Genomic DNA, 57,671 nt, shown 5'->3' with positions numbered 1-57,671 from the left:
TGGATATCACCCGCAACTACCCAGAAGCAGAGATTCTCGCTTCTACTAACCAGCCTAGTGAAATTGCCCTTTTGGAGTCAAAAGGGTTTGCGGTCTATCGACAAACAAAAAATTATTCATTTCTAAAAAGGAGTGTAGTCCCTCATGAGCGATATCGATTTTCCAGTGTTAGCGGCGAAACTGATCCCAGTCAGCAAGATTCACGCGAATACGTATAATCCCAACACCGTGGCTGCTCCAGAAATGGATTTGTTGGAACTGTCGATTCGAGAAGATGGCTTTACGCAACCATTGGTTTGTTACCACGATAAAGAGCAAGACCAGTATATTTTGATTGATGGGTTTCATCGGTATATCGTAGCAAAAGAGCGCTTGGCGTTGCCAAGCGTTCCGGTCACGGTGATCGACAAACCTTTTGAGAATCGCATCGCTTCAACGATTCGTCACAATCGGGCCCGCGGTACCCATGGCATCGAGAAGATGGGAAATATCGTGCAGCAGTTGGTCGCTAATGACTGGACGGATGAACGAATTGCCAAGGAATTAGGGATGGATCGTGAAGAAGTTTTCCGCTTTAAACAACGCTCAGGATTAAAAAGCGCCTTTTCCAACCATGAATTCAGCAAGTCTTGGATTGAGTTTGAAAAAAGATATTACAAAGGAAAAAAAGAAACCTAGAAGATCAAAAAAGCTATCTAAGGAAGATAGCAATTGATCAATAATTTTTTTTGAATTTTGTATAGGTGTTTTTTACAACGATCACGATCAGATTGACCACCATCGACAAACAAAGTGTCCCTAAGAGAATGGCTAGGATCACACCTAATGTGTCTCTTAGAAAGCTGAAGATCGCTTCAACGATAAACATGGTTTTCTCCTCCTTTTCTCAGCGCCTATCTTTTCAGACAATTGCAAAAATAGGCTCGTTGTTCAATAGCTACCTGCTACTAAAAAATACAGTCGAGCGGTTTACGTGTCCAGCGTTTTTGTTCATTGTGTCTTTCCGAAGTAGAGTATACTTTGGAAAGGACAAAAGAGAGTTTCTGTTTTTTACAATCGGTGAAAAATTCTGAAATTTAAGAGTAGCCTTTCTTTTCAGATTCTTATCAATGGTATGAATAATCGTATCAATTTGTATAAAAAAAGTAAAATGATAACACAGATTAAAATTGAGGAAAAGCTATGATTTCATCATTTTATGAGAGTCAGAAATATTCAAAACCTTGCTGTACAACGTCTTTGATTCCATTAGACATTGTACAGCTTGTTTCTTTTCTACAGTGACGATCCTTTCAAAATAACTACACTTATTTCTAGAAAAAGCAAACGTGCATAAAAAGTCAATGATACATAATCTCCTTTGGATAACTAGAGCAGACGTTTTTTTAATTCAAAGACAAATTCTTTTGTAATACTGGGAGAATGCATTAGGGATTTTTTTGAAAGCAATCCGATCGACATACGAGTATTTGCTAAAGGATTCGCTAAGATTTTTATTCCAGCGCGGGTCTGATCAACGATAGAGCGAGGCACTAAACTGCAATAACCAGTTTGTTCGATCAAGTAAGGAATCGTACTAATATTGTTGACATATTCCCAATGGATCGATGGCACGCAACTGGCAAGATAGCTTTCAACTTTTTTATGTGCTAGGCTGTCATCGTTAAAACGATAGAAGTGGCAGCCTTCGAAATCAGTTAGTTTATTGATCGTTAACGGGTTGTGGATCGATGTGATGCAGCAAAGCTCTTCTTGGAACAATTCTTCGTAAACAAAATTTCCCTCGTGAGGAAGTGAGCATAGTGCGACATCAATACGATTTTCTTTTACTGCCTTGGCTAATTCCATTGTGGTTCCCACAAGAATCTCGAATTTCACTTTTGGGTATTGCTGAGCAAACATATGGAGCAGTTCTGGCAAAATGGAAATGTCATAGGGCTGAACGATCCCCATCCGTATAGATGAGTCGATCATACTTGAAGCGTTGTGCAACTGTTCTTTTACCTGCTCCCATTGGGCGATCAGTCCAGGGACTTCCTGCTTCAACAATTCGCCTTCCAATGTTAGTACATTGCTTTTCCCTTCTAAAAATAACGCCACTTCTAACTCTGTTTCTAACTTTTTGATATGATTGGTAACCGTTGATTGGGCATAGTTTAGTTTGGCAGCAGCCTTCGTAAAAGTCCCTTCTTCGACGATCGTTTTAAAGGATTGCAGCTCTTTGATAAAATCCACATTTGTTCCCCTTTCTTTTCTCAAATTATACAAAAAAAGGAAAGTGAAATAATTTCTTTTTTTTATCGTAAATCAAAAAAATAGATATAAAAGTTCTTTCAAATATGTGTAGTATTCAGGGGTAAGTCTTTTTATTTTTGGTGACCGTTACTATAACGAATCCTGGAAATAAGTGAGAGGTTGTTTCCATTAAAAAAGGCAGGCAATGGAACCAGCGACTACTTAGATGGCTTCTAGTGATGAGATACCAGGAGCAACACATCGATAAGTTACTGATATAAAGGAATGTGAGGAACCGGATTTCTGCTTTTCCTGTAGGCAAAACGCAAGCGAAGAGGGGGCAGCAGCACTTGTTTCTTGAACTTCCAAATGAAAGAAGGAAACTGGCGGCTGGCTTTAGTAAAGCGCCGTCAGTTTCCTTACGGTAAATAATCGGGGATGATCTTTGGCTGAACCAATTGTTCAATCGTTTTATGAATGATCATCCAGTCAGATAGACTTGGTACATTCGAAATTCGCAATTGCTGAAAGTGGGGGTTATTTTTCAAGTGTAAATCAAAATTGCTGACGATCAAATCAATTTCCTGGTGGATCAATTCATGGGTATCAGGAGTCACTTCGAAAAAGTAACTGACTTCAGTCTGATCATTTTTGAATAGTTCCGCTGATGCGGCTAAGAAAGCATCCAATCCAGCGCCACCTTGAAAAGCAAAGGCCACTTTACGTTGTTTTTTTAGCGGAGTACTAGGTGCCAGTTCGCTTAATAAGGTCAATGTGACTGCGATATGCTCCGAGTGAGTAAAGGAGAAGAAGGCGCTTTGGTCATTGAATTGTTTCAACCACTTATTCCAAGCGAGGTACTCTGTCTTAAAGGTCGATTCAACAAAGGTTTTGATTTGTGGATCAGCAAATTCATAATTGGCAGAAATCATCGATAACAAGCGTAGGTTCACTAGATAAGAGATGATTTTCTGAGAGACTGCAGAGGAAATAGGCTGTTGGCCTTTTTTTAAAAACAGACCAATTTCCGCAATGATTTCCGGTTTTTCTGTATGGTGAAAAATATATTTGGCTGCATCTTCTTCAGTAACATCCAATGTACTATAAGACAGACAGTGGAGTGTAGTGAGGAAGAGCCAAAGTAGTTCTTGTTTTGGTAAGTGAATGATCCGGTATTTTTTTAAATAATACTCGATCAATACTTGCGAGAAAATGCTAAAGAGTTCTTTTTCCAATAGGTTACGCTCTAAAGAAGGCGGCAAGTTCAAAAAGTAAGAATAGCGCCATCTGCGTTTGGCGATACTTAACCACAGGGCCAGTCGATAATGACTGTAATGTAACTCTTTCTTGTTGGCTCCCTTGGCTTTTTGGACCAGAAGACGTGCATCCGCCGGGCTATCTTTATCTAAAATTGTGCTGTCACCATAAGCGGAGAAAAAGACAAACAGACAAAAACGAATATCGGCTTCAGTACCAATAAAGTCAAGTTGATTCGTAGCGATCGTCACAGAATAGGTTTGTAAAGACTTGTTCATGTAGCTGATGGTTCGCAACAAGTGACTACGAGAATAGCCAAATTCGATCGTTGCTCGATGAATGGAGTATTTTTTGTTATCAATGATACTCGACATGATTTTAAACTCGAGTGTTTCCATGCTTAAAAGCTGAATCGCTAAATTGATTGAGGCATTTGGTGCATACTTGATTGAAACGATGTTACTTTCAGAAAAGTTGATTTTAATCAGTTCTTCTGGCAAGCTATCGCTTAAAACATTGAGTTCTTTCGTGATTGTCGGCATAGATAGACCCAGCAAGGTTGCCAATTCTTGTGGATGATAACCGGTTGGTGCTGCATTTAGCATCTGTAAAATTTTTACTTGACGGGAAAATGACTTGTCTCGATGCAAATTGATTGATAAATTTTCTAACAATGATATCACCACCTCTTTTAAAATCTTATGGAAGCAATCAGTGCTGAATGTAAATTACGTTGGTTTTAAGTAGATTATATAATACTCTACGTCAATCAAGAAGCTTTATCCTTTGAAACTTAATAGAACCAGATGTAACAAGCGCTACTTATACGTAAATCGCTCTTCAATTAACGAATAAATGCCCTTCGAAAAGAACGGTGCCTGTTTCGGTGCATCTTAGCTTAGGTTCGGGAGAGGACAAATAATCGGAAGTTCCTCTAGAAAAGAGAGCAAAAGAAAAAGCAATGAAGAAGAATAAAGGAAACAATCTGCTAGACGAAAAAAGCACCGGACAAAGAACTGTGAGTGTCCCTCAAAGCTAACTTAAGAAGTTATCTTTGAAGGATCAAACAAATCAGCAAGATCCGTCTTGTGCTTTTTGTTACGGGGAATCTAGGGTCATTAGCAAAATCAGAGCACCTATTCATGAAAGGTGGTTGTTGTTTTCTAAACGAAGATAGCGATAGAAAGTCGATCGTTTTATTCCAGTTTGGGCACAAATATCAACGACAGTTCGACCTTCCTTCTGATAAAGATTCAGGGCGTACTGAATCAGTTTAGGGTCGATTCGTGGACGCCCACCAATATTTCCTCTGGCTCTAGCAGAATCTAGCCCTTCTTTGGTTCGCTCCACAATAATGTCTCGTTCAAATTGACTGAAGGCTTGGAAAACCGTCATCATCAGTTTTCCTTGAGGGGTCTGTGTATCAAAATTTTCTTTGATACTAATCACTTTTACTCCTTTTCTTTCGAAAAAATAGACGAGATCAATCAAGTCTTTGGTGCTCCGACCAAGCCGTGAAAAGCTTTCAATAATAATTTTGTCATTTTCTTTCACTCGCTTTTTTAGTTTGTTTAATTCCGGTCGATTTGTGCGAATGCCGCTAATTTTTTCAGTATAAATTTTGTGGCATTCATATCGTTCAAGCAAGTCTAGTTGACGAGAAAGATCCTGCTGTCTTGTAGATACGCGAGCGTATCCATAAACCATATTTGACATACAATTTCCTCCATTTAAAAATAAGTCTACCTAGAGAATACCTCGTTTGTTCACTTAAGTATACAACCTAAAACCAACGTATTATGAATAAAAGAAAAAGGGTAGTTTTTTTCTGTAAGCAAATAATGTACTATAGAGAGGAAACCTGCGGCGTTGAACGAGGCAGTTCTCAGTCGCTATGGAAACAACGCTTGAGATGTTAGGAAACACAGTGATTCAGGAAATCATCTGAATGAGGTAGATAAACCTATAAGAGCTCCGTTTGACTCCTTTCGATGCAACAGATTCTGAAAGTTACACACTGGTGCAACACCTTTTTCGAGGCATGTGTTAGCCAATCATTTTTAGAGTTAAGACATTTTGAAAGAAAATCGTTAGACAAACTATCGCTTACAAGGAGGGGAACATGAGAGAATTGCAGTTAAGTTTTATGCTGAACAAAACGACCGTTCGCTGGCTTCAAATTTTAAATGCGTTTGAGCGTGAACGTACTTGTTCAATCGCAAGCTTTGCGAACAAACTTGATGTAACTCAACGGACGATCAGCTCTGATATCAAGGAACTGAAAGCCTATTTGCAGGATGCAGCCAAGTTTGTGCATGTGGCTAATGGTTATCATTTTATGGAAACGAATCCGAAAGTATACTTGACCAAAAAAAGAGCGCTGGTTGCAAAAGAAGGTATGTATCAAATTTTAGAAGCAATCTTTCATGGTGAACTTTGTTCTGTTGAAGAGTGGGCACAGCGCTTGTATGTATCAGAAAGCACGATGCGGCGTTATTTGAATAGTGCTTCACTCACGTTGAGAAAGTATGGTTTAGAGTTGGTGCTACAACCAGTTAATTTGAGTGGAGCAGAAGCGAATATTCGTAAATTTTTCAAAGATTTTTATTATGAATCAGATGTTACTCCTCATACTCTGCTTCCACCTAAAGAGCTGATTGCGGTAGTCAGTGAGACGTTTTCAGAAGTGCCAACTGATGTAGTGAACACGGGTGTTGCTCCTAGTGATTTTTATTATAGTTTGTATATTGCAATCAAGCGTTATCAGTCTGGAAAGACCATCCAACTTCCTACTCATTTGGCTGAGATAGTCAAAGACCACACGGCATTTACCGTAATGAAAGACTTAGCACCTAAAATCGAAGCCCTTTACCAGGTAAGACTACCACAAGAAGAATTGGTGTGGCTTTATCTAATCACGGTGATGAAGCGTACATTGACTGAGCCCGTAAAAGAACAGCAGTTCATTGCATCGTTTGCACTTTATCCTGAACTAGAGGCGCTAAGTCAACACTTTGTTCAAGAATGGGGCATCCCATTTAATGATCCGCAACTAATCGAGACGATGATTCACGCCTTTTTGTTATCTAAGAAAATCAATGATCAACTAGCACCCATTTTGAATCGCTTGCTGACGGAAGTAAAAAATGAGCCCCTAAAGCATAGCTCCGTCGCCTATCAAAAAAATCTTGTATTTTTGAAGCAGAATCAAGCAATTCTTGGGGTCAGTAAGGAGTACCTGTCTGATATCTGTGCAGCGCTTACCTTGTATAGTGAGGCGCTCAAGGAACTCTATTATCAAAAGGTCAACCGAATCGCATTGACATTAGAAGGCGACCTTTACACCTGTCACGCTATCCGCGCACGCTTTTTGCGCTATGTTGGCAATGATCATTACGTGTTTTTCCCAAAAATCAATGAATTGACGACTGCCTATTTGAAGGAAAATGCTATCGATCTCGTGGTAACGAATTATGGTGAATACCTATCAGAGTTCATCTTATCCACGGACTATCTCTTACTTAAAACAATCCCGGATCATCAAGATTGGCTAAGAGTGATTGAAAAAATCGATCCTCAGTTGGGGCAAGCATTAAGTGCAACCCCAAGCTAAGTCAAGGGTATACTTTGAATGCAATCAGTGAAGCTATTGCTAGCAGAAATGCTCATGAAAGCAGAATACCTATTAAGCTAAAAAGCCACAACCGTTGAGAAGAATGGTTGTGGCTTTTTTCTCTTAATAAGCAAGGAAGGAATTTCCTTCACTCCTCTTAAAAAAAAGATGGACGCTTCTGAGATGAAGTAGCTTGATCCACGAAAACTCTTACTGTTCATTTGCCAGTTTAGCAAAAATCGCTTCAAAGGATTTGAATGTGTCATTATCTAGTTGGCAAAGCCACAAAAGGTAGCTTTTTTCTTTAAAAGTCCACTCTATTGAAGGGTAAGAGGCAATTAAGGCATGGTATTTCTCCCGTTGTTCACTGGTAGCTAATAGCCACCGCTTCTCAAAAATTTGCTTATCTTCCATATAGCTATCCCCCAAAAAGAAACGTTGCCTGAAACTTCACTAACGGGCAACGTAAATCTAATGATACGCAGATCTCTAATTATTATACCAAGGAAAAATGAATTTTTTTAGAAGATGTGTAAAATTACAACGAATTTCTTTTATTTTGCTTTTTTTGGGACATTTTTTATAGAAAAGAAGCATTCTGTTGAAGAGAACTGTTGTTAACAATGTTTCTGGTACTAAGAAGAATTAGTAGGCAGAAACCTTGTATCCATCTTAATGAGTCAAGTGGTTTCAGGTAATAACAAAAATGGACGATCCTTTTTAAAGAATAAGGAATCGTCTTTTTTTATAACGCTTTTTTTTGCACAAACTTTCAAAATGCCTTATTTGAAAAGAAAATGAAAATCAATTTATTCATACAGGTTTGCAAATCTTGATTTATCTATTGATGTTCAACCATGTTAAATTTAACCTCGTCAAAAGCAATAAACTTTCGTCAAAAAAACATCATATTTTAGTTCTTATTTAGGTATTTAGAGAGTTTGCTTCGAATAGGTTGTTCCAATAAGGACTAAGACTGATATTTTTCGAGGGAGTAAGAAAGGGTGACTGGTAAAAACGTGAAATGAATCTTTAAAGTACAAGAGAAAGAATAGAGAAAAAGGAGTTACTTATGAATAACAAATTTAGTAAAAAAGTCACAGGTTTATTGTTGATCAGTCATTTAACATTATCGGCGCTGCCAATAAATGCGATGGCGACAGAAAAAGCTTCCGATTCCTTAGAAGCTCCTCAAGAGAGAGTAGAAGCACCCAATCTATTATCGGATGGTGAAACGACGCAAGACTTAGGCAATGAGATTACCGCGACCGATGATCAAGAAAATCAGGAAACCGATAGTTCTTCTATTGAAAGTGAAGAAGCTCAAACAGAAGCATCTACTGAGAACTCTTCAGAAAATAATGAAGCTGCAGAAAATGAGGAACAAACAGACGCATCAAATGGAGAAAATTCCGAAAATAGTTCTGATGACTCATCGGAAAACGCTGCCGAAACCCGTTCAACAAGGGCAAGTGTCCAAGTAACGTCTGATGCTGAATTACGGACAGCATTAGCCAATGCGACCGTTACACAAATCAGCTTAGCCAACAACATCACGATGACTAGTAGTGTGACATGGACAGGGACGACCAAAACGATTGAAGGGAATGGTCATACGTTAACCTTCGGGAATAATGTTCGGCTGTATGGAAATACGGTGAATCAAGGATTAAGCATCAGAAATGTGAGAATCGTAGCTCATGCAACAAATACGATCTATCAAAATAGAACGTCCAGTGTTTCCTTTACAAACGTTACTCATGAAAATAGTCATGCAACAGGGCGCTTACTCTATTTAGCCGCTAGCAATTCTTCAGCTAATTTCTTTGGCGAAAACCGATTAGATGCAGGTTCCTTGATTTGGGCTACTTCGAATGTCCGGATGAATATCGGCAGTGGTGCTTCTGTAGTTGCAAATAACAACGGAACAGCTCGTGCGATTTATCTTGCAAGTGGTGGTCGAATTGATTTAGGTGAAGGCAGCTTATTAGATGTTACTCAAAACAATCCTTCAAATACAGCAAAAGCAGTCTTGATCGAAGGAAGTGCCTCAAGCGTAGTAGTTAATTCGAATGCAACGTTTAAGATCACAAGTGCACCAAATACGCAAAAAACACAAGAAGCCTTGGGATTACGAGGTGCTTTGACCGTATTATCTGGGGGAACACTGGATGTCGTGGGAAGAAGCACGTATTCAACGGTAAACGTTGGACAATCAAGCACTTTCCATGAAGGATCAAATGTTCGAATCCAAAACAATCATACCAATGGAACCGCAATTGGGTCCTATCCAGGAACAACGAACTACACGATTCACTCATCGACAGGAATGCAAACTTGGAGAAGATCAGCTGATTTTTCAGGAGAGCCCAGCTTTAATTATCCAGAGTTTAGACAAGGTTCTTTCTCACTAAATACTTATACGAACAAACAAGTTACTTCGCGAATTGAATCCAATGACTCAATCTTCAACGCAACATTCAATAGTTCTCAAATCGGAAAAATCGCTTTTGGTGACTTTGTGGATACCGCAACGATTCAACAAACGACCATTGACGACTTAACCACAAGCTCAACGCACATTACGGGACGAGCTGAGCCAAATGCCGATTTAGCAGTCACTATTGAAGGACAAGGAAGTTTGACGGGACGCGTTGCAAGTGATGGAACTTATCAATTTGCGATTCCGAACGCACCGTTAGCAGTTGGAACAAAAGTGACTGTTACCGCAACGGCCAATGGTATCCAATCGGTTGCAGAAACAGTTGTAGAAGATAGTGAAAAAGAAACGATTGCCGAAACAACGATTTCCGAGCTTAATACTGACTCCACAAGTGTGACGGGAACGGCTGAGCCGAATGCTGAGATTACGATCAAAGCCGGTGACACGATCATTGCGAATGGACGAGTGGGTAGTGATGGTATCTATGCATTGACGATTGAGAAACAACAAGCTGGTACGGTAGTCACCGCCCAAGCAACCTTAAATGGCATTTCATCAAATATTGTGGAAACCATGGTTGAGCGCGCAACGATCGCCGAAACAACGTTGAATCAAGTGACAACCACAGACACGACTGTTAGTGGAACAGCCGAACCAGATGCACATGTGGAAATTACTATAGGCGATTCTGAAACGAAAAATGCCACTGTTGACAGTGAGGGCAATTTTGAAGTAGAGATTGATCAACAAGCAGCGGGAACAATTATTACTGCTCAAGCAAGCATTGACGGATTGCAATCAAATATTGCTTCAACGATCGTTGTCACTGATCCAGCAAACACCGAAGGCACGATCACACCAGATACCTACAATGTTTCTTCTGGCGATCAATTCCTGAGAGGAACGTATACCGGTGATGTTGCTTCTGCCCGTGTGTATGTAAATGGGTCATCCGTTCGTGGTGGGAATTTTGCTGATGGTTCGTTCGAATTCTTTATCGGCAATCGCATCCAATCCGTAGATGATGTCGTAGAAATCGAAGCCTTGGATCAATATGGCAAAGTACTTGATCGGACAACTGTTGAATTGACTAGAGATTTGGCTGGTACGATCACACCGGATCAATACCGAGTTGGTGAAACCATGATTACAGGGACCTTTACGGGTGATGTCAACTTTGCCCGTTTAGTGATCAATGGCACGCCTTCTAATGCATGGGGTGGTACTTTCAATGCCGATGGCACCTTCTCGTTTTATGTAGCGAATCTTGGAATCAAAGCGGGGGATAAAGTTGAGATCCAAGCGTTGAATCGTCAAATCAATGGCAACACGGAAGCCATCGAAGTGCTAGAAACCAAAGAAGTAACAGTGATTGATCAACTTCAAGGGACGATCACACCAGATAAATACAATTACACTGATACCACGATTACGGGAACCTTTACGGGGGATATCAATTTTGCCAACTTGGTGATTGATGGACAATCGGTAGGTAACTGGGGTGGTACCTTCAATAAAGAGACGGGTCGCTTTGAATTCTTTGTTCACGCACAATTTAGAGACCAGATCAGAACAGCAGCGAAAGTTGAATTACAAACTTACCATCGTGAAACAGTCGATGGACAAACGATTGATCATAAGCTGGTGTTGCAGCCGGTAGAAATCGTCAAAGCAACAGGTTCGATTCAACCAGCAGCCTTCAAAGTGACAGATAGTGAAATTACCGGAACCTTTACTGGTAATGTGAATTTCGCCAACTTGATCGTTGATGGGCGTTCAGTTTCATGGGGTGGTACCTTTAACACAACAGACCAAACCTTTACTTACTTTGTCAATCAAGATACACGTAATTTAATTCGCGATGCGGAAACAGTTGAATTGGTTGCTTACCATCGGGAGGTTGTTAATGGCCGTCCAGTGGACACCGAATTGGATCGCAGTGTAGTCACTATCGATAAAGAATTTATTGGTACGATTACACCAGACCCATACAAGCTGGGTGACAGAACCATTACGGGAACCTATACAGGAGATGACATCAACTTTGGACGACTTGAAATTGATGGCATGATTCTGTGGGTAAGTGGTTTTGCGGATGGCACGTTTACCGCTTATTTGAACCAAGAACAAGCCAACAGCGTGACGAAAGACAGCAAGATGACGATCCATGCATTGCATCGCTTTGCTGACCTAAGCACACGAGAAATCGCACAAGCAACCGTTTCGATCACAGAATAAGAAACAAAGACTACGAGAGACCCTTGTACCTTGCCTGTTGCAAGGGTCTCTTCATTGATAGAAAGAGAGAAAGCAAATGAACATGAAGAAAAAAATCGTTACCTTCTTTAGCCTTGCCCTTATGGGGAGTTTTTTAGCGGCTTGCTCGACGGATGACCAAGCAAAGACGGATACTACCCAAGGCAGCGAACCGATTGAACAAATCACGGACCAAAGCAATGCCGAGCCGCAATCGATCATTGGTGGATTAAAGATCATCATCGACAAACAAGAAATCAATCAAAAGAAAACAGAAGATGGGGAACAAGTTTTACATACATTTACCATCACAGCAGAAAATATGGGGTCAGTTGCCGCAGGGTTAGGTTCAATTGATTTCCTGCTAGAAACCGAGGATGGGGACCTTCTTGAACTTGATCATACTATGGCGATGTTTGGCAATGAGATCGCTGTAGGTGAAACCATCACTGGACAAGTTTCCTTTGCTTTAGAAGAAGGGCAAGTGGCGAAAAAATTGATTTATAAGCCTGGAGAAGAACAATTGGCAGAATGGGATGTTAAGAGCGAATGAAGGTAAACGTTATTGGATTGGGGTATATCGGGTTGCCCACAGCACTTACTTTTGCAAACCATGGGATTGAAGTCGTTGGGGTTGATGTGTCAGAAACAGTCGTTCAATCACTTCAAGCCGGTCAGGCACCAATCGAAGAACCCGACATTGATCGCTATCTAGCACAAGCTTTAGCGAAAAAGACATTCAAGGCACAATTGGTACCAGAAAAAGCGGATGCCTTTATCATTGCCGTACCAACGCCAAACCTCGCTGATCAATTTGGTAGTTGCGACTTGTCCTACGTCAAGGCGGCGATGGCTGCTATCCTACCTTATCTTGAACAAGGCAATACAGTCATTGTTGAATCGACCATTCAACCTCGCACGATGGAGGACATCGTTGGACCATTTTTTGAAAAAGCAGGCTATACCATTGGAGAAGAACTCTATTTGTTGCATTGCCCAGAGCGAGTTTTACCAGGGAAAATTTTTGAAGAGCTAGTGATGAATAACCGAATCATTGGTGGCATGACGAGCGCTTGTACCCAACAAGGCAAACGCATTTATCAGACCTTCGTCAAAGGAAACGTGTTGGAGACTTCTGCAAGTATCGCTGAGCTATCGAAATTGATGGAAAACACCTATCGGGACCTGAACATTGCACTCGCCAATGAATTGGTCCAAATTGGGGATCGTCTAAACATTGATGCACTCCAAGTGATTGCGTTAGCCAATCAGCATCCACGGGTCAATATCCATCAACCAGGACCTGGTGTCGGAGGCCATTGCTTAGCGGTTGATCCATATTTTGTGGTTGCGGCAGCACCTGAAGACGCAAAGTTGATTCAGTTGGGGCGGATGATCAATACAGAGATGCCTGAATTCATTATAAAAAAAGTCGAAGAGATTTTAGCAATCCATGGCGGAAACAAGATCGCGGTCTTAGGGTTGGCTTATAAAGGCAATATTGACGATGCCAGAGAAAGTCCGGCAATTGAGATCGCCAAAAGACTGAAACAAAAGAAAGCACTGCAAGTCACCACTTATGACCCCTATGTCGCCACTTCTGATGTTGCACATCTCGAAGTAGCACTAACAGACAGTGATCTGGCATTGATCCTCTGTGACCATGATGCTTTTAAAGACATAGCGCCAGCCGCCATTCAAGCGATGAAACAAAAAATCGTTTTTGACACGAAAAATATTGTGACAGATAAAACGAGGTTCGATGCCGCCTATTCTCTTGGGGCATTACCAAGCGCCCAGTAAATGGTTTGATTGCTATTTATGTTATTGAAAGGGAAAACCAATGAATAAAGAAATAAACACAAAAAAATTGAAGCAAGTTTTTCAGCAAAGAATAGGCTGGATCCTCATGATCATTAGTGTTCCCTTACTAGCGATGTTGCTTTATCTAACCCTGTTTGCTGAACCCATTTATCAAAAAAGTGCACAGTTGCTGATTAGTCAGTCAGAAACGACAGCTGGCAATCGTCTGGAAAACCAGACGATTCAGGCAGACCTTCAGCTCGTCAGTACCTATAGCACCATCATCATGAGTCCTCGCATCTTAAATGAAGTCAGTGAGGCGCTAGAGGGAAGCTATGATGTGGCTGAACTGTCAGAGATTTTGAGTGTATCGAATGCCACTAACTCGCAGATCATTGAAATCAATGCCTACCATCAAAGTCCGAAGATCGCAGCAAAGATCGCCAATACGACCGCAAATGTTTTTAGTGAAGAGATCCCTAAGATCATGAACATTGATAATGTCACGATTTTGGCAGAAGGAGCCGTTTTGCCGCAAGAAACGCCAGCTCGTCCAAACAAATTTTTGTTGTACAGTTTGACCGCTTTTTTAAGTCTTCTTTTCGCTTTTACGTATGTGTTCCTCCTGTTGGTTTTTGAGCGCAGTTTTGCTTCAAATACTGAAATCGAAGAGGTCTTAGGGGTAAAAGTCATCGGTGAGATAAGCAAAGAAAAACGAGTTGCTTCGTTTAAAACCATCCAGTCGAGAAGCCTTAGAGGAAGGAAGCGTGTGTGATGCGTAGCATGAAGGAAAATTACTCCATCATCAGCGAACAAGTAAAATTGATTCGCGAAAATGTCGACTATTTATGCCAACAACAAGATGCTCAAACGATTTTGATCACTTCAGGAGAAAGCGGTACGGGAAAATCCACGGTCTCAGCAAATTTGGCGGTCGCCTATGCCCAAAAAGGCAACCGAACTTTATTGATTGATGCGGATCTGCGTAAGCCCACCCAACATCATTTGTTTTCACAAGAAATGCATGTGGGTTTGTCCAATTATATTCGACGGGCTGTCTCCATCGAAAGCTGTGTCCAACAAGTGATTTTAGAAGATTGCGAATTTTCAATCATTACTAGTGGAGCTATCATGTCAAATCCCAATGATTTGCTCGCTTCTTCGAAAATGACCGCAGCTTTGCAAGAGGTCAAACAACTATACGATGTGGTCATTATTGATACACCACCAGTCAATGTCGTTTCTGATGCCTTGATCTTAGCCAAGAAAGTTGATGGTGTACTTTTAGTTGTTCATGCGGATAAAACGAACAAGCAATCCGCAAAAAATGCCGTCAAAAAACTGCGCCTTGTCAACGCAAACATCTTAGGTGTCGTCGTGAATGGCACGGATACAGCCGAAAATTACTATTATTAAGGAGGGGAACTTTGTGGAAAGACCCGCTTTAGACAAACAGCCAACAGTTCGGGTTACTGGCTATGTACGTTGGAAACGATCAATAGAAACCATCTTTAGCTTGGGCTTATTAGTCATCCTTAGCCCGCTGTTACTGCTGATTTGTATAGGGATCAAATGTTCTAACTGGCACGCACCGATCATTTTTAAGCAAGTCCGTGTTGGGAAAAATGAGACCACGTTTGTAATGTACAAATTTCGAACGATGGTGCCTGATGCCGATCAATTATTAGGGCAATACCTCGATAAAAACGAAATTGAAGGGGCGATGTTCAAGCTGAAGAAAGATCCACGCGTGACGCGCCTAGGCCGTTTGTTGAGAAAAACGAGTCTTGATGAATTGCCCCAACTGATCAATGTCTTGAAAGGGGAGATGGCACTGGTCGGTCCCCGTCCTCCTTTAGAAAGAGAAGTTGTCAGCTATTCAGAAAAAGACAAGCAACGATTGTCTGTCACACCTGGATGCACAGGGTTGTGGCAAGTCAGTGGACGAAACGAATTAAGCTTTCAAGAGATGGTCGCATTGGATCTTTATTACATCAATAACCTGAGCTGGTTATTGGACTTGAAAATAATTATGAAAACGATTGGCGTTGTTTTCTTACCCAAAGGAGCATTCTAATGGAGCAACAAACACGTGTGTCACTTTTAGGAAGCAATCTAGATTCTCTAAGTTTTCAAGAAACCATTTCTAAAATCGAGGCAATGATCGAACAAGGGGGCCCCGCACAACATGTTTCAATTAACGCGGGAAAAATAAACTTGATGCGCAATGATCCCTCGTTGCGATCGATCGTCAATCGGGCAGCTTTGATCACGGCTGATGGCCAGTCGATTGTCTGGGCAGCGAAATATTTAGGTTGTCCTGTACCAGAAAGGGTAACGGGCATCGATCTTTTTCGCGAACTCGTCAAGCTAGCAGCAGAAAAAGGCTGGCGGCCTTATTACTTAGGAGCAACTGCGGAAGTCGTAGAAGCCGTCGTCAAACATGACCAACAGCTTTATCCCGACCTCAACATAGCGGGTTTTCACCATGGTTATTTTTCCGAAGACGAATCATTGTACGTGGCAAAAGAGATTGCACGGACGAAACCAGACTTGCTGTTTGTCGCTTTTTCTAGTCCGCAAAAAGAGATTTGGCTCGATACATTCAGCGAAGTATTGCAAGTGCCCTTTGCGATGGGGGTTGGCGGCAGCTTTGATATCGTCGCAGGCAAAACCAAACGGGCACCTTTGTGGATGCAGCGGGCAGGGTTGGAATGGTTTTATCGCTTTGCTCAAGAGCCAGTTAGGATGTTTGATCGCTATATCATAGGAAATTTGCGCTTTTTACAGTATGTGTGGGGAGAAAAAAGAAGAAACGCATGAAATCAAAACAGCAAAGCCATCACCGCTTCTTTCTGGGGATTGTGGCCATTTTTCCGATAATCGACGTCTTAAACGGTTTATTTCTAAGTCTGGGCATTCCTTTTCCCGTTGGCGTGTTCTACCGTCTGCTGTTCTTTTTGTTCTTAGTGATTATGATCGTGACAGAAAAGATTCCCCTTAGCTACTATACGTATTTAACGTATGGGTTTATCGCTGTGACACTTACGCTTTTTCTGTTACAAGCGCTTTTTTTGGAGTACAGCTGGCAATGGGTGATTGAGGATCTATCGGTGTATATCAAATACCTCTTATGGGTACTGATTCCTTATTATGTCTATCAACGAAAAAACGACTTCTCCAAACTGCACTATGACAGCTTGTTTATTTTTATTAGTGTCTGCTTCACCTTGGGGCTACTGATTCCCTATTTTTTAGGGTTAGGCTACCAAACTTATGACAATTCTGATGCTGGGTATAAAGGCTATTTCTTTGCCAATAATGATACGAGCTTTGCCTTTATTGTTTCCATCACCTTTACAGTCCAGGCACTAATTGTTTCGATCAAAGAACAGACCCATAAGTTTTCGTTGTTTTTGGCTAGTTTATTCGCTGGAAATTTCGTCTGTTTGGTCTTGGTCGGCACGAAAACCGGCGTGTTTTATGGTGTCGGTGTCTTGTTCTATCTTTTAATCCGATTGGTGCTAGGTATTGATCGAAAAGCATTCCTGCAACAACTGTTTATCTGGTTTATGAGTTTTATGACGATTGCTTGGCTGCTTATTCAAGGACTACCATTGCTGATCCAAGCCGTCGAAGGAACCTATCTACGCATGGTGTATTTTTATCATCTTTTCGATGGAGACTTGATCCGCTTATTTTCTAGTTCAAGAAGTGATTTTTTGATTGGTGGGATGAACGCCTTCTTAAATGATGAGGCTCGTCACTTTACCATGATCTTTGGCCAAGGCTTTGAATACCGGTTGGCCCACTTTGGTCGTCTTGGCTTAATTGAAATGGACTTCTTCGACACCCTTTTCGGGCAAGGCCTACTAGGAATAGCGTTATTGCTGCTGATGCTCGCCTATTTTGTTTACTTAGCCTTTCAGCCGAAAAAGCGATCGGTTTATAGCTTTGCCTTGATCGTGGTGCTTTTTTATAGTTTTTTTGCTGGGCATGTTTTGTATTCGGCATTGTCTTCCACCTTTTTAGGATTGATTTGTGGAGGCATTATTTTAACAGAGAAAGAGTGAACAACTGATTGAAAAAATTACTTTTGAGGCTGGGCTTCTTCTCCCTCGGTTCGTTAGGTTCGGCGGTTTTAAACCTGGTGCTTTTGCCCGTAACGACTAGCTTTTTGACACCCGAAGAATATGGGAAGACCAGTATGTTTTTCCTGGCACAGACCTTTTTGATATACGTGATCTATCTCGGCTTCGACCAAGCCTTCACGAGGGAATACCATGACCACGAAAACAAACGCGAGTTGCTGCAACAAGCGATGCTCGTCCCGTTGCTCGGATCGCTGATCTTCCAGCTGATCCTAGTGGTTTTTGCCGCACCGTTTTCGCAGCTTTTGTTTGAATCTCCACAGTACACCCGTGCGATTTATTTATTTGCTCTCTCGTCGGGACTACTGATTTTTGAACGGTTTCTTTTATTAACGATTCGAATGCAAAACAAAGCGATCCAGTTCTCCGTGTACAGTATTTTGTTGAAGTTCATGGTCTTGCTCATCACATTGCTGTTTCTCTTTTTTGGTCCGCCGACGTTCATTACGGTGGTCTATGGCATGCTTCTAGGACAAATCATCGGTGATTGTCTTTTGGTTCTGGCAAACCTGGCGCTTTTTAGGCCGCTCATTCGCCACATTGATCGCAACCTGATCAAGAAGCTGAGTCGTTTTGGCTTGCCGACGGTGGTGGGAACGTTCCTCTATAGCCTGTTAATGATTATCGACAAAATGATGCTGCGCTATTTTGCTGATTTTGCCGCTTTGGGCATCTACACGGCTGCATTCAAAGTGGCAAGTGCCTTGATGATTCTACAAGTTAGTTTTGCCAATTTTTGGATTCCCACCTCCTATGAATGGTTCAAAAAAGGCAAACCATTGATTTATTACGAACGAGTCAGTCACTTTATCATGTTCGTCTTGGCGATTTTCTTTTTACTGATGGTCTTTTTCAAAGAAACGATCGTCATCTTATTGTCGCAAGACTACTTAGAGGCCCAGTACTTGTTTCCCTTGTTATGTTTTTATCCCTTGATGATGACGATCAGTGAAACGACCAATCTCGGGATCGTTTTTTATAAGAAAAGTCATTTGAATATTGCTGCCTCTTTGCTGGCGGTCTTAGCCGCCTCCCTTGGTCATCTCCTACTCGTACCGACAATTGGCGCCACAGGAGCGGCTTGTGCTACGGCATTAGGGTACTTGGTCTTCTTTTTTGCCCGTACATATTTTTCGATGACCTATTGGCAGGGATTCTCAGTCAAACGCCAAATCAGCCTTTCGATCATGCTGTATTGCTTTGCGCTGTTTACGGCATTCAATCGGACTCTTTGGCTGGAAAAGAGCCTCGTTTTGCTGCTGATGCTCTTCGTCGTTGTTCTTTATCGCAAGGAACTAAAGCAGGTAACTAGATTTGTACAAGAAAGGAAAATCAACAAAGCATGAATATCTTACTTATCGGTCCAGATCCAGCAGCAAAAGGGGGGATTGCAACGGTCATTCATAATTTCCAAAAAGCACAAGCGCCAGAGGACGTGCGTTTCATCATTCATACGACCTGGTCGGAAAAAGGAAAATATTGGACGCAGTTCAAAGCGTTTCTTACCTTTCGTCGGCATATCAAAAAAGAAAGGTGCCAGATCCTTCATTTCCACGTTGCGCAAAAGGGCAGTTTCTATCGCAAGAGTTTGCTGTTGTTGCTAGCACCAAAACATTGCAAGACGATTTTTCATATGCATGCTTCGCAATTTGATCAGTTTTATCAAAACAGTCCTTCATGGGCAAAGTGGTGGATCCGTTTTACGTTATCACGGGTGGATCAGCTTGTAGTACTAAGTAGCAGCTGGGCAGCATTCTACCAAACAATTACGGATACCTCGATCGAGGTCTTGCCAAATGCCGTAGAGGTGCCGGAGGAATCCGTTTATGACCCTACCGCAAAATGGGTCATTACTCTTGGCAGGATCGGGCAAAGAAAAGGCAGTTTTGATCTGTTGGCAGTTGCCAAAGCAATGGCTATTTCCTTCCCTGAGGTTCGCTTTATGTTGTTTGGGGATCAAGAAAATCAACAAGTTGCCCAGCAGCTCCAAGAAGAAGCCCTGACCAATGTGTTTTTAAATGAGTGGGTAGCAACCGATGCGTTACCAGCTGTTTTTCGCAAGGCTGCCGTCCATTTTCTCCCTTCTTATCACGAAGGCTTGCCGATGGCGATTTTAGAAACCATGGCAGCAGGCATCCCCAATGTAGCGACCAATGTCGGGGGAATCCCGGAGTTGATCCACTCAGGTGAAAATGGCTACCTAGTAGCTGCCGGTGATACTCAAGCAATGATCGAGACATTGAGTGAACTGTTACAAAACAAGGAACGACGAACGAATCTCAGTCAACAGGCCAGAGAAACGATCAAAAAAAACTATGCGTTAACGCCGTATATGACGAGTTGGCATAAGATCTACAAAAAGCAACTTGATTAATGCACAAATTGCTGAAAAAAGGAGAAGTAAGATGCAAAAAATAAAGGTATTATCTATTTTTGGTACACGACCCGAAGCAATCAAAATGGCACCGGTCATCAAGAAACTAGCAAATGATCCACGATTTCTATCGAAGATCATCGTAACAGGGCAACATCGAGAAATGCTTGAACAAACGTTAGCAGCGTTTGAGCTGACTCCTGATTACGACTTGGCTATCATGCGAGAAAATCAAACCTTGACCAGTATCACCAGTCGTATTCTAGAAGGTCTCGAAGGTATTTTTCAATCAGAAGAACCAGACGTGGTGTTGGTTCATGGCGATACGACGACGGCAGTCGCAGCTGCGCTGGCCGCTTTTTATCAGCAGATCTTGATTGGTCATGTGGAGGCGGGGCTGCGAACAGGTAACAAGAATGATCCGTTTCCGGAAGAAATGAATCGCCGGTTGATTGATCAACTAGCGGATTTTCTCTTTGCACCGACGGATCAAAGCCGTGCCAATCTCTTAAAAGAAAGCCACCCACAAGACCGTATTGTAGTCACAGGCAATACGTCCATCGACGCTTTATACCACACCTTGGCACAAAAAAAAGAGCGAAAACTAATTAGTGAGAAAAAAATCCTTTTAGTTACGATGCATCGACGAGAAAACATTGGGCAACCCATGGAACAAGTCTTTCGTGCACTAAAACGCATCGCTGTTGCTTATCCAGATCTGACGATCGTCTTTCCCATGCATAAAAATCCCCGCGTCCGTACACTTGCCCAGCACTATTTAGAAGGGCAGCAAAACATTCAACTGATTGAACCATTGGATGCCCCTGCATTCTATCAGTTACTGGCAGGCAGCTACCTTGTTTTGACCGATTCAGGAGGGATTCAAGAAGAAGCACCCTCCTTGGGTATCCCCGTCTTGATCGTACGTGAAACGACGGAACGCCCAGAAGGGGTGGTAGCAGGGACTTTGAAACTGATTGGTACCCATGAGGAGCATGTGTATTCAGAAATCGTTCATTTATTGTCAGATGAGGCAGCGTACAAACAAATGGCACAAGCCAAGAATCCCTATGGAGACGGGCAAGCGAGCGAGCGGATCGTGGCTGAATTAAAAAGTTATTTCGAGTAGAGGAAGGCGAATCTATGAGACAATTCCAATCATCTTTTGTCATTAGTAAAACGACGCTAAGGTGGCTACATCTGCTAGAACACATGGAGCATGCCTCTCACGTACCAATTCGTGGGTTGTCAAAAGTGATCAAAAGCTCTAGTCGAACCATTATTGAAGATCTACAAAATATAAAAGATTACTTCGAAGCCTCGATTGAAATGGAAACGACAAATAGTGGGTATCAGTTACAAATTATTGATGCAGAGAGCTACTTAGAAAAAAAGCGGAATTTAATCAGTAATGAACCGTTGTTTCGCATCTTTGAGAGCATTTTCTTAGGTGAAATATTGACAATCAATGAATGGTCAGACATTTTGTTTATTTCTCCTGCCACACTGATGCGTTATTTCAGAAAGATTGATCCCATTTTAGCGCAATATCAATTGACGTTGAACAAAACCACTGTCGATCTGGTGGGAGCAGAAGTCAATATCCGGCACTTTTTTCTGAATTTTTTTTATGAATCCGACAGTACTCCTCATACCGTATTTCCACCGTTGATTATTCATGAGATCGGTCTAAATTTAAAAAAAGAAGAATTCGACAGCAATTTCTCTAATCTCGCCTTTGAGGAAATCAGTTACATGCTATATATCATTTTAGAAAGAACCTCTCATGGGCATTACGTCACGATCGATCCAGCCATCGTAAAACAGTTTCGCAAAGAGTATTATCTCGAGCTGAAAAATTTAAAGACGATGCTGTCGCATCATTTACAAACAACGATCGCCGAAAAAGAAATCATCTACTTTTATGCTTTATCTATGGGGAAGCGGACTGTGTTTGATATTGAGATGGAAAGAAATTTTTGCAACAAGCTAGGCAGAGATTCTCAGATCCTGCAATTAACCCAACGCTATCTAAAGGAAGTAGTGGTACCGCCCTATGCGTTTGAATACAGCACGGTTTTGATTCATTCCTTTTTTGCTACAGTCTTACTAAAGAACAGACTTTCCCCAGTCTTGAATAAAGTGATTCCAGATTTGATTTCATTTGTTAAAAAACAATTTCCCGAAGAGATGGCACAAAACACCACGTTTTTACAAAAGCAATTTAAGCATCTAAAAGGCCTATCTTTAGAAATGATCGTGGATATCAGCGCAGTCTTAACGATTAACATGGACTGTGTCAAAGAATTGTATTGGGGAAAGCCCAAAAAAATCGCATTTCTATTGGAAGGAAATCAATTTATTTCTCAACGGATTCAAGTCACAGCACGTAAGTATCTTGGCAGCTACCAAAAACTCTATTTTCCTAATGTGTTAGATATTAATCCCGGCTATTTTGAAGCGAACCAATTTGATATTATCGTTACCAATTATAACGAGCATATGTCGAATTTTTCTTGTTCAGGAGTCTATTTATTATTCAATAAAATCCCGAACTCAACTGATTGGCGCAGACTCATGTCACTGATCGATTTTAAACTTTAGCCCTTGTCTATGTGCAAAAATATATTCAGATGAAAGATAGGAATGATGCAATCATGATGAAAAAAGGACATGTGACACCAGAAGCCTATTTGAAAAATTATAGTGAACTTTGTTATTTACAGGAATATCCTTTGATCAAACAGGTGTGCACCGAGTTGCAGACACGGTTCAAAGAAATTTGTTATACAAAATATGAGAATGTTCTCCAACAAATCGCTGATTTGCTAGAGATCGACGCTCAGTTACAAATGTTTTTAGATTTTTTTCGACATGATTTTTTTAAGGAAATCGAATTAGCAGAAGAAGAGATCGTCGAAATGATCAAAAAAGACAAAAATGTTTATTACAGACAAATGGCAGGGATTGGGACGAATCAAAAAGCGCCACATGGCTTGATTTATCTCAGCGAAAAATAGTAAAGATAGACTCTGATCGATCAAGACGGTCAGAGTTTAACTAATATATATCATCGTGTTTGATTGATTTGGAAAAAAGCTAGCATCGTTTGGTATAACTGATTATCTGAAGAGCGTTATGTTGTATACGTATATAGGAAGAAAAATCTAGCGATCTGACTTACACATTGTCTAATACAACCAAACGCAAGATTCGTGGATTGATGTGCTTAAGTAGTCGATTCCAATCGGTAGCGTCAGGAAATGACTTCAACAACACGCATTCCACTTCAAGCAAAAACTCTGTGGTGTATTCGGAATAGTTGGTGACCAGTAGATCGATGTTCTTTTCTTGGAGATATTCTGGCGATAATTCGCCGGCGTCAGGATAATAAAGCGTATGAAAAGGTGCCAAGTATTTTCGGATGATACTTTCCGCATATTCACAAGCATACTCATTTCCTTCGAAAATGATCGCGATCGTTCGTTGCCGCCCCCAATTTTCTTCTTTGATCGCTTCCATATGCAGCGTCAGACTGACGCAAATATCATCTAGGTAAGTCGGATCGTAGAATCGTTTGACAAGTTCGTGATGGCTTAAAAAAAATTGGTTTTTTTTGTATTCATCAGTGAATTTTTCCTTGACGAATTGCGTTAAATCATCGATGGCGACATTCATTGTTGGAGAGAGTAGCTCTCTTAATTTCAGTCGGATGAAAAAGCTCTCTAACCATACTAAGTCCTTACTTTCATCAAATGATGAGCCACGATTTTCTTTATAAAAGTCATGAGCGAGTTGTTTGATTTCAGGCCATTGTTCGCAAACAAGCTCACTTGTTAGTAGGGCAGGTTGGTTGATTTTTTGCCGACAAATCAGACAGATAAATAAAAAGATGATTTCTTCTTCAGGAAACGTACAATCAAAGAAACGTTCAATAATGGCATGTAAAGATTCTAATTGAAAAAATGGCTTGCTTTGGTCGTAAAAGTTTTTCAGCTCTGCAGAAAGATGGACCTGTAAGCCATTTTTGTTGCTTTCAATAGCGATATAGAGAATATAAGAGAAATAGGAAAAAGCAGACGCCAGTTGGTTTTTATCCTGCCAGCATCGAGTTATTTCTATCACAGTATTTTGCACGTCAATTGAGGGAAACAGTGTGTTTACGTTAATCGCTGATTCATAATAAAAAACAAAAAAGAACTGGCGAACGTTGATTTCCGAGCCAATCAATACGACGGGACTTGTGGCGATTTGCAAGTGAAAAGGTGCTAAGTAAGTATTGATTTTTTTAAAGTAATTCAACAGTGCTTGCTCGGATAAGTTTAATGCGAGACTCCAATCAAGTAAAGAATACTTTTCGTTGAAAAAAAAGCTTTCTAACAGTTGAAAAATGGGTTCGTCTTTGACAAGAAGCTGGTTTTGCTTTAAATAACCGTCGGGATCAATCTCTTCAATGGAGTACCCAAATTTTGTTGAGTGAATCGCAAGAGAATCTTTGAAGAACTCGCGGAGCGTTTGAATATCAGTGATTAGGGTTCGCTTGCTGCTTTGGGTGATCGTTGCTAAGCTTTTTAAGCTATAAGTATCATTTTTTTCAAATTCACTCAGTAACTGTATTTTTCGAATCAATGATCGATTTCTGAAAAACTTTAATTGAAATTTTTTCATGAAAACCTCTCCTCTAAAAATAGGTGGTAGGTGAAAAAGGGCTTTTTTTGTTGCTTTACATATGAAATTTCGTCTCTTTCTCTGACTGAATAAAAGATGAAGGAACATCATTCTAGTGAAAAATTTCACCGGCTGGTGAAATTTATTATTTTTTTTCACGGACATTTGACGCTATAGTAATCATATAAATCGTTTCTTGAGCCAATCGCTAGTAAAAAAGGCAGGATTTTTATCGAAACTAAGAGCCAGCGCATGTTAACCAAGTTTTTTGCTTTAGAAGTTAGTCATAAAATGTTCGCTCTAAAGGTAAATACGTAAAATGGAATGCAATGGTTGAAAATAGAGGAAACTTAGTAAAAATGTTTTCTATGAAAGCAGGAACAAAGGAGAAGAAGGTATGCAGGCGAGAAAAATAGACAATGCAACAGACTATTTGGCATATTTCCAAAAAGAACTCAATCAAAGAGAGGTGTTTCAACACTTTCCTAAAATATATGGATATTTCCAAGAACTTTCGGAAACGTTTCTAGCTGTGTTTAATAAAAAGTACGAAAATCTTTTTGTTCAGTGGGCCAAACTATTAGCGATCGATGCGCAACTTCAAATTTTATTGGAGCTTTGCAATCATGGGAAAGATGACTTGGTCACTGATCTAGGCCTAACTGAAGAAGAGATCATTGCCATGATTCGGAAAGAGCATCGCTTTTTCTATCGTGAAATCACAGGACTGAAAGTCACTCAAAAACCCAAAGTCGGTTTGATTTATATGAGTGAAGAATAAGCGCCTTTCTGTTCGTCAAGAACTTCATTTTTTGTATTCACGAAATAAATTGCGAGAAACAACTAACGGCTAAGTAGCTTTTGAGGAAGCTACTTAGCCGTTTTTGGGCTGATTTTAGGAAGTATCCAATCTTGGGCTATTTTCGCAATACGCCCTCGATGGCTTGGTGGATCGCTAATAGGTCTGGCAAGGTGATCTGTGCATTGATCAATATTACCGGTATTTCTGCCGATGTTGCGGTCAATGGTGATGTACTGATACAAAGATCATAATCATCGTCTTCAAAGTGATCCCGCAGATCAAGGTTATAGAAACCTTGAAAAGGGGTTTGGATCAACTCCTTAATTGCTAAAGAAAGTGCGAAAGGCAGGTCCGTTTCTAACTTGATTCGAATGACTTGCTGAAAGCGAGCTGGAGGTAAAATCAGCGTCCAGGCTGTTGCTACATACAAAGCCAGTCCTTTGCGTTTTTTCAAATCCTCGTGATAGACTTTTAGATAAGCTAGCAATTGTTCGGAATGAAGTTGCAAATTCGGAAAATGTTCGGTAAGGAACTGAGCTGTGTTATAGCCCGCTAGCGTATGAACAGTTTCGCCAAACAGTTCGACGGATAATATCCCATTCAGGATCGTATTCAAAATGACTTGTTTACGTGGTTGGGAAATGACCATCTTTTCAGCTGGCGAAGTCATTGAAGCCAGTGCTTTTTGAATCGTAGTAAATTGCTGGTCACTCGTTTTTTTCGAAGGAAAATAACAATTCAGTTGCTCCTCTGGAAACGTTCGCTCTAGATTGGACATCAGCCACAAAAAGCAAAACTGACATTCTTTTTCATTCAGAAAAAAGTGAGTCATTAACTCCTGTGACAGTTGGGTAAAAATCGGTGTTTCTGGATTCGTTGATTGTTGAAATAAGGTTAAGTCTAAGCCCTTTAATGGTGGTTGGAGCTGTAACTTTTCTTCGGCAATCGTTTGACCTTGGCGGAAACGCAAACAGATTACGGCTAGTATATAGGTCGTCTGTTTCAATTCAATCGTGTTAAAAGGTATGTGATTGTTGCGATAGAAAGCTCGAGCGATCTCCTCACATTTGCTTTGAGAGAGACGATTGAAAGGCCAATCAACACCTGAAAAAGTACGCCAAAAGAAGGCGACCATAAAATAGCGAATGCGCGCTTCATCACCATTCAGCTGTACATTTCCTTTGGATTTTTTTAATGTAAAGCCTAAAGGTGCCAAGAGATTCTCCAGCTCATAGACTCTTTTGCGCACAGTAGACTCCGAGAAAAAATAATCGTTAGCAAATTGAACCACATTAATCTCATTATGCAGGAGCAATGTTTCTAATAATTGAAAAAAAGGATTCTTTGCTAGTAGTTGTCGTAACAGATGTTTATAGTCTGTTTTGTTTCCGTTAAAGTTATATCCAGCTCCATGTTTGGCCAGTAAGATGGGGTGTTTTTCCTCGGCATTTTGCTCAAGCTGTTTTGTTAACGCTATGAAACTTTTTTGGATTGAGCGGCGATCAAGAGCAAGGGTGGCACTGATTTCTTCAATTGGGACAAAACGTTTTTGTAAATACAAGAAACGCAATAAATCGAGGTCTTTTTTCAGACTACTCCCAAAAAAAGTGTAGAATCGTTCCATCAAAGGACCTCCTATCTCCTTACACTATTGATGATTCATCTTCATCATAGCATAAAAAAGGATATTTTTTTGCATAGGAAATTGACATTTTTTTGTCTCTTTTCAGGGCTGGGATGCTCTATACTGTGGTCTGGTAAAAGAATAAGCTTTTGCGCTAGCAAACAGGAAGAAATGATTGGAAATAAGAGGAGTGATAGAAATGGAAGAAAAAAAAGGTTGGTTCCAACAAAACAGTCGCTTATTACTGATCCTATGTACTTTTATATTGAGTATGATCAGTGTCAGCGCGAAAGCGGCGACCTATGATTTTGACTATCAGGAGAACCAAGCGGGGCACTACCTTACCCACGGTACGGCTGCTGGAGATACCTACAATTATGATTATGGAAATGCACCTGGAGTCGAGTTTGATAGTGAGAATTATGTCAATTATGATGATCAGGCGTATTTAAAGAAAAGTGTGCAAGAAGTTGCAGGAAATCAAGGATTGTTTGACGTCACCCTTGATGTTAAAGGAAACCAAACGAACAATGCGGTTGATTTAGTTTTAGTAGTCGATTTTTCTTCTTCTATGACTGGAGAAAAATTGAATAATGCGTTGTTAGGCTTGCAACAATTTGGCACGGAATTGGCAGACTCATTAGCAAATGGCTCTATTCGAATCGGGATCGTGGCCTATAATCGCTATGTTTACTCCACGAATGGTTTTTCAACAGATATCAATTACTTAGAACAGTTTCTACGTCAAACCGCAGAGTCCCATTCCGGAACATTTATGCAAAAAGGGTTATTAGAAGGTGAGCGGCTCTTGCTGGAGGAAAGTCGTCCAGAAGCTGAAAAACTTTTTATCCATATTGGTGATAATAGTGCCAATCGTAGCTATCTTCCTGTAGAGGGAGCGACTACCTATCCTAACACGGGGGAGATCACAGACTATAACGGTTATCACACCCAAAGCTATGTCAAAGATTTTCAAACTGATAATTCTGCGTATCATACGACAAGTTCATCTTCTTCGGATCCTCTTGCAATCCCTGTCAGTACTTCGGTAGTGACAGACGCGACTTTAGGCACGATCGTCGCGATCAAGGAAGCGGGCTTTCCAATGTATTCGGTAGCTACTGCTCCGTCTTCTCGCGGGGAATACATTGGTCGAAACTTAGCTACATCATCAGGGAATTATTTAACGATAGATGAAAATCTGGTTGGCTTAGGTTCAGCGTTGACGGAAATCGCAAATAAAATCGATAAAACAATCTCCAATGGTACGATCACTGACCCAATGGGTACAGGAATCTTGCTACAAGGTGCAGGTAGTTTTGATTCCGATAACTATCAACTGGTTGGATGGCGAAAAGATGAACAAGGAACTTGGGTCGAAGCACCTGACCTAGTGGCAAATGTGCAAGTAGCAGAAGCCAATCAAACCATCACTGTCAGCAATCTTGCTTTGGGTGAGAACGAGCGAGTTACATTGACCTATCAAATCCGCCTTGATACTGAAGACTCTTCATTCCAAGGAGAAACGTGGGTTCTATGTAACGGTCGTACCACATTAGTGCCGGAAGTAGACGGAGAAGCAGTAGATTTTCCAATTCCATCGATTAAAGCGCCAGTGGTTTCGATAAATGTCCTTAAGAAGTGGGTCAATGTTTCTGCCGCCGAGATTCCAGAGCAGATCGAATACCAAGTGCAACGAATGACCACCACCTCGGAACAAGGTTGGCAAATTTCCGATCCACTGACCTTGAGCAAGGAAGACGATTTCCAAGTCACCCTCAGTGAGGTTCCTGTTAATGGTCAACAACTCGTGTTACCCAAATACAATAATCAGGGAGAAGACTTCAGTTATACAGTGACGGAAATCAATGTTCCTGAAGACTTTGAAAGTACGGTTACTAACGATGGTGAAACGATTATTCTAACTAATACCAAGAAAGAGACCGAACCAAGCACAACGGAACCAAGCACAACAGAACCAAGCACAACGGAACCAAGCACAACAGAACCAAGTACGACGGAACCAAGTACCACCGAATCAAATAATGATCATTCATCAACGAGCCAAACGAGTCAATCCAGTGATCAGGTCGGTGGTTCAGTGACTACCACCACTTCTAGTCAAAATAATGGAGGTTTGCTTCCGCAAACGAATGAAAAACGTGCTGCCTGGTTAGTTGTTTTAGGAACGATCATTGTAAGTGGCGTAGCTGTAAGTATTTTCAAAAAGCAATAGAACGTAGTGCTAACTTATAATTCTAGATAAACAGCTAGACGAGTGTCTAGCTGTTTTTTTGCGTAAAAAAACCACCACTGAATGCAGCTATTTAAAAGGAATATTCTTGCTAGACATACAGTCAGAAAAAAAGATTAGTTACGCATTAAATGAGTTGCTAGCAGTCATATATAAAATAACTAATAGTATTTAACTGTAAGAGACAAGAATCGAAGGGAATTTAAGGAGAAGTCAATCTTTTTGCACCCTTGTGTGCAAATGCTGGTTAAAAAATAGGTGGTAATTTTGTTAGAATCAAACAAGAAACATTGCAATGATTCGAAGGTAGAGCAAAGGAGGGAGACGCAATTTGATTATCAATGGATAGGAAACTTACTAAAGGAGATTCAGCACGTGAACAGTCTTACATTCCAATTAGTAACGAGCTCAGTCAATCGAAGAAGTCTCATTCTTTTGGCACACATGGAAAATGAACACGTTTTAAGTGTCAAGCAGCTTTCAGAAAAAGCAAGTATTTCCCGTCGAACCGTTTTGACCGATCTAAAAGCAATTCGTGCATTTTTTGGAGACACGATCTCTCTTAATGGGACACATCAAGGAATGAAGTTAGTGATCAACGATCATGATGAGTATGATAAAAAACGACGTTCCTATTATGAAAAAGAACCACTTATTTTATTGGTACAGGCTTTTTATGCAGGCCAGACGTTTCCTTTTCTAGCTTGGATTCGTGCCATGCACATTTCGGAATCTACGGCAAATCGACTTTTAAAAAAATTGCAAATGATTCTTGATGACTACGAACTGGTAGTAACAAAGTCTTCGATTGGTTTAGTAGGAGAAGAAATCAATCAGCGGAAATTTTTCTGGGATTTTTATTGTGAAACGCATTATTTTGACTTGCCACCAATCGATCACCAACTTCAAGAAGCTCTTATATTACGAATTGAGCAAGAAGTGGACATCATATCAAAGAAAAAAGTCATTAGTATTATCCGTTTATCTTTTCAGCGATCGACTTATGGCACATTGACTTTTGATAGCAAAATTAAGGCACTGGCGCAACAAGATCCACTTTATTTAGCGATCAACGAGACGATCCAAGAAAGTGGTAGTCTGCAAACGATAGCAAGAAAACGTATTTCTGAAGAGGCTTGCTTTATTTATTTAATGCTATACGCTCAATGGACACTTCGTGGTAAAACAAGGATTCCCCTGAGCAGTATTTTGACAAAGAGTACTCACTTTAACCAATTATTTGTTCATTTTTTGGAGCTGCACCATTCTTATCTTGAAAAACCTTGTTCTAACCAACAAATCGTTGAAGATTTTTTAGTACGTCAGTATGCAAAAGTTGGCTTAGCACCTACTTTTTTAAAGAATTCGGATAGTACAAATCATTTCGTGTGTTCTTTGCCATTCAATCTGTATGAGCCGTTGATCGCATTTATGGAAGTAAATGCGATTCCGCATTATTTCGAAAATCGTTTTTTCTCTGACTTTTGTTGTTCCTTCGTTCTGTACCTTTTTGGCAATCAATTGATCCGGATTTCTCGAAAAATCGTGGTGTTGCTTGCCAATAATTATGTGATTGATGAATGGATTTGTAGTATCTTTGAGCATCATTTTAGTGGTCGAATGGAAGTCCTGTATGAAGAACAGTTGTCGTTCAAACAAATCAATCAGCTTGATTGCGATACTTTGATCACTAACATCGTTCCGTTTGAATACACCATTGAAAAGCAGCCACAAATCTTTTTTCTACCTAAATACATTGGTTATAAGGAAACGATTAAGATAGTCGTTTCAATCTTGAATGAAGAACTACAGGACTTTTTCTGTGTCTAGCGAAAGTTCTTTTAAAAGGAAGCGTGGCAGGGAAAGGGGGAGTAATGAAGCTTTATAGACTCAGTTATCTTGTTGTATTGTCACTGATAGTATGTTGTTTGTTTCGTGTTGATCCGGTGTATGCCAAAGAAATTGTTACTAGCCGAACAGAAGGGGTCATCCGCTTCATTGAGGACAATAACAAAGAGTCCAATCCAAAGCCGCCGGCAGGTGAATGGCTACCACCTGGAGAAGAAGGAGGTGGAAAAATCAAGGATCTTCCGCAATTAAATAGTCAACAAAGGGAAGTTTATTGGATCGGGGTGCTATTCGTTAGTGTTAGTGTAGGAATTTACGTGAAAAAACAAAGACTCTCCATTTGAAAACAAGAAAATAAGCTGTACTAGAGAATGAAGTCATTCTGAAATTTAAAGTAGGCACAATGGGGGTTAGTCACACAAATGCATTTCCTATTGGGTTGAAAAGAAATCCGGACCACGCATCAATTAGAAAAAAGAAGAGGAGTATTAGTATGAAACGTATGAATTTAGTAACAATCGGCGTTATGAGTATCACCGTTCTATCTGGAGGAGTGACAGCTTTAGCAACATCAGTCATCCAAGGGATTACGGAAAATGAAGTAGAGTTCATTGCAGGGGACGATGAAGAGATCGATGTTGAATTACCTGAAAAAGAACCGGAAGTAGAAATCGATCCGATTGATCCAGATGTAAAAGGACCCTTTACTCTTGTTCATGTGCCAAAGCGTTTTGATTTTGGTACACAAGCAATCAGCACAGAACATGGGGCAGCGGCGATGCTTGCAGAGATGGAACGTTTGTCTGATGGTACAGGAACCGTTCCATATGTTTCTTTTGCTCAAGTATTGGACACTCGTGGGGAGCATAATGGCTGGACATTAAATGTTGATTTGGATCAGTTCATGAGTACAGATGCTAATTCTAGCCATATATTACGGGGAGCCTATATTGAATTACGAGATCCGCAGATTCGCTCAAATGCGCTAGATCCTGAGACTTTTCCAAGCGCACCGATCGATCAGTTAAATCGTCAAATCATTGATGCTGGAAGTGAAGACAACACATTGATGACTGCTGCGGAGGGACAAGGAGCTGGAGTTTCGACAGTTCAGTGGGGAAACCAAACACTTCTGAATCAGAAGCATGAGGCTGGAGAAAGTGACATTCTGAATGAAGCAATTTGGTTTCATGTGCCAAAGGGAGCAAACCCTCAAGCGACTACTTATAAGGCGACTTTGACGTGGAATTTAAGTGCTACACCAGAAAATTAATCGGTTCTGCTAAAAAGCAGTGCATCGAAGCTTCGTTTCGAAGTAAAAACTCAGAAAATCACAATAGGTTTCTCTATTCAAACATTCTTGAACGGGAAATAGGAAAGTGGTTCAGGTAATAGGCAGGAGGCGCGTATTTCCTGCCTATTATGGAAGGAGCGGTTCAGTTATGAAAGGATATAACAAAAAATCAAGAATATCTAAGCAAGTGATGGGGATTGCTTTCCTGTTGTTTTTATTCGTTGGCGCGCCCTGTATGAGTGGAGCAACAACACAATCGGAACTACCATTTCATGTAGTCCCAAATTTGCCACAAAGCCAACTAGCTGACGGAAACAGTGGTTACTTTGATCTGGAAATGGCACCAGGTACGAGTGATTTATTAGGTTTGACGATCCAAAACCATTCGACAGATGACATTGTGATTGAAGTTTCTGCACATACAGCTTTTACTAACGGAAATGGAGTTGTTGAATATGGCAAAGATGCGACTGAGCCAGATCCAACTTTGCTTCATTCACTAGCTGATCTGATCGATTCACCAGGTGAAATCTCACTGTCAGCCAATGAAAAAAAGACGATCGAATTACCAATACATATGCCAGAAGCAGCCTTTGCTGGGAGTTTAGTTGGCGGTTTACGTATCCGTGAGGTGATAGCAGAAAACACCGATTCAGAGGTGGAGGGTGTTGCGATTCAAAATCGGTTTGCCTATATCTTAGGAGTCGTAGTGCGGAATGAGTCTTCCCTCATTGAACCAGAGCTTGCCTTGCTAGACGTCTTTCCTGGTCAAGTGAATTACCGAAATGCATTTCGGGCGACGTTACAAAATCCACAGCCGCGTTTCCTGAATCAGTTAGAGGTAGTGGCGACAGTGCGGCGAGCAGATCAGAAAGAAATTTTGTACGAGGCACAGCGAGAAGGAATGCAAATGGCACCAAACTCGCATTTTCATTTCCCCGTTTCCTTAGCTGGAGATCGCTTTTATAGTGGAGAATATGTAATGTCTTTGACGGCACGATCAGAGGGTGAGGAGTGGTCATGGGAGTATCCCTTTACGGTTGAAGCAGATGTTGCAAAGCATTTGAATCGTGAGGATGTTACCCTTGATCCTGAGACAAATTGGTGGCTAATCAGCACATTTGGTTTAGTAATGGTTCTTCTTGGAACGATCATTTGGCTGTTATGGAAAAACAAAAAGCCGAGAACGGATACGTAAGAAGCGAAAAAGGAGAGCTGGGAATGAAAAAGAAAAGCTTGGAACACTTGCTTCAATGGAGCCTTATTTTGATGTTGATTTGCTTGCCGAATGAGCCTTTCCTCATTGCTTTTGCTGAGACAGGAGAATCCGAGTTGGTGCAAACATTGGAGGAAAGCTCGCTGCTTGAGGAAATTGGCACACGCTCATTGCTCCCACAAGCGACTTTTGAGTTCAAGCAACCAAGATTTTCTGGTACTTTGGGCAACCCCCTCTTACTTGAATTGGTCAGTGATCTAGCGGTGGAAGAAGTGGTCCTAGAATTACCTCCAGAGCTTGAGGTGCTAGCAGAGGAGCAACCATCAGAAAAAACAGTAATAAAAAAGGATGCTAATCATTGGCAAATCAAGACAAGTCAAAGGCAGCAATCCTTTGCTGTTCCGATCATTGCCAAACAGACGGGAAGTTTTGTCGTAACAAGTGGAGGAGCAGAAGCCCTGGTCGAAATAAAGACAGCAAATGATTCGAAAGAAGATACCCAAGAAGATATCCAAGAAGATACCCAAAAAGAGGTCGTGGAAACTGGCACTCTTGCATCTCAAGGGACAGATACCGGTGTTTCCGAGCAATCTGGAAGTAGTATAGAAAGCCCTCAAGATTTTTTAGAAGAAGCCGCAAGTGATGCCAGATCAAGTTCTTTTGACGGATCGGTTGTTGAAGTTGCTAGCATGGCCGAGTTCATGAGTGCCTTACAAAATCCAACTGTTTCGATTATTTCTTTGCAAGCGGATCTTACTCAATCTGCTAACAATGTGATGGATATCAATCGCTCCATCATGATTCAAGGAAACGGCCACACGCTGACGTTCAATAATAATAATGCTTATTTTCGCCTAACAACTGTAAATGAAGAAACGACTTTCCGTTTAGAAAATCTGAGCTATCATAAAACAGGAAATACTGCTTTGATCCAAACGACCAATATTTTAAGCCGCGATTGGGTCGTTGAGGTAGCGAATGTTGAAGAAGTCGCTACGAACCGTTCTCCGTTTATTTTGGCTCGAGAAGCAAAAGTTCATTTTACCGGTGGGATCAATCGTTTTGAAGCAATGACTATGGATTCAGATACTTTATTTAATCTCAAAGAAGTGGAAGCAAGCAACCAAGCACAAGTAATCATCAATAAGCCGAATATGTGGATTTTTTATACTGCACCAGATATTTCAGATCCTAGATTGTTGATTGATGAGGGAGCTCAAGTAACTATTGTGACGCAACAAGGGGCCGCGAATACTATCGACCTTCGCGGAGACAACGGAAAAGTCATACTCGACCACAACGCACACTTAGACATTCAAAGCCCCGGTGCCGCTACGAATGCCACGAATGAAGCAAATAATGCCCTTATTCTTTCTGGGAAAAATCCGACTTTTATTGCGGCAGAAAACGCTGTTTTTTCGATCAATGTTACGGAAAGAAAACGAGGACTTGCGCTTACTGGCGATCAGCCAGAATTGAGCATCCAGTCTCGTGCGGATGTATCGATCAAAACAATGAATGCGAATGCCATACTTTTGAATGGAGGCACGCCATCCATGACGATCACTGGTGATAGAACGTTTCTCCGTGTCACGAATGAGTTTGCTGCAGAGGCTAATGCGATCGACATACGTGGAGATAATGGTGCCTTTTCCATTAGTGAAGAAGGATCGCTTTTCATACAAAGTCAAGGTGCAACGATCGAAGCTTCTAATAATCAAAATAATGCGATTATGATGAGTGGTGCCAATCCAAAGATGATTGTTAGTGAGGCTGCCCTCGTACAGATTGAAGCAACACAAAGGAGACGTGGTTTATTTTTGACAGGGGATAATCCTCACCTGGTGATTCAGTCTGGTTCAAAAGCAAACCTAACGGCAGGAAATGCTAATGCATTGCGAGTCGACGGAAAAAATGCTGATGTCACCATCACTGGACAAGATACTCATGTGTCGATTTCCAGCAAAATTACCGCAGCAGAAGGAGCAGCCTCTTTTGTTTTAACGACTCCAGCGAATGCCTCAGAATCAGGGGTGCTTATGGTCAGTGATTCGGCAGTATTGGAAGTCGAGAGTATTGACTCAAGCGCCATCAATGTCACTAGTCTGGGCTTTACCTTTGAGGTTCAAAGCAATGGGAAATTAATAACTAGCAGTCAATATGCTAATGGGGATCACGCGACGATCCGATTTTTATATTATGGTTTGGTAACTTTTCATGTGACCGATGGTGGTACAGTGAATGTCTTTAAAACAGGTGGCAGCGCTCCTTTGATTCGAATTCCTAGTGGAGGAAATTCGTTTGAAATATCGGATGGAGGCATCGTCGATCTTTATAATCCAGGTACAGGGACTCCTAGTGACGGCAATGTTGCTGGGGGAAACCAAGGAATTTTCTATGCAAGGGGTATCTATGAAAATGGCTCGGAAAATAATTTTTCGATCGTGGGTGTTAATAGTAAGTTTATGTGTGTAGCTAAGAGTGGTCCTGGGATTGATATGCACACTTATTTCAATTCAACGATTTATGTTGAACAAGGGTATTTTCAAGTGGAAGGACATACAAGTACGCCGAATGGAGGTGTCTTTCGTTCAGGAAATCTTTCTGTCATCTTGAACGATCCAGTCTTTTTTGATTTCCGTAACGAGCGCTTCGATGGTGGAAACATCTTCAGTGTCTCCAATCTATCAACATTAACTGCCACTAATAGTGATTTAGCCGTCTGGAAAAATGGTTCGAATCTTTCCGGTGATCCAGATTTAAACTTTCCAACCCTTGATTTTGCTTTTTCAGGTACTGATTTTGGTACATTGGGAGTGACGAATCAGCCAGATATACTGAATCTGGAGACTTTTGGAGACAAAGGATTGACAAGCTATTCTCGAGTCAGTTCGAATAATGCACGCTGGGCGATTGCAGATGTTTTACGAGTTCCGACAAATGCCGATAAAAAAATCCATGGTAGAGTTAGTATCCCGGTTGGTTTTGATGGCACTCGCCCAGCGTGGGACAATGAAGCGAAAGTGACTGTAGAAATTGAAACTACTGCTGGTCACAAAGAGCGAGTCACGGCTAGTACGGTTGGACACACAGAGGAAAACCCCGGAATCAGTATTTATGGGGAAGAAGCGCAAGGAGGCGTTTTTGAAATTTCTTTAGCGGCGCCTTTGGAAGCAGGAACGACGGTTCGAATTGTAGCAGTCGAACTAACAAGTGGAGAGTTGACAGAAGGTGCGCTGAATCTAATTTTAGTCGGTCCTGTTGAAGTCTTTCCGATTATTCCCCCAACGCCCGCGGTTGTTTCTTCTTTGACACTTCTTGAAGAATCGACTGAACTACATGGCTATACAGAGGATAGAGAGGTTCAAATAAGCGCAACGCATAATGGCGTGTGGTTCAATACAGAGATGGCTGATATCGATGAAAATGGCCGATTTATCATTGACTTAAGTAGTCGTCAGCTAAAAGATGGAGATGAGATCCAAGTATTTCTGAAAGATTCTGTCGGTTCGGCGAAAGCAGCTGGTGTTCAGCATCCACCTGTCACAAATGATCAGACTGGCAATCAGAATCCTCCTTCAGAATTGTCCTTTCGTGATGCAGTATTCCCCGCTGCTACAACGGTCAAAATTGTGAAATCCGGTCCATTTCCGCCAGTTGATCCATTAGAACCAGAGATGGAAGTAGAGCCAGACAATCCTCCGCTCCTTCCTGATAACCAAGGAATGATCAGTCTTGATTTTGTCTCTCAGTTTCAATTTGGTCAAGTACCGATTCGTAGTACCAAAGGAACCTATTATGCGTTGCCTCAACAAATCAGTCAGGAAGGGACAAGTGACACCGCCGACCGACCGAACTATGTGCAGATTACTGATCAGCGTAAGCTATTGGCAGAAACGAGCTGGCGTTTATCGGCGACATTTGATTCACAAGGGTTCCGTAATGAGGATAATGATCATTTAATTGGTGCGCAAATCAATTTACACAATCAATACCTTGCGACTGCTTCGACCAATGCTGATGCTAATATGCCAGAGCTTGCTGTGGCTGATGATGGTACCATAACTTTATTACCGGGGGAAGGTCAGCTGCTGCTAACCGGTGGTAGCCGGAGTACTGGGACATGGATCTATCGTTTCGGTGATCAAGAGACGGCAGCTACCAGTGTTGAATTGGAAGTTCCGGCTGGTGCCAATCCAAAGACAGGGCGGTATCGAGCAACGATCGAATGGTCTTTGAGCAGTGTACCTGAGTGAAAAAATATCGGTACACCAATAGTGCTGTTTCAAGCATCAGAGGATTAAAAATATTAAACGACTGCCATAAGTTAGCTGTTTAAACTAACTCAGGGCAGTCGTCTTAGTATGCTTAGCCGTTTTTTGATTTACTAGGTGCGATTTTTTTGACATCTTGCAGAGTAAAATTATGGATGATTTTTGGGTTGATGGTTTTCAAAAAACTGTTCCAGTCTTCTGCATCTGGAATCGATTTGATTAGGAGGCACTCGACATCCAACAGATAGTCTTCAAGGTATTCAGCGTAATTCGTTACGACAAGATCAACCTTATTTCGTTCAACATAGTCCAAAGAAAATTCACAGGAATCAGGAAAATGCAATGTATGGTAGCGCCCAAAATATTTGACAGCAAATGCATTAATATGAAGACAGATCAAAGCATCACCTTCTAAGAGAAAGGCGATCCGTCTAGGCGTGCCCCAATACTTTTCCTTCAAGCCTTCAAAATATAAGGTGAAACGGGCGCTGATTGCTTCTGCTGCAAAAATAGACTGTTTGAGAAGAAACTGTTTATTTTCCTCATACTCCACTGGGTATTGATTTTGAGCGTAGACCGTGATTTCTTCCATACTTCGATTATAGGTCGGAGAAATCAGCTGTTTGATTTTTTCTGTAATGAAGAAAGAGTGCAGAAAAACGAAATCACGTGTCTTTTCATGGTCTGATATTTGTTGGAGCTGGCAAAACTGGGTCGTTAGCCCTTTTAACTCAGGCCAATGATCAAAGCGGTTGACGAATGAAATCTCAGCAAGATAGTTTTTTATGCCACGGTTGCTTGCCACAAGTGCAAAAAGATAGACCAACTCATCTAATGGTAAAGTCAAGGAGAAGGTGGTTTGTATACGCTGATTGAGGCGTTGGAACTCTTGGAAGAATTCATCTGCTAAGACGATTCTTTTTAAATCTTCCGATAAAGCAACGGATTCCCCAGCTTGATAGCGTTCAAGGATAATATACAACCAATAACTGATATACCAAAAGGAAGAGGTGTTGTTGGTTTCGCCACGAATCGTTTGAAAAAAATCTAAGACAATGTTTTGGACAGCAATCGTTGGGCGAACGGTATGAGGGGTAGCGTCAGACTCGTAATAAAAGGTATGAAAGAATTTGCGAATATCTGTTTCTGATCCAATGAGGCGGAAATTTTTATGATCGACTGACAATTGAAAGGGAACCAGTGCTTTTTCAAAAAGTGATAAATAGCGCAAAAGTGAACTTTCAGAAACGTAAAAATACGCTGCCCATTCAGAAACGGACCGATACTCTCCTTTAAATTGATGCTCGAGAATAGCGAATAACGGCTCATTTTGAAGGAGTGCTCGTTTTAGTTCAATGTATTCTTTCGGCCGAACTTCATGAAAAGAGTAGCCATTTGAGGTGGACTCGATCATCATCGTATCCCCAAAATAGCTCCTCAACTCCTCAATATCATAAATGATCGTGCGCCGAGAACGCTGCACAGCTTCTGACAACTCACGATTGGAAAGGGTCTTGTGTCGTTCCAAAAGATTTAATAGTTTCAACCAGCGATTTGTAGTAGCAGAGGTAATAAATGCCATTTGAAAATTTTTCATGATCAGCACTCCCATATGGTCTGTTTGATGGATCGTTTCTCACGTCTGATTATCAGATATTGGTAGGAGCAACGCAAGGGAAATGATTTTCTGGAGACCTATCATGGGCGATTCTTGAGAATGAACAGAAGTTCATTTTGCAATATAAGTAAAAGGGACAGTGCAGCGATTTGTTTTCAAAATCGTTGCATTGTCCCTTTTTTCATCAAGCAGTTGCAAACTGGCTGTTATATAGTTGGGCGTAAAGTGAATCTTGTGCCAGCAATTCTGTATGGGAACCTTTTTCGACGACAGAGCCGTCTTTCATTACTAAGATCAAGTCGGCATTTTTGATGGTAGAAAGACGATGGGCGATGATAAAGCTGGTTCGTCCTTGGGTCAAACGATCCATCGCCGTTTGGATCATTTGTTCCGTCCGTGTGTCGACACTGGAGGTGGCTTCATCAAGGATCAGGATCGTTGGGTCTGCTAAAATCGCCCGGGCGATCGTCAATAATTGTTGTTGTCCTTGAGACAGTTCGCTTTCGGAGCCAATGACGGTATCATAACCGTTGGGCAGGGTCCGCACGAAGTGGTCGCATTGGGCGGCTTTGGCGGCAGCCAAGATGTCTTCTCGAGTGGCATCGGGATTGCCATAAGCGATATTCTCAGCGATGGTTCCTTGGAACAGCCACGTATCTTGCAGCACCATACCAAATTTTTTCCGTACTGCCGGTGCCGAAAAGGACATCATGTCTTGATCGTCCAGCAAGATCTTCCCACCATTCAATGGATAAAAGCGCATCAAAAGATTGATCATGGTGGTTTTTCCAGCACCTGTTGGTCCGACGATCGCGACCGTTTGTTTTGGTTTGACGGAAAATTCGACGTTTTCCATCAGGAGTTTTTCCTTGTTGTAGCCAAAGGAGACGTGTTGAAAATCGATTTTTCCTTTGATGGTTTGTGGAACTGGCAGTTGCTGGGTCGCTGTTTCTTCTTCAGGATAATCAAGGATCTCAAAAATTCGTTCGAGAGATGCTAAGGCACTTTGCAAGGTATTCATAATATAAGAAGCTTGCGTGATCGGTTCAGACACTTGGTTGATGTATTGCAGATAGGCTTGTACGAGACCAATGGATAATTGCCCTTGCAACACCATCAGACCACCAACGACGGCACTTAAGATAAAGCCAATTTGATTGATAAAGCGCACGAAAGGATTGATCGCTGCACTGACGAACTGTGCTTTTCGAAAGGCTTTAAATTGGGCTTCGCTCAATTCCGCCATTTCCGCTTCAACGGCAACTTGCTGGTTGTAGGATTTGATCAGCGGATTTGCGGTATAAAACTCTTCCGCACGACTGCTGACAGCACCTAATGTTTCTTGGTTTTTGGTAAAGTAGCTCAAGTTTTTTCGTGCGAGAACGGTAGTCACAAAAGCACTCAAAAGCAAAATCAGGACCACACCGATCGTCAGTAATGGGCTGAGATAAAGCATGGCGATCAAGCCGAAGGTAATGCTGATAGTTGCCGTGATCAACTGCATCAAACCGACTTGCAAGACTTCGGATACTTTATCTAAATCGAGAATCACTCGGCTTAAAATATCGCCAGTATGATGTTTGTCGTAAAAACTGATAGGCAGGCGATTGAATTTGTCACTGATTTGTTTGCGTAAAGTCAAGGTCAGGGTTTCACTGACACTGGCCATCGTATACTCTTGCAGCAAGGAAAAGAGACTGATCAAAAGCCACGTTCCCGCTAATAGGACGACTGGACCTAAAATACTTTGCCAAAAATCATTGATCTGCCAGCCTTCTTGTTGAAACAAGGCAATCAGATTATCCAGTCCACGCCCCAAAATCAAAGGGGCGATGGACATCAGTAAGGAAAAGAACAAGGCGGAAGCGATAATCAGTAGAAAGCGGGCTTTTTGTTCCATCAGCAAACGCAGCAAACGTCGGCTTGTATGTTTCATGTTTTTTGGTGTATCCATTGTTTGTTTACTCATCCTTCATTCCTCCCATTCCTTGAGATGAGGCAAACTCTTGATAAGTTTGGCAATTGCGTAATAATTCTTCGTGGGTTCCTTTACCGACCATTTTGCCGTTATCTAAAACAATGATTTGATCGGCATTTTTGACGGTCGATACCCGTTGAGCCACGATAATGACGGCGGCATCTTTCGTGTATTCTTTCAATGCACGCCGCAAGTTGGCGTCTGTTTGATAATCCAAAGCAGAAAAGCTGTCGTCAAAGAAGTAGATTTCTGCGGGCTTTGTCAACGCTCGGGCAATACTCAATCGTTGCTTTTGACCGCCAGAGAAATTGCTGCCTTTTTGAGCAACTGGACTTTCATAACCTTCAGGCAAGCCTTCGATAAATGACTTGGCTTGAGCAACTTCAGCAGCTTTTGCCATCGCCTCATGGGTTGCTGGACGATTGCCGAAACGCAGGGTTTCTTGAATCGTGCCGCTAAGCAAGAGCGCTTTTTGCGGGACATAACTAATTTGGTCCCGTAATTCGGCTTGTGAGATCTCTTTGATGTTACGGTCAAAAAGTGTGATCGAACCAGCAGTCACATCTTTGAAACGCAACAGCGCTTTGGCGATGGTGCTTTTGCCAGAGCCAGTTCCGCCAACGATCGCTGTCGTTTTGCCTCGGTGGATCTCGAAGCTGATATCTTCTAAGACAGGTTCTTCGGCGCCTTCATACGTAAATTGCACCTGATTGAAAGCGGCGATCGCTTCAGACACGGCGGCCTTGTTCAAGGTTTGGTCACCGTCGATCAAATCAATTGGTTCTTCTAACACTTCTTCGATCCGTTGCAAGGAAGTCAAGCCTTTAGGTACCATCACGATCACCATCGCTGCCATGGTCAAAAACCAAAGACTCAGGATCGTGTATTCGATGATGGCAGTAATACTACCAATAGCAAGATGGCCGTGCAGACTTTGATAGCCGCCGTAGACAAGGATGGTCGAAATCGAGAGTCCCATTACTAAATTGACGGTCGGATTCAAGACAGCAAAGAGGCGATTGACTTGGATCATGGTTTTCGCATATTCCGTCAAGGTTCGATCTGTCCGTTCTTTTTCGTAAGCTGCTTTGTCGAATGCTCGAATCACCCGAGCGCCGGTAAAGGTTTCTCGTAAGATCCGCATCATTTTATCGACTAGCTTTTGCGTGATTTGTGATAATGGGATCGCTTTGCGGATCACTCCATAAGCGATCATTGAAAAACATAGGATCGCTACGATTGGGACCCAAATCATCCGCAAAGAGACGGTGCCGGTTAGAAAAATTGAAGCTGCGACGATCATTGGGGCTGGCAAAATCATTTGCAACGCCATCATCAAAATTTGTTGGATGTTGTTGATGTCGCTGGTGGTACGTGCCAGCAAAGTGGGCGTACCATAGCCATCAACAGCGGATACAGAGAGTTCCTGTGTTTTTTTGAAAAGGCGCATCCGCAAAAAATGCCCGAATTTTCCTGAAAGGTGGGCAGATAAATAACTACCGCCTACCGAGACGATCACGGTGCCGATGGCAATGGCAAACATCCACCAGCCATTGTGCCAAATGGCTGTCGTGTCGACTTTCAAGATCCCTTCATCAATGATTTTTGCCAAAAAATACGGCAACAGGAGTGTGCCGAAGGATTGGACCAGCATCAAAAGAAATAAACTGAAAAAGAAGCGTCGTTCTTCTTTATAAAATAACTGTAATTGTTTCATGATTTCCCTCCAAAAATGTTGTTCTATGGTAGAATAAACTGTAACGTAACGTTACAGTCAAGCAAGGAGTGAAATTTTTTGAAAAAACAATTGACCATCAGTGAGATGTCCGCTTATGCCGGTGTGAGTCGGCGTACATTGATTTATTATGATCAGATCGATCTGTTCAAACCTCATTCAATAGGTGCCAATGGCTATCGCTATTACGGCTTTGAACAATGCCTTGAGTTAGACGTGATTTTGATGTTGCGTTCTTTAGACATGCCCTTGCAAGACATTCGCCAATTTTTGAAAAACCGCAACCCGGAATACACGCAAAAGGAACTTGTGGAACGGCGAGGAGAAGTCCGTGACAAAATCGCAGCGCTACAAGAATTGGAACGAACTTTTGATCGCTATATTCAACGCTATGAAAAAGTACAGGAAGCTGATTTTGAGACCTTTACGATAGCGCATCATAAAGCAGAGGCGTTTATCGTTTCTGAAGAGATCGCCGGCGATGATCCAGAATCTGCTTATCAAGTGTACGCTCGTTTTTATCCATTAGTGGATTATAAAGATGCCTTCAGTGGCTACCCCATTGGCTTTTTAAGTGCCGGAACGACGTTGGAGGATCAGACTTTTCACGCATCTCCTTATCGGGCATTGATCTTGATTCCCCAAGATCGGCTACATCTCTATCCGGAAAAGCTGATTATCACCCGTCCCGCTGGTACATATGTTTCTGGGTTTGTCAGTGAAGGAGAGGAACAAATTGCCGCTTTTACCCACCGCATCCGAGCCTTTCTAAAAGAGAAGCAGTTGAAGATCGATGGCGATGTTTGGGAATTGTTATGGCAAGATGAAGTCTTTACCACACAAAAAGACTTGCAGATATTTGAAGTGATGGTTCCAGTGAAGCCAGAGTAGTGGAACGTGCAACCTTAGTATGAAGGAAACGAAAATCAAAATACTTAATAACAATGGTTGTTGCCACTGGCTTTTCAATAGAAGCAAAGGAGATGACTAAGGCAGATCCCTTCCCTACAAAGGGCCCTGTGAAGCGTTGAAATTCCCATTTTCCTTTTTTCTCGTTATACTTGAAAGAACAGATGAGAAAAAAGGAGAAATTTTAATGAAAAAAGAAACAGGATTACGCTCGCTGTATGCGTTGATTGGTGTCGCCATTTTAGGATTTGGGGCGGCATTGCTGCGGGTCGGCGGAGTGGGGCTAGACCCATACACGGCAGCCAATATCGGTGTCGGTGAGTTGCTAGGGTTATCCCTTGGGGTCTATCAATTGATGATCAATATCGCTGTCCTAGTATTGATTTTTATCTTTGGCCGTCGCCATATCGGTATCGGCACGGTCATCAATATGGTGCTCACAGGATTCTTCATCGACTTTTATACCAATGTTTTTGATTGGTTATCCGTCGGTCCGAATAATTGGTGGCAGCAAGGTTTGTTCTTGTTGATCGGGATCATCTTCTTTACCTTCGGAGCTTCATTTTATATGTCAGCGAATTTGGGCAGCGCCCCCTATGACGCGATCGCCCCAACCATCGTCGATCAGACGAAAGCTAATTATCGAGTGGTGCGGGTGATTCAAGACGTTGCCTTTGCCTTGATTGGACTCTTTACAGGCGGACCAATCGGGATCGGAACCTTCATCAGTGCCTTTTTAGTAGGCCCACTGATCAAATTCTGGGACAACCGTGTCTCTCAGCCATTCATCGAAAGCAGTGTCAAAAAAGCGATTTTTAAATAAAAAAGGTCTGCAGCAAAGAGAAGTCGAAGCGATTTAGTCGCCCACTTCACTCAGCTGCAGTTTTTTTGCCATTTGATCAAGGAATTCTTGCATAATTGCTTCTCAGTCGCTAGAATAAAAAAGCCGAGGAGGGGTAAGTATGCAATTACCAACACCATTTATTGAAAAATACCAACGGTTGCTAGGAGAAGAAGCATCAGCTTTTTTTACCGCTTTAACCGATAATCAGCCAGTCAAAGGCTTTCGCTTGAATGTTGCTAAGCCACACGCACAAGCGATGCTGGCAAAATATGGACCAGCCGCTGTACCCGCCCCCTATGCAGAAGCGGCTTATATTGGCGAAGTCAAAGGCCGTTCGCTGCTCCATCAAGCTGGCTATGTCTACAGTCAAGAACCTAGTGCGATGATCGTAGCAACGATCGCAGCCGCTCAACCAGGGGAGCGGGTCTTAGATTTATGTGCGGCACCAGGGGGCAAAACAACGCAGCTGGCAAGCCAATTACAAGGAAAAGGGCTGCTTGTAGCAAATGAGATTTTCCCCAAGCGTGCCAAAATCTTATCAGAAAATGTGGAGCGTTGGGGCTTTCCAAATGTAGTCGTCACCAATCAGGCGCCGCAAGAATTGAGCCGCCATTTTCCTCAGTTTTTTGACAAGATCGTGGTGGACGCCCCATGTTCTGGTGAAGGGATGTTTCGTAAAGATCCCGTCGCCTTAGAAGAATGGCAAGCAGATACACCTGAGCAGTGTGCGATCAGGCAAAAAGACATTTTGGCACAAGCCGTTGCGATGCTAAAACCGGGGGGCCAGCTGATCTATTCCACCTGTACCTTTGCCCCAGAAGAAAACGAAGCGATGATGGCTTGGTTAATGGAGGAGTATCCCTTCGCGATCGAAGCGATCGACTTGGACAATGTATCTCATGGGCGCAGCGAGTGGGGAGAGGCACCAGGGATTGAGAAAACGATCCGCTTATGGCCGCATTTAAACCAAGGAGAAGGTCATTTCGCTGCGAAATTGACCTCCCAAGCAGAAGCAGCGCCAGTGAAAAAGAAGAAAAAAGGCAAAGGAGCGACAGCTAAGAGCCCATTAGATGCAGCGACTCAAAAGTTGTGGCAAGCCTTTCGCAAGGGTTTTCCTTTTTTACAGGCACTGAATGCGACGCCACAGCTGCTAGGTGAAAACCTCTGGCTCGTTCCTGAAGAAATGCCTTCTTTAAAAGGGATCAAGTTTATGCGCCCAGGTTTGCATGTCGGCGTCGTTAAGAAGAATCGGATCGAACCAAGTTATGCGTTGGCATTGGCGATCCATGCAGAAGAAGGGGCACCGATAGTGCCGATCACTTTGCCGCAATGGCAACAGTATGTGGCAGGTGAAACCTTGAGCGTGTCAGGAAATGCTGGGTGGGTGATTTTGACAGTCGATGAGATCCCCGTCGGTTTTGGAAAACAAGTCCAAGGAACCGTGAAAAACTTCTTTCCTAAAGGATTAAGATTCAAAGCGATTTAAACGAAATAGTGTTTTTATTTCAGTCCTCGTGCTATGATGGAAGTAGCAAAATAAGGGAGCTGATCGATATGAAAACATCATCAAAAGTAACGATTGGATTAAGCATTGCAGCGATCGCTGGGATCACTACTGCCGTCGTTGTATCAGACAAAGTATTCAATAAAGTACGCTTCGCTTGCAACCGACACAAAGTAAAGAAATTTGTCGATGACAAATTCAACGGCAATGAAAAATTGCTGGATGTCGTAGACGGCTTGTCTGACAATGAATTGGATTCGTTGTTAGGTGTGATGAAAAAAGTCAATGAGGGCCGCAACAAAATCTCTGTTTACGGAGACAATATCAAAGATTCGACAGAACATGTCAAAGACAAGTTGACGAGCTTTGTTGATTCCGTCTTTTAAGCCAATCATTCCATTTGAAACTCGCAGGGACATCGGTCTTTGCGAGTTTTTCTCGTCTTTCTAAGCGTTTTTCGTTATACTAACAAGGAAATGCACGCAATGGTGCGAGGTAGAGGAGTGAAAGAGAAGTCGTGGAAAAAACAAGTACCTTGACTGCCGAGGAAAAAGCCTTTTTTATGGAAGAAGCAATCAAAGAAGCCCGAAAAGCAGAAGGTTTGGCAGAAGTACCGATCGGTGCTGTTGTCGTCTTGGATGGCAAAGTCATTGGTCGTGGGCACAATCTACGAGAAACGCAGCAACAAGCCGCAGCGCATGCGGAGATGTTTGCGATCGAAGAAGCCTGTCGCACGGTCGGAAGTTGGCGCTTAGAACAAGCGCAGCTGTTTGTGACCTTGGAACCATGCCCGATGTGCAGTGGAGCGATGTTATTGGCACGGGTGGAAGAAGTGTATTTTGGTGCCTACGATCCCAAAGGCGGCACTGCCGGTACATTGATGAATCTATTGGAAGATGAGCGCTTCAACCATTGGTCCTATGTGGAAGGCGGCATTTTAGAAGAAGCATGTGGACAGCTGCTAACAGATTTTTTCCGAGCATTACGAGAAAAGAAAAAACAAAAAAAGGCTGGCAATCTCTAACGAAATACGTTATACTAAGTTTTGCCGAAAGGCTAGGACAATGGAGGTCTTGTGAAGCGTGTCAGATCCGGAAGGAAGCAGCACTAAGCAGGATTCTCCATGTGTCTGATTGAAAAACTGCTTGTTTAGAAGAAAGCAGTAGTACTAAATGAATCGATGACCATTCAAACCTGAGACAGACTGTCTTAGGTTTTTTTATTTTTTAAATTCTTTGTGAAACCAAGGGCTGTTCTAATTGTATTCTGCTTTAAATTTAGGCAATCGATAGCAGCTCTTAGAGGGTTAAGTTGTATTTTTGATACAAAGGCTTTATTCCTGTTGAGAACCTTACTCTGATAACTTTTCCGTTGGCGATTTTTATACTCTCAAAAACTAATAATGGTACATATCATAGGGGTGAATGATGATAGAGAATATCTTTTTTTTTGCTCTCAAAGAATCAGTAGTTCTGACGAACTGAAACATGGATTACCTCCTCTTGGTATTCGATAGAATCTTCGTTTCAAGAACTCTTCATTTTCGCTTCAACGAATTGCCGTGGCCGTGTTATCGATAGAACTTCCCCAAATTAATCAGAAAAAATCGCTTTCCTTTTTACAGTTAGAAAAGTGATTTTTTCTTTTGAACAACTGTCACTGCAACTGTTTCTTTTTTATAAAAAGTCACCATTCTTTTCCAAGCATTCCAATGGTTTCCCAGAGATTTTATGCTATGCTTATTTTGTAGAGAATTCCGTCGTCTTTCTGCTGGCAATCCTTGATGCCAAGAGAAATGGATAGTGATTTCAGGCGACGTATTTGAAAAGAGGCGCACAATGGAGAAAATTACGATTATCCATACGAACGATCTGCATTCCCACCTAGAACATTGGCCGAAGATGCGGCGTTATTTGGATCAAAGAAAACGAGAAGCGGATACGACCGAAGAGACAGTGATCGCGGTCGACTTAGGCGACTTTGTCGATCGCTGGCATCCTTTGACAGAAGCAACTGACGGCAAGGCGAATGTCGATTTGATGAATCAAGGACATTACGATGCGGTGACGATTGGGAACAATGAGGGAGTCGGCAATCCCAAAGAGGTCTTGCAACATCTGTATGACCAAGCAGAATTTCCTGTCATTTTAGGCAATTTATTTGATAAACAGGATTTGCGTCCACCCAAATGGGCACAAGAATACAAAATCATGGAAAGCAATCAAGGCGCCAAAATCGGCTTGATCGCTTTTACGGCACCTTTTCCGCTAACATATGCCCCCAACGGTTGGGACATTCGCGAACCCTTGGAGATTTTGCCTTCATTGGTGCAGCATTTGCGCCCCGAGGTCGATTTGCTGGTCTTGATGAGCCATCTAGGCATCAATGCTGACCGCCAGATTGCGAGGGACTTTCCAGAGTTAGATGTTATTTTAGGTTCCCACACGCACCATTTGTTTGAAAAGGGCGAAGTCATCAATGGGGTCCAAATTGGCGCAGCTGGCAAGTTTGGTTTTAACATTGGCGAAGTCGAAGTGGTCTTAGATGATCACCACCGCCCAATCAAGCATCGCGCCCGTGTGATTCCGACCGATTCGTTGGTGGCTTTTCCGCAAGATGAGGAAGAGATCGCCGAATATCTATCGATCGGTCATCGCTTGTTGCGGGCAAATCAGGTGGCAGAAATTCCAGCAGCGTTTACGAGGGATTGGCAAAGTCAACATTCCTTGGTTCGGGAGGCGCTTTTGGCATTATGTGCCAAAGGACAGACGGAGGCCGCCATCTTAAATACGGGGCTATTTTTAGATGATTTGCCGCAAGGACGGGTCGATCAAGATCAGCTGCACACGATTTTGCCTCATCCGATGCATTTGATTCGGGTGACGCTGCAAGGCGCGGATGTCATTCGATTGGTCTTAGAGATGGAAAAAAATCGCAACTTTTTGCGCAATTTCCCAATTATGGGAATGGGTTTTCGAGGGAAGATTTTTGGTGAACTGGTTTATGAAGGCATCCGCTTTGATGAAAAAAACCACCAAGTATTGTGGAAACAAGAGCCCGTCGATCCTGCTCAAAGCTACACGTTGACCCTTGTGGATCACTACTTGTTTATTCCGTTTTTCCCGACGATCGAGATTGCTGGAACCGTTGAGTTTCTTTTTCCAGACTTTATTCGCACAGTGGTCGGAGATTACCTGAGTCAGAAATACCCCATTCAGTAGTTCGTCACTTCTCCAGCTGGTTTTTGAGAGAAAACCGCGACTATCATTGGGGAATAAAACAAGGTATAATAAACAGCAGGTGGTGAAAAAATGACCGAAAAACAAACGATCACAGATGAAATGACATCTGTACTAGAAGAAATTATTGAAGAACCAGCGAAACAACCGCAAAAAGGCGAGTTGGTGACTTTGTTAAATGATGAGGAATTAATGATTGGCAATCGACAATACAAATTGGTCATGGATTATCGTGAAGGCTTCAATCCAGAAAAGCTTGGCGAGCGTTACAGTGAAGTGTTGGCACGTTATGATTATATCGTAGGCGATTGGGGTTATGAGCAACTGCGTTTGAAAGGCTTTTTTGAAAAAGATAACCGCAAAGCATTACCCGATCAGCGTATCGACATGCTGGAAGACTATTTGTATGAGTATTGCAACTTCGGTTGTGCCTATTTTGTGATCCAACGAGTTGGCGGCAAGAAAGAAAAAAGTACCTCCCGCCGACGCAAGAAAAAGCCAACCCAAAACAATCAAAATCAAAATACACAACAAAACGCCCATATAGAAGAAAAGCGTGACACAGTACCGCAGAAAAAAAGCAAACCAACGATCAAAAATCGTAAACCAAAAGAAAAGAACGTCAAAAAAACCGAAACAACCACGGTGAAAAAAGGCAAAAAAGAGTTTACGATTCGACAAAGGGAAGAATAAGATGAAATATAAAGGCTATTTGATTGATTTAGACGGCACGATTTACTTAGGAAAAGAGCCGATCCCTGCTGGGAAACGCTTCGTAGAGTCCTTACAAGAAAAAGGACTGCCCTATTTATTTGTGACCAATAATACGACCCGCAGTCCCGAAGTCGTGGCGCAGCGATTGGCGGATGAATTTTCGATCCATGTGGCACCAGAAACGATCTATACCGCAAGCTTGGCAACGATCGATTTTATGAAAGACCATGGCAAAGGCCGCAAAGTGTTTGTGATCGGCGAAGCGGGGTTGATCGATTTGATCTTAGCTGCTGGGTTTGAGTGGGAAGAAACCAATCCGGATTATGTCGTGGTTGGTTTAGACAACCATGTGACCTATGAAAAATTTGTTTTAGCAACGTTAGCGATCCAAAAAGGAGCTACCTTTATCGGGACCAATCCAGACAAAAATATCCCGACGGAAAGAGGCTTGTTGCCAGGTGCGGGTTCACTGATTGCAATGGTGGAGACTGCCACCCAAACGCAACCGATTTTTATTGGCAAACCAGAAGCCATCATTATGGAAAAAGCGGTGGCACACATCGGCTTATCAAAAGAAGAGGTCTTGATGGTGGGGGACAATTATGAAACGGATATTCGCTCGGGGATCCAAAACGGGATCGATTCTTTGCTCGTATTATCTGGCTTTACCCCGAAAGCGGCAGTTCCGACATTACCAGTAGCACCAACCTATGTGGTTGATTCTTTAGATGAGTGGGATTTTGAACAATGAAAAAACAAGTGTGGCTTGAACGCTTAGGATTTGTCTGCTTGTTTTTGTTTTTGGTCAGTCTAGCGATCACCCTAACGATCAATTTTCGACCGTTATATTGGTTTGATGTCGATCACTTGAATCTGCTGGATTATACCTCGCTAACAAGAGAAGAGTTGTTGAAGAACTATGGCTTATTGTTAGATTTTCTAAACAATCCCTTTGCAAGTACGCTCGCCTTGCCCGATTTTCCAATGTCTGAAGCTGGCGCTGGGCATTTTTACGATGTGAAGCAGTTGTTTCTATTAAATTATGCTGTGATGATCGTCACGGTGCTGCCGAGTATCTGGTTCGTCAATCGGTTACGGCAAAAACAACAGCAATGGCGCTTGATTCGTCCCTTTCAATGGGGGATGATTTTGCCGCTGATTTTCGGGTTTTTGATGGCTGTCGGCTTTGACCGCTTTTTCGTTACGTTCCATGAGATTTTCTTCAGTAACGACGATTGGCTCTTTAATCCAGCCACCGATCCGATCATCAACGTGCTGCCAGAAACGTTTTTCATGCATTGCTTTATTCTCTTTTTCGTCTTGATTGAAGTCTTCTTTTTTGCCTTCTATTGGTGGGGGAAACGAGGCTTGAAAAAAACAGCGTAATGAAAAAAGATCAACGATCCACTTCCTTTGAGAGAGGTGAATCGTTGGTCTTTTTTTATTGCGTAATGTAATGAGATTTACTTGGGTGTTGATGGGCTAAGCGACTTGCGGCAGAAGCGGCGATGGCACCTACGATATCATCTAAAAAGGTGTGAACGCGGGGACCGTCGTGCTTGTTCAGTTCTTTCAAAATGCCTGGTTTGACTTTATCAATGTATCCGTAGTTAGTAAAGCCGATGGAGCCGTACACGTTGACGATGGATAGTGCGAGGATCTCATCGATCCCATAAAGCCCTTCGTCTTCTTTGACGATTTCTTGCAGTGGATGCAGCAGTTGATTTTCTTCTGCCAAAATATCTAACTGAACACCCGTTAAAATCGTGTTGTGGACTTCCCGCTTGCTTAAGACAGCGTTGACGCTTTCGATACACATCTCCAAGGTGATGCCTTCAATGTAGTCTTTTTGCAAAAACATCACCAATTCGCCGATGTCTTGCAGTGAGACACCGCGGTCGGCCAACAATTCTCTTGCTTTGTCTTCAAGTGTTTTGCTTTCTAATACCATATAGTTCCCCTCCATGTAAAAAAAGTTTATTCAAAAGTCAACATGCGACTGATGGATTGCAATCATAAGTTGTGCCCTATTCCAGTTGCAGCCCATGCCGTTTGGGTTTTAGTCCCTTCTGGCATTTAGGTGTTTGCTAATTTTGCTTTGGCTGCCACTGCCCAAGGATGGGGGACCACTAAGTCACCGGCAAAGAGCCAGTCCATATAAAACTCAGCGGCGGCTTCCAAGGAATCATCGAGGCGCTCTAATAAGCCGGTTAAAAAAGGTGCTTGATCTTTGCGATCCCATTTGATTTTGTCGGCTAAAAAAACGATCAGATCGAGACGACTATATTGGGCCTTTAAGGTGGTATGACAGCTGATGGCGGACAGAATCTCTGGATCAAACACCTGAAAAACCGTTTTTGCTAACAAAGCGGATTGCTGCTGATGCAGCAAAAAAGGTGCTTGCCGCTCCGCGTCTAAGATCGGTTCGCCTACCGCTATCTGCAAGGCGATTCGCTGATCGTTAGGTATGACGACGCTGACATCGTGCAGCAGTCCTGCCAAATAAGCTTTCTCCGCGTTGACTTGAAACCGTTCTGCCAATCCTTTGGCTTCTTGGGCAACGGCTAGATTGTGGCCTGCCGTTTCGGCATGATCGAAGGCTTCCAGATACTGAACCATTTGCTCAGTGAGGGTCTCCCCCTGTAAAGAGAGAGTATAGGCGGCAAGTTGATGTTGACTAGCTTGTTTCATCTCAGCTACTCCTTAAAAAGACTTGTACTATGGGCAGGTTGTGTCCGCGTTTTGGGATCAATGTAGTGGAGCGCATTGTTCACCGCGGTTGGGGCTTCACCAAAACCAGTAGCGATCAGGTCGACTTTTCCGTCGTATAAAACGACATCCCCACAGCCATAGACCCCAGGAACAGACGTGCTCATATCTGAAGAGACGAAGACTCCTTGGCGGCTGCTTTTCATGCCCCAATCCTTGATGTTCAATGTGGAAGAAAAACCGTAATTGACGATCAAAGCATCCAATGAAAGGCTGACCGTTTCATCACCCTTGACTTGCTGCAACGAGACACCAGTCAAACGTTGCTCTCCTTGGAGCTCTTGGATCACATAAGGAGTCAGAATGTTGACGGCAGAAGATTGTAATTTGCTGACGCTATGTTCATGAGCACGAAATTCAGGACGGCGATGGATCAAGTAGACTTCACTAGCGATCGGCTCCAGCATCAATGCCCAATCGATGGCAGAATCGCCGCCACCGGCGATCGCTACTTTGCGTCCGGCATACTTCATCAAATCGGTGACAAAATAGTCTAAGCCGTATCCTTCAAACCGCTCGCTTTCTGGCAAAGTCAGTTTGCGCGGCTGGAAGGAGCCGTTTCCTAAAGCCAAAATCACGGCTTTTGAGTAATGGATTCCTTTGTCGGTAGTGACTTCGATATAGTCTTCTTGTTTTTCGACCGACAAGACGGTTTCTTCTAAACAATATTGGTGATTGAAGGTCGTCAACTGTTTTTCCAGGTTTTGGACAAGATCGCCCGCTTTGATTTTCGGATAACCTGGGATATCGTAGATGTATTTTTCTGGGTATAAAGTAGCAAGCTGACCGCCTAATTGCGGCAAGCTGTCGATAATCTTAGTTTTGGCGTTACGCATGCCGGCATAGAAAGCAGAAAACATCCCGCTAGGTCCGGCGCCGATAATCGTTATATCAAAAATATCCATGTTATTCCTCTTTTCTAACCACGTTGGGGTGAAGCATGTTCGTGTTGTACGAATAGCTTCATTATAGCAAAAATTATCCAAACTAGCATTTTTTCAATTTTCTGCTATCATGGATTTATGAGAGAGAAGGAGGAGTTAATGTGTCTGAATTTCCACAGTTAGCATTAGAAAAACAAACTGGCCATAAAGCAGTCATCAAAACCAATCGTGGGGATGTAGTTGTACAATTGTTCCCAGAATTGGCACCAAAAACAGTCAAAAACTTCGTTGAATTAGCGAAAAAAGGGTATTACGATGGGATCATCTTCCACCGTGTCATTCCTGATTTTATGATTCAAGGTGGCGATCCAACTGGTACAGGAATGGGCGGCGAAAGCATCTATGGCGGCAGCTTTGAAGATGAATTTTCAAAAGAATTGTTCAATCTTCGTGGCGCTTTATCCATGGCAAACGCTGGTCCGAATACTAACGGCAGCCAGTTTTTCATCGTAAACAACCAAAATGTTCCTAGCAACATGTTAGGTCAATTAGAAGGTGCTGGTTATCCAGCTGAAATCATCGAAGCGTATCAAGCAGGTGGTACTCCTTGGTTAGATTTCCGTCACACAGTCTTCGGTCATGTGATCGAAGGAATGTCAGTCGTTGATGAAATCGCTGGCGTGCAACGGGGACCACAAGATCGTCCAGTGCATGATGTAGTGATCGAAACGATCGAAATCAGCGAATAAAACAAAAGAGCCCAAAGCAGTTTCAACGGCCATCCTCAAGGAGATCGTTGAAATGGAAGCTTTAGGGTTCTTTTTTTCATAAGAAAGAGTTAACCGATCGGTTGGTCTTTAAACGCAGCGGCGATTTGATTGAGTGCTTTTTCTAATAGCTCTTTAGGACAGGCAAAGTTCAGCCGCATATGGTGACTGCCTTGGGGACCAAAGATATTTCCTTGATTCAATACGACATTGGCTTCTTTAATCAGTTTTCTTTGTAGCTGATTATCCGTTAGGCCATAGGCAGAAAAATCCAGCCAGATCAAATAAGTACCTTCGGGCTTTTGAAACGTCACTGCTGGGAGTTGTTCAGTCAAAAAGTCGCAGACAAAGGTGCGATTTGCTTCTAAGTAGGACAATAGTTCTTCTAACCATGCTTCAGATTCACGATACGCTGCTTCAGTAGCGACCAAACCAAACGTATTGATTTCCCCTTGAACGTTACGTTCCTGTGTTTTTGCAAATTGGCTGCGTAAGGTTTGGTCTTTGATAAATACCATCGAATTTTTGATCCCAGCTAAATTAAAAGTCTTGGTTGCTGAAGTCAAAATGATCGAAAAATCGGCAAAGCTTGGCTCGACTGTTTGGAAAGAGACAAAGTGATTTGGCGCAAAAACGATGTCTTGATGGATCTCATCACTGACAACGACCACCTGGTGCTTTTGACAAATACGGCCGATCGTCAGCAGTTCTTCTTTTGACCACACGCGACCGCCAGGATTATGAGGATTACATAGAAGAAACAATTTTACCTTCTTTTCGATGATGGTTTGTTCCATCGCCTCAAAATCGATGACGAAGTGGCCATCTTTTTCCAGTAACGGTTCTTGAATTAAGGTACGCTGATTGTTTTTGACAACCTGGGCAAAGGGATGGTAGACCGGATCGTGGATCAGTACGGCATCTCCTTCTTGGGTGTAACTTTGGATCGCCAGGGCAATACTAGGGACGACACCGCTATTAAAAAGAATCGCTTCTTTATTGATGGTATAGCCATGACGTCTTTGCTGCCAATCGATGATGGAATCAAGCAGCGAATCAGGAACGATGGAATAGCCATAGATCCCTTGGGCAACTGCTTTTTCTAACGCTTTTTTCACAGGTTCTGGTGCCAGAAAATCCATATCCGCTACCCAAAGTGGCAGCAGGTTTTCTTCCTTGTAGGTTTTTGCAATGGTGTCCCATTTAACGCTATTGGTGTTTAAGCGGGGATGGACTTTGTCAAAATTGATCATGCGTTTCCCTCCTATATTGTGTAACGTTGTTTCTGATGCTTCAAATCTACCACTAGTTCAAGTATAATGAAAGTGGAAAAGAGAGGAAAGACTATGAATTATCAAATCGGGAACATTATAGAAGGAACAGTCACTGGGATTCAACCCTATGGTGCATTTGTTTCGTTAGATAAAGAAACGCAAGGCTTGATCCATGTTTCAGAGATCCAATCCGGGTTTACTAAAAATATCCATGAAGTCTTACAGATCGGCCAAAAAATCCGTGTACAAATCATTGATATTGACGAATACAGCCAAAAGATCAGTTTGTCCCGCCGTACATTGGAAACAAGTTTTGTTCAGCCACCCTTTAAGCGTAAACGCTACTTTACAAATAAGAATAAGCGGATTGGTTTCCGTACGGTTGGAGAAGCTTTACCAGTGTGGGTGAAAGAAGCTAAAGAAATGTTAGAAAAAGAAAACAGCAACAGATAATCGTGCATATTTTCTGAAAATGTGCTAAAATTAGTTTACAAACAGATGAATAACTGAGGTGGGTATTTTGGGATCCAAAAAAGTAGCGGGTACAGTTATGATGCACTTAGCAAATGGTTCGAAACGATTTTTGATGCAAATACACGAAGGCACTGCGGAATTAGCGTCAACGGATTTTTCTGAAGATAAAACCGGCTTGGCTACGATCTTACAATTGTTTAAAGACCGTATCCACCTTGATGTGACAGCGATCGAACTCGTTGAACTCACAAATGGCAACATTGATACGCAAAACATTCCTTTATTTGTTTTTGAAACGCAAGAAGCAGGACAAACGCAACAGCTGCCAGAAGGGTATGCGTGGGAAGAGCCTAATATCTTTCGTAAGATCATCGAAGACTATAAGATTGAAGGCGTTCCGTTCTTTTAGCACCTGTATACTAGTGAAAAGACTGAAGACCGTTATGACGGTCTTTTTTTATTGAAAACTTTTTGTAAATAAAATGAAATATTTCCTTGACCTGAGTCAAGAAGAATGGTAAATTAGTCAACGTTGGCAATTGAGTCAGCGGGTCAAAAATGCTTTTGAAAAAACTTCAAAAAAAGACTTGACCAAAAATGAAACAGATGATATTATAACGAAGTCGCAATTTTAAAACAGTTAATCGATGTTGATACATCAACAAAATTAATTGAAAAAAGTTGTTGACAAATAACAAATCATTTGTTATTCTAATAAAGTCGCTGAGACAGCCGCTGCGAAGTTGAAAAACAACGAGCGAAAAAAACTTTTAAAAAAAGAGTTGACAATCAAACGTCACTCTGATATGATATAAAAGTTGCTAACACAGCACGGTAGACCTTTGAAAAC

Annotated in this window: 49 protein-coding genes and 1 other RNA gene (1 of these 50 running past the window's edge); 36 read left to right on the top strand and 14 right to left on the bottom strand. The window is 42.1% G+C overall.

What is annotated here, in order from left to right:
- Positions 1 to 218 carry the final stretch of a hypothetical protein gene (locus IAE45_RS10560; protein WP_200126099.1) on the top strand. Its footprint begins 274 nt before the window's first position, so 218 of the gene's 492 nt are visible here — the last part of the coding sequence; its start codon lies beyond the left edge, outside the window; it ends in the stop codon at positions 216 to 218.
- Complete coding sequence (locus IAE45_RS10555) at positions 145 to 678, top strand: IbrB-like domain-containing protein (RefSeq protein WP_086293997.1); 534 nt, start codon at positions 145 to 147, stop codon at positions 676 to 678. The genes IAE45_RS10560 and IAE45_RS10555 overlap by 74 nt, the downstream gene beginning before the upstream one ends.
- Before the next feature lie 37 nt (positions 679 to 715).
- Here the strand turns inward: IAE45_RS10555 and IAE45_RS10550 are convergent, their stop codons facing one another.
- The 4 genes from IAE45_RS10550 to IAE45_RS10535 form a co-directional block, all read right to left on the bottom strand.
- Positions 716 to 868: a hypothetical protein gene (locus IAE45_RS10550; protein WP_175632043.1), complete on the bottom strand. Its 153-nt coding sequence runs from the start codon at positions 866 to 868 to the stop codon at positions 716 to 718.
- Between the two features lie 500 nt (positions 869 to 1,368).
- Positions 1,369 to 2,235, bottom strand: coding sequence for a LysR family transcriptional regulator (locus tag IAE45_RS10545; protein WP_200126097.1), 867 nt, complete (start codon positions 2,233 to 2,235; stop codon positions 1,369 to 1,371).
- A gap of 419 nt (positions 2,236 to 2,654) precedes the next feature.
- Positions 2,655 to 4,166 carry a helix-turn-helix domain-containing protein gene (locus tag IAE45_RS10540; RefSeq protein WP_200126095.1) on the bottom strand — a complete coding sequence of 504 codons (1,512 nt, stop codon included), beginning with the start codon at positions 4,164 to 4,166 and terminating at the stop codon, positions 2,655 to 2,657.
- 466 nt (positions 4,167 to 4,632) lie between these two features.
- Positions 4,633 to 5,208, bottom strand: coding sequence for a recombinase family protein (locus IAE45_RS10535; protein WP_081119030.1), 576 nt, complete (start codon positions 5,206 to 5,208; stop codon positions 4,633 to 4,635).
- Between the two features lie 406 nt (positions 5,209 to 5,614).
- On the opposite strand from IAE45_RS10535, the gene IAE45_RS10530 reads away from it, so the two are divergent.
- Positions 5,615 to 7,105: a helix-turn-helix domain-containing protein gene (locus IAE45_RS10530; protein ID WP_200126093.1), complete on the top strand. Its 1,491-nt coding sequence runs from the start codon at positions 5,615 to 5,617 to the stop codon at positions 7,103 to 7,105.
- Positions 7,106 to 7,315: 210 nt separating this feature from the next.
- On the opposite strand, the gene IAE45_RS10525 is transcribed toward IAE45_RS10530, so the two are convergent.
- Positions 7,316 to 7,519 (bottom strand): hypothetical protein, encoded by a 204-nt coding sequence (locus IAE45_RS10525; RefSeq protein ID WP_077453641.1) that lies wholly within the window; start codon positions 7,517 to 7,519, stop codon positions 7,316 to 7,318.
- A gap of 658 nt (positions 7,520 to 8,177) precedes the next feature.
- On the opposite strand from IAE45_RS10525, the gene IAE45_RS10520 reads away from it, so the two are divergent.
- The 13 genes from IAE45_RS10520 to IAE45_RS10460 all read left to right on the top strand — a co-directional run bounded on the left by IAE45_RS10520 (position 8,178) and on the right by IAE45_RS10460 (position 23,152).
- Entirely contained in the window at positions 8,178 to 11,786 is a 3,609-nt protein-coding gene (locus tag IAE45_RS10520) for an immunoglobulin-like domain-containing protein (RefSeq protein ID WP_200126091.1), read from the top strand.
- Between the two features lie 76 nt (positions 11,787 to 11,862).
- Positions 11,863 to 12,357, top strand: coding sequence for a hypothetical protein (locus IAE45_RS10515; protein ID WP_200126089.1), 495 nt, complete (start codon positions 11,863 to 11,865; stop codon positions 12,355 to 12,357).
- Positions 12,354 to 13,607: a nucleotide sugar dehydrogenase gene (locus IAE45_RS10510; RefSeq protein WP_200126087.1), complete on the top strand. Its 1,254-nt coding sequence runs from the start codon at positions 12,354 to 12,356 to the stop codon at positions 13,605 to 13,607. Before IAE45_RS10515 ends, IAE45_RS10510 begins: the two co-directional genes overlap by 4 nt.
- Positions 13,608 to 13,647: 40 nt before the next feature.
- On the top strand, positions 13,648 to 14,382 hold the full coding sequence (locus IAE45_RS10505) for a YveK family protein (RefSeq protein ID WP_077453638.1): 735 nt from the start codon (positions 13,648 to 13,650) through the stop codon (positions 14,380 to 14,382).
- Positions 14,382 to 15,023: a CpsD/CapB family tyrosine-protein kinase gene (locus IAE45_RS10500; RefSeq protein ID WP_081119035.1), complete on the top strand. Its 642-nt coding sequence runs from the start codon at positions 14,382 to 14,384 to the stop codon at positions 15,021 to 15,023. The genes IAE45_RS10505 and IAE45_RS10500 overlap by 1 nt, the downstream gene beginning before the upstream one ends.
- Before the next feature lie 13 nt (positions 15,024 to 15,036).
- Positions 15,037 to 15,684 (top strand): sugar transferase, encoded by a 648-nt coding sequence (locus tag IAE45_RS10495; RefSeq protein WP_200126079.1) that lies wholly within the window; start codon positions 15,037 to 15,039, stop codon positions 15,682 to 15,684.
- Positions 15,684 to 16,430 carry a WecB/TagA/CpsF family glycosyltransferase gene (locus IAE45_RS10490; protein WP_156237224.1) on the top strand — a complete coding sequence of 249 codons (747 nt, stop codon included), beginning with the start codon at positions 15,684 to 15,686 and terminating at the stop codon, positions 16,428 to 16,430. Before IAE45_RS10495 ends, IAE45_RS10490 begins: the two co-directional genes overlap by 1 nt.
- The gene (locus IAE45_RS10485) at positions 16,427 to 17,680 is read left to right on the top strand and encodes an O-antigen ligase family protein (RefSeq protein WP_200126077.1); all 1,254 of its coding nucleotides are present in this window, start codon (positions 16,427 to 16,429) and stop codon (positions 17,678 to 17,680) included. Before IAE45_RS10490 ends, IAE45_RS10485 begins: the two co-directional genes overlap by 4 nt.
- A gap of 8 nt (positions 17,681 to 17,688) precedes the next feature.
- On the top strand, positions 17,689 to 19,104 hold the full coding sequence (locus IAE45_RS10480; protein WP_200126075.1) for a lipopolysaccharide biosynthesis protein: 1,416 nt from the start codon (positions 17,689 to 17,691) through the stop codon (positions 19,102 to 19,104).
- Positions 19,101 to 20,132 (top strand): glycosyltransferase family 4 protein, encoded by a 1,032-nt coding sequence (locus IAE45_RS10475; protein ID WP_200126073.1) that lies wholly within the window; start codon positions 19,101 to 19,103, stop codon positions 20,130 to 20,132. The genes IAE45_RS10480 and IAE45_RS10475 overlap by 4 nt, the downstream gene beginning before the upstream one ends.
- Positions 20,133 to 20,163: 31 nt before the next feature.
- Entirely contained in the window at positions 20,164 to 21,261 is a 1,098-nt protein-coding gene (gene wecB / locus IAE45_RS10470) for a non-hydrolyzing UDP-N-acetylglucosamine 2-epimerase (RefSeq protein ID WP_200126071.1), read from the top strand.
- 14 nt (positions 21,262 to 21,275) lie between these two features.
- Complete coding sequence (locus IAE45_RS10465) at positions 21,276 to 22,736, top strand: helix-turn-helix domain-containing protein (protein WP_200126069.1); 1,461 nt, start codon at positions 21,276 to 21,278, stop codon at positions 22,734 to 22,736.
- A gap of 53 nt (positions 22,737 to 22,789) precedes the next feature.
- A complete protein-coding gene (locus IAE45_RS10460; protein WP_077453629.1) occupies positions 22,790 to 23,152 on the top strand; it encodes a DUF7006 family protein in 363 nt (120 codons plus the stop codon).
- Between the two features lie 160 nt (positions 23,153 to 23,312).
- Here IAE45_RS10460 and IAE45_RS10455 read toward each other — a convergent pair whose 3' ends face one another.
- Positions 23,313 to 24,800, bottom strand: coding sequence for a helix-turn-helix domain-containing protein (locus tag IAE45_RS10455; RefSeq protein ID WP_200126067.1), 1,488 nt, complete (start codon positions 24,798 to 24,800; stop codon positions 23,313 to 23,315).
- Between the two features lie 397 nt (positions 24,801 to 25,197).
- Between IAE45_RS10455 and IAE45_RS10450 the strand changes: the two genes are divergently transcribed.
- The gene (locus IAE45_RS10450; protein WP_142424073.1) at positions 25,198 to 25,581 is read left to right on the top strand and encodes a DUF7006 family protein; all 384 of its coding nucleotides are present in this window, start codon (positions 25,198 to 25,200) and stop codon (positions 25,579 to 25,581) included.
- A gap of 136 nt (positions 25,582 to 25,717) precedes the next feature.
- On the opposite strand, the gene IAE45_RS10445 is transcribed toward IAE45_RS10450, so the two are convergent.
- Complete coding sequence (locus tag IAE45_RS10445) at positions 25,718 to 27,226, bottom strand: helix-turn-helix domain-containing protein (RefSeq protein WP_200126065.1); 1,509 nt, start codon at positions 27,224 to 27,226, stop codon at positions 25,718 to 25,720.
- Between the two features lie 199 nt (positions 27,227 to 27,425).
- Between IAE45_RS10445 and IAE45_RS10440 the strand changes: the two genes are divergently transcribed.
- The 6 genes from IAE45_RS10440 (at position 27,426) to IAE45_RS10415 (ending at position 38,094) form a co-directional block, all read left to right on the top strand.
- A complete protein-coding gene (locus IAE45_RS10440) occupies positions 27,426 to 29,462 on the top strand; it encodes a VWA domain-containing protein (RefSeq protein WP_200126063.1) in 2,037 nt (678 codons plus the stop codon).
- Between the two features lie 393 nt (positions 29,463 to 29,855).
- A complete protein-coding gene (locus tag IAE45_RS10435; RefSeq protein WP_077453624.1) occupies positions 29,856 to 31,310 on the top strand; it encodes a helix-turn-helix domain-containing protein in 1,455 nt (484 codons plus the stop codon).
- A gap of 44 nt (positions 31,311 to 31,354) precedes the next feature.
- Positions 31,355 to 31,672: a hypothetical protein gene (locus IAE45_RS10430; protein ID WP_077453623.1), complete on the top strand. Its 318-nt coding sequence runs from the start codon at positions 31,355 to 31,357 to the stop codon at positions 31,670 to 31,672.
- Positions 31,673 to 31,821: 149 nt separating this feature from the next.
- Complete coding sequence (locus IAE45_RS10425; RefSeq protein ID WP_200126061.1) at positions 31,822 to 32,601, top strand: WxL domain-containing protein; 780 nt, start codon at positions 31,822 to 31,824, stop codon at positions 32,599 to 32,601.
- 169 nt (positions 32,602 to 32,770) lie between these two features.
- A complete protein-coding gene (locus IAE45_RS10420) occupies positions 32,771 to 33,820 on the top strand; it encodes a DUF916 and DUF3324 domain-containing protein (protein WP_077453621.1) in 1,050 nt (349 codons plus the stop codon).
- Between the two features lie 23 nt (positions 33,821 to 33,843).
- Positions 33,844 to 38,094: a WxL domain-containing protein gene (locus IAE45_RS10415; protein ID WP_233619011.1), complete on the top strand. Its 4,251-nt coding sequence runs from the start codon at positions 33,844 to 33,846 to the stop codon at positions 38,092 to 38,094.
- Positions 38,095 to 38,206: 112 nt separating this feature from the next.
- Here the strand turns inward: IAE45_RS10415 and IAE45_RS10410 are convergent, their stop codons facing one another.
- The 3 genes from IAE45_RS10410 to IAE45_RS10400 all read right to left on the bottom strand — a co-directional run bounded on the left by IAE45_RS10410 (position 38,207) and on the right by IAE45_RS10400 (position 43,425).
- On the bottom strand, positions 38,207 to 39,709 hold the full coding sequence (locus IAE45_RS10410; RefSeq protein ID WP_077453619.1) for a helix-turn-helix domain-containing protein: 1,503 nt from the start codon (positions 39,707 to 39,709) through the stop codon (positions 38,207 to 38,209).
- 205 nt (positions 39,710 to 39,914) lie between these two features.
- Positions 39,915 to 41,699 carry an ABC transporter ATP-binding protein gene (locus tag IAE45_RS10405; protein ID WP_077453618.1) on the bottom strand — a complete coding sequence of 595 codons (1,785 nt, stop codon included), beginning with the start codon at positions 41,697 to 41,699 and terminating at the stop codon, positions 39,915 to 39,917.
- Positions 41,692 to 43,425: an ABC transporter ATP-binding protein gene (locus IAE45_RS10400; RefSeq protein ID WP_200126059.1), complete on the bottom strand. Its 1,734-nt coding sequence runs from the start codon at positions 43,423 to 43,425 to the stop codon at positions 41,692 to 41,694. The genes IAE45_RS10405 and IAE45_RS10400 overlap by 8 nt, the downstream gene beginning before the upstream one ends.
- Before the next feature lie 105 nt (positions 43,426 to 43,530).
- On the opposite strand from IAE45_RS10400, the gene IAE45_RS10395 reads away from it, so the two are divergent.
- The 10 genes from IAE45_RS10395 to IAE45_RS10350 all read left to right on the top strand — a co-directional run bounded on the left by IAE45_RS10395 (position 43,531) and on the right by IAE45_RS10350 (position 52,039).
- Positions 43,531 to 44,334 carry a MerR family transcriptional regulator gene (locus IAE45_RS10395; protein WP_200126222.1) on the top strand — a complete coding sequence of 268 codons (804 nt, stop codon included), beginning with the start codon at positions 43,531 to 43,533 and terminating at the stop codon, positions 44,332 to 44,334.
- Positions 44,335 to 44,539: 205 nt separating this feature from the next.
- A complete protein-coding gene (locus IAE45_RS10390; protein WP_010748831.1) occupies positions 44,540 to 45,175 on the top strand; it encodes a YczE/YyaS/YitT family protein in 636 nt (211 codons plus the stop codon).
- Positions 45,176 to 45,314: 139 nt separating this feature from the next.
- The gene (locus IAE45_RS10385; RefSeq protein WP_200126057.1) at positions 45,315 to 46,682 is read left to right on the top strand and encodes an RsmB/NOP family class I SAM-dependent RNA methyltransferase; all 1,368 of its coding nucleotides are present in this window, start codon (positions 45,315 to 45,317) and stop codon (positions 46,680 to 46,682) included.
- 68 nt (positions 46,683 to 46,750) lie between these two features.
- Entirely contained in the window at positions 46,751 to 47,086 is a 336-nt protein-coding gene (locus IAE45_RS10380) for a hypothetical protein (RefSeq protein ID WP_005227636.1), read from the top strand.
- Between the two features lie 131 nt (positions 47,087 to 47,217).
- Positions 47,218 to 47,724: a tRNA adenosine(34) deaminase TadA gene (gene tadA, locus IAE45_RS10375; protein WP_081119050.1), complete on the top strand. Its 507-nt coding sequence runs from the start codon at positions 47,218 to 47,220 to the stop codon at positions 47,722 to 47,724.
- A gap of 29 nt (positions 47,725 to 47,753) precedes the next feature.
- An RNA gene (gene ffs, locus IAE45_RS10370) (signal recognition particle sRNA small type) lies at positions 47,754 to 47,840 on the top strand.
- Positions 47,841 to 48,538: 698 nt separating this feature from the next.
- Complete coding sequence (locus IAE45_RS10365) at positions 48,539 to 49,921, top strand: bifunctional metallophosphatase/5'-nucleotidase (RefSeq protein ID WP_200126055.1); 1,383 nt, start codon at positions 48,539 to 48,541, stop codon at positions 49,919 to 49,921.
- Between the two features lie 90 nt (positions 49,922 to 50,011).
- A complete protein-coding gene (locus IAE45_RS10360; RefSeq protein WP_015509029.1) occupies positions 50,012 to 50,632 on the top strand; it encodes a YutD family protein in 621 nt (206 codons plus the stop codon).
- 1 nt (position 50,633) lies between these two features.
- A complete protein-coding gene (locus IAE45_RS10355; protein WP_061053784.1) occupies positions 50,634 to 51,404 on the top strand; it encodes a TIGR01457 family HAD-type hydrolase in 771 nt (256 codons plus the stop codon).
- On the top strand, positions 51,401 to 52,039 hold the full coding sequence (locus tag IAE45_RS10350) for a TIGR01906 family membrane protein (protein WP_074536563.1): 639 nt from the start codon (positions 51,401 to 51,403) through the stop codon (positions 52,037 to 52,039). The genes IAE45_RS10355 and IAE45_RS10350 overlap by 4 nt, the downstream gene beginning before the upstream one ends.
- Positions 52,040 to 52,094: 55 nt before the next feature.
- Here the strand turns inward: IAE45_RS10350 and IAE45_RS10345 are convergent, their stop codons facing one another.
- The 3 genes from IAE45_RS10345 to IAE45_RS10335 form a co-directional block, all read right to left on the bottom strand.
- Positions 52,095 to 52,604, bottom strand: a complete 510-nt coding sequence (locus IAE45_RS10345; protein ID WP_005227653.1) for a phosphatidylglycerophosphatase A family protein — start codon at positions 52,602 to 52,604, stop codon at positions 52,095 to 52,097.
- 125 nt (positions 52,605 to 52,729) lie between these two features.
- Positions 52,730 to 53,344, bottom strand: coding sequence for a bis(5'-nucleosyl)-tetraphosphatase (symmetrical) YqeK (gene yqeK, locus IAE45_RS10340; RefSeq protein WP_195265195.1), 615 nt, complete (start codon positions 53,342 to 53,344; stop codon positions 52,730 to 52,732).
- A gap of 5 nt (positions 53,345 to 53,349) precedes the next feature.
- Positions 53,350 to 54,327 (bottom strand): NAD(P)/FAD-dependent oxidoreductase, encoded by a 978-nt coding sequence (locus IAE45_RS10335; protein ID WP_195265193.1) that lies wholly within the window; start codon positions 54,325 to 54,327, stop codon positions 53,350 to 53,352.
- A gap of 140 nt (positions 54,328 to 54,467) precedes the next feature.
- Here IAE45_RS10335 and IAE45_RS10330 point away from each other — a divergent pair, with 140 nt between their 5' ends.
- Positions 54,468 to 55,055, top strand: coding sequence for a peptidylprolyl isomerase (locus IAE45_RS10330; RefSeq protein ID WP_005227659.1), 588 nt, complete (start codon positions 54,468 to 54,470; stop codon positions 55,053 to 55,055).
- A gap of 89 nt (positions 55,056 to 55,144) precedes the next feature.
- Here the strand turns inward: IAE45_RS10330 and IAE45_RS10325 are convergent, their stop codons facing one another.
- Positions 55,145 to 56,326 carry a MalY/PatB family protein gene (locus tag IAE45_RS10325; protein WP_200126054.1) on the bottom strand — a complete coding sequence of 394 codons (1,182 nt, stop codon included), beginning with the start codon at positions 56,324 to 56,326 and terminating at the stop codon, positions 55,145 to 55,147.
- 93 nt (positions 56,327 to 56,419) lie between these two features.
- Between IAE45_RS10325 and IAE45_RS10320 the strand changes: the two genes are divergently transcribed.
- Entirely contained in the window at positions 56,420 to 56,800 is a 381-nt protein-coding gene (locus IAE45_RS10320; protein WP_008378090.1) for a CvfD/Ygs/GSP13 family RNA-binding post-transcriptional regulator, read from the top strand.
- Between the two features lie 67 nt (positions 56,801 to 56,867).
- Positions 56,868 to 57,230 (top strand): hypothetical protein, encoded by a 363-nt coding sequence (locus IAE45_RS10315; protein WP_034871858.1) that lies wholly within the window; start codon positions 56,868 to 56,870, stop codon positions 57,228 to 57,230.
- Positions 57,231 to 57,671 lie beyond the last annotated feature (441 nt).

The sequence above is a fragment of the Enterococcus sp. S53 genome, assembly GCF_016516865.1.
GTDB classification, from domain to species: domain Bacteria; phylum Bacillota; class Bacilli; order Lactobacillales; family Enterococcaceae; genus Enterococcus_D; species Enterococcus_D innesii.
The sequence above is the reverse complement of the archived record's forward strand: the minus strand, read 5'-3'. Positions and strand labels throughout refer to the sequence as shown.

What these genes read in the sequence shown, in the direction of transcription:
- IAE45_RS10555 (WP_086293997.1), top strand. Translation starts at nt 145, where the DNA reads ATGAGCGATATCGATTTTCCAGTGTTAGCGGCGAAACTGATCCCAGTC.
- IAE45_RS10550 (WP_175632043.1), bottom strand. Translation starts at nt 868, where the DNA reads ATGTTTATCGTTGAAGCGATCTTCAGCTTTCTAAGAGACACATTAGGT.
- IAE45_RS10535 (WP_081119030.1), bottom strand. Translation starts at nt 5,208, where the DNA reads ATGTCAAATATGGTTTATGGATACGCTCGCGTATCTACAAGACAGCAG.
- IAE45_RS10530 (WP_200126093.1), top strand. Translation starts at nt 5,615, where the DNA reads ATGAGAGAATTGCAGTTAAGTTTTATGCTGAACAAAACGACCGTTCGC.
- IAE45_RS10525 (WP_077453641.1), bottom strand. Translation starts at nt 7,519, where the DNA reads ATGGAAGATAAGCAAATTTTTGAGAAGCGGTGGCTATTAGCTACCAGT.
- IAE45_RS10520 (WP_200126091.1), top strand. Translation starts at nt 8,178, where the DNA reads ATGAATAACAAATTTAGTAAAAAAGTCACAGGTTTATTGTTGATCAGT.
- IAE45_RS10515 (WP_200126089.1), top strand. Translation starts at nt 11,863, where the DNA reads ATGAACATGAAGAAAAAAATCGTTACCTTCTTTAGCCTTGCCCTTATG.
- IAE45_RS10510 (WP_200126087.1), top strand. Translation starts at nt 12,354, where the DNA reads ATGAAGGTAAACGTTATTGGATTGGGGTATATCGGGTTGCCCACAGCA.
- IAE45_RS10505 (WP_077453638.1), top strand. Translation starts at nt 13,648, where the DNA reads ATGAATAAAGAAATAAACACAAAAAAATTGAAGCAAGTTTTTCAGCAA.
- IAE45_RS10500 (WP_081119035.1), top strand. Translation starts at nt 14,382, where the DNA reads ATGCGTAGCATGAAGGAAAATTACTCCATCATCAGCGAACAAGTAAAA.
- IAE45_RS10490 (WP_156237224.1), top strand. Translation starts at nt 15,684, where the DNA reads ATGGAGCAACAAACACGTGTGTCACTTTTAGGAAGCAATCTAGATTCT.
- IAE45_RS10485 (WP_200126077.1), top strand. Translation starts at nt 16,427, where the DNA reads ATGAAATCAAAACAGCAAAGCCATCACCGCTTCTTTCTGGGGATTGTG.
- IAE45_RS10475 (WP_200126073.1), top strand. Translation starts at nt 19,101, where the DNA reads ATGAATATCTTACTTATCGGTCCAGATCCAGCAGCAAAAGGGGGGATT.
- wecB (WP_200126071.1), top strand. Translation starts at nt 20,164, where the DNA reads ATGCAAAAAATAAAGGTATTATCTATTTTTGGTACACGACCCGAAGCA.
- IAE45_RS10465 (WP_200126069.1), top strand. Translation starts at nt 21,276, where the DNA reads ATGAGACAATTCCAATCATCTTTTGTCATTAGTAAAACGACGCTAAGG.
- IAE45_RS10460 (WP_077453629.1), top strand. Translation starts at nt 22,790, where the DNA reads ATGATGAAAAAAGGACATGTGACACCAGAAGCCTATTTGAAAAATTAT.
- IAE45_RS10455 (WP_200126067.1), bottom strand. Translation starts at nt 24,800, where the DNA reads ATGAAAAAATTTCAATTAAAGTTTTTCAGAAATCGATCATTGATTCGA.
- IAE45_RS10450 (WP_142424073.1), top strand. Translation starts at nt 25,198, where the DNA reads ATGCAGGCGAGAAAAATAGACAATGCAACAGACTATTTGGCATATTTC.
- IAE45_RS10445 (WP_200126065.1), bottom strand. Translation starts at nt 27,226, where the DNA reads ATGGAACGATTCTACACTTTTTTTGGGAGTAGTCTGAAAAAAGACCTC.
- IAE45_RS10440 (WP_200126063.1), top strand. Translation starts at nt 27,426, where the DNA reads ATGGAAGAAAAAAAAGGTTGGTTCCAACAAAACAGTCGCTTATTACTG.
- IAE45_RS10430 (WP_077453623.1), top strand. Translation starts at nt 31,355, where the DNA reads ATGAAGCTTTATAGACTCAGTTATCTTGTTGTATTGTCACTGATAGTA.
- IAE45_RS10425 (WP_200126061.1), top strand. Translation starts at nt 31,822, where the DNA reads ATGAAACGTATGAATTTAGTAACAATCGGCGTTATGAGTATCACCGTT.
- IAE45_RS10420 (WP_077453621.1), top strand. Translation starts at nt 32,771, where the DNA reads ATGAAAGGATATAACAAAAAATCAAGAATATCTAAGCAAGTGATGGGG.
- IAE45_RS10415 (WP_233619011.1), top strand. Translation starts at nt 33,844, where the DNA reads ATGAAAAAGAAAAGCTTGGAACACTTGCTTCAATGGAGCCTTATTTTG.
- IAE45_RS10410 (WP_077453619.1), bottom strand. Translation starts at nt 39,709, where the DNA reads ATGAAAAATTTTCAAATGGCATTTATTACCTCTGCTACTACAAATCGC.
- IAE45_RS10405 (WP_077453618.1), bottom strand. Translation starts at nt 41,699, where the DNA reads ATGAGTAAACAAACAATGGATACACCAAAAAACATGAAACATACAAGC.
- IAE45_RS10400 (WP_200126059.1), bottom strand. Translation starts at nt 43,425, where the DNA reads ATGAAACAATTACAGTTATTTTATAAAGAAGAACGACGCTTCTTTTTC.
- IAE45_RS10395 (WP_200126222.1), top strand. Translation starts at nt 43,531, where the DNA reads ATGTCCGCTTATGCCGGTGTGAGTCGGCGTACATTGATTTATTATGAT.
- IAE45_RS10390 (WP_010748831.1), top strand. Translation starts at nt 44,540, where the DNA reads ATGAAAAAAGAAACAGGATTACGCTCGCTGTATGCGTTGATTGGTGTC.
- IAE45_RS10385 (WP_200126057.1), top strand. Translation starts at nt 45,315, where the DNA reads ATGCAATTACCAACACCATTTATTGAAAAATACCAACGGTTGCTAGGA.
- IAE45_RS10380 (WP_005227636.1), top strand. Translation starts at nt 46,751, where the DNA reads ATGAAAACATCATCAAAAGTAACGATTGGATTAAGCATTGCAGCGATC.
- IAE45_RS10365 (WP_200126055.1), top strand. Translation starts at nt 48,539, where the DNA reads ATGGAGAAAATTACGATTATCCATACGAACGATCTGCATTCCCACCTA.
- IAE45_RS10360 (WP_015509029.1), top strand. Translation starts at nt 50,012, where the DNA reads ATGACCGAAAAACAAACGATCACAGATGAAATGACATCTGTACTAGAA.
- IAE45_RS10355 (WP_061053784.1), top strand. Translation starts at nt 50,634, where the DNA reads ATGAAATATAAAGGCTATTTGATTGATTTAGACGGCACGATTTACTTA.
- IAE45_RS10350 (WP_074536563.1), top strand. Translation starts at nt 51,401, where the DNA reads ATGAAAAAACAAGTGTGGCTTGAACGCTTAGGATTTGTCTGCTTGTTT.
- IAE45_RS10345 (WP_005227653.1), bottom strand. Translation starts at nt 52,604, where the DNA reads ATGGTATTAGAAAGCAAAACACTTGAAGACAAAGCAAGAGAATTGTTG.
- yqeK (WP_195265195.1), bottom strand. Translation starts at nt 53,344, where the DNA reads ATGAAACAAGCTAGTCAACATCAACTTGCCGCCTATACTCTCTCTTTA.
- IAE45_RS10335 (WP_195265193.1), bottom strand. Translation starts at nt 54,327, where the DNA reads ATGGATATTTTTGATATAACGATTATCGGCGCCGGACCTAGCGGGATG.
- IAE45_RS10325 (WP_200126054.1), bottom strand. Translation starts at nt 56,326, where the DNA reads ATGATCAATTTTGACAAAGTCCATCCCCGCTTAAACACCAATAGCGTT.
- IAE45_RS10320 (WP_008378090.1), top strand. Translation starts at nt 56,420, where the DNA reads ATGAATTATCAAATCGGGAACATTATAGAAGGAACAGTCACTGGGATT.